The sequence below is a fragment of the Streptomyces sp. Ag109_O5-10 genome (genome assembly GCF_900105755.1).
GTDB lineage: Bacteria > Actinomycetota > Actinomycetes > Streptomycetales > Streptomycetaceae > Streptomyces.
Genome location: NZ_FNTQ01000001.1, coordinates 679,174 through 736,244, shown reverse-complemented (window position 1 = coordinate 736,244; position 57,071 = coordinate 679,174). Strand labels below are relative to the sequence as shown.

Here is a 57,071-nt window from a genome sequence, read left to right as displayed (position 1 = left end):
TGATGTCGGGTGGTCCGGGTGCTGGGGCTCTCGGGTTGATCGCCGAGCAGGCGAGGGAGATCACGGGTTCGGCGTTGGCCGCGGTCGCGGTCCCGGTGGCGGAGACGGACTCGCTCACGGTGGTGGTCGCGGTGGGTGTGGATGCGGAGGCGCATCGGGGGTTGGTGCTTTCGCCGGATCGGACGTTGATGGGGTTGGCGTTCGGGCGGGGTGCGTTGGTGACGAGTGTGGATGTGGTGCGTGACGAGCGGGTTTCGCCGGAGCCGGCGCGGTTTGCCGGGCTGGGGCCGGCGGTGGCCAGTCCGATCGGTACCGGTGAGGCGGGGGTGCGGGGTGTGGTGTTGCTGGCGCGTGAGGCGGGTGGGCCGTTGTTCACGGTGAAGGAGACCGAGCCGCTTGAGGTGTTCGCGGCGCAGGCGGCTTTGGCGATGGAGTTGGCGGAGCGGCGGCGGGACGCGGAGGAGATCGCGGTGCTGAAGGATCGTGATCGGATCGCGCGTGATCTGCATGATCTGGCGATTCAGCGGTTGTTCGCGACGGGGATGACGTTGCAGAGTGCGGGGCGTTTCATCGAGCATTCGGAGGCTGCGGAGCGGGTGTTGCGGGCGGTGGATGATCTGGACGAGACCATCAAGATCATCAGGTCGACGATTTTCGGGTTGCGGGCGCGGGAGGGTGGTGTGGGCAGTGGGTTGCGGGCGCGTGCGGTGCGGGTGGCCGGTGAGGCGGCTTCGGCGCTGGGGTTCGCGCCGAGCGTGCGGATGGAGGGGCTGCTGGACACGGATGTGTCCGGGGAGGTCGCTGACCATGCGGTGGCGGTTTTGTCCGAGGCGCTGACGAACGTGGCCCGGCATGCGCGCGCCGGCCGTGTGGAGGTGGTCGTGGAGACCGATGGGCGGGAGTTGGTGCTGACGGTGAGGGACGACGGGGTGGGTATCCCGCCGGGGGGCCGGCGCAGTGGGTTGCGGAACATGGCGGAACGCGCGGCGGAACTCGGCGGCCGGCTGGACTGGGACTGTCCCGGGGAGCCCGGGGGCGGGGGAACGACGCTGGTATGGCGGGTGCCGGTCGTGAAGGAACCGTAGCAACGGGCTGAGCCTGCCCTCGTGTCCCAGCCAGGGAATTCCGGGACCGGGAAGAGGACCGTTCGGCTCATGCCTTCCGAGGGCGGATGGCCGATCCTGGGGGTGTCGGACCACGGCTGCCGAACCCTGGAGGTCGCCATGACCGGCACTCCGCACGTCGTGAGCGACGTGATGACCCAGACCGTCCTCGCGCTGCGGCACGGGGCGGCCTTCAAGGACATAGTGAAGGCCCTGCAGCGGTGGCAGGTGAGCGCGGCCCCCGTCCTGGACGACGACGGACGCGTCGTCGGCGTCGTCTCGGAGGCCGACCTCCTGCACAAGGAGGAAGCCCGCACCGCAGCTCCGGCCGGTTACGGCCAGGGCAGGTCAGGGCCGGATTCCCCCGAGTCCGCATCCGTGACCGCTGCCGCGCTGATGACCACGCCGGCCATCACCGTCCGCCCCGAGGCCCCGCTGCCCGAGGCCGCGCGCACGATGGCCCGGCACGGAGTGAAACGGCTTCCGGTGGTCGACGCGGACGGCCTGCTCCAGGGGGTCGTCAGCCGAGCCGACCTGCTGAAGGTGTTCCTGAGGGGGGACGAGGACATCGCCGAGGAGATCCGGCGCCAGATCCTCCCCCACCTCTTCCCCGACTCGGCCGAACCGGTACGCGTCCTGGTCCGCGACGGCGTCGTCACCCTCACCGGCCGCGTCCCGGACACCGCGCTGATCCCCGTGGCCGTCGGGTGGGTGCGGGGCGTCGACGGCGTGGTCGCCGTGGAGTGCGCGCTGGCGGGTCCGCCCCGCCGCCCGGACCTCGACCCCGATCTTCCCGACGCCGGGCGCGTCCCGCCCCACCGGGGCCGTGCGCACCGGCTCCCGGAAGGAAGCGGTGGATCATGACCGGAGCGAATCCCGGCCGCATGACCTGCGGACCGTTCTGGCACTGGCGGCGGAACCCGCTGCGGCGCCACAGTGACGTGGTCGAGGCCTGGATCGTGCTCGCCGTCTGGACCGTGACCGTCGTCGGCGGGCTGCTCGCCGGATGGTGGGCCGGCGCGACCGTGGACCACGCGTTCGCCGAGCGGCGTGCCGCCCTTCACGTGGTGTCCGCCGAACTGACCGAGAACGCGAAGAACGGCACACCCGTGGTGGTCGGCTACGACGCGGGGAAAGTGTGGGTCACGGTGCGCTGGACGGCCCTGGACGGTTCCGCGCACACCGGCCTGGCGAAGGCCGTTCCCACAGCCACCGCCGGCAGTCGGCTACCGGTCTGGGTGGATCGCGGTGAACGGGTGGCCGCTCCACCGACGAGCGGGAGCGAGACGGCCCTCGACTCCGTCGCAGCCGCCGCCCTCGTGGCACCGCTCGCAGCCACCGCGGTGTGGGGCGCCGGACGGGTCCTGCGCAGCCGTCTGATGCGCCGGCGCCTTGCCGAATGGGACGCGGAATGGCAGCGGATCGGGCCCCAGTGGCGGAACTTCAGCGGGGGCAAGGGATGACCTCAGGAGGGAGAGGGCCGACCGGAGCCAGGACAGGGCCGGTCGGCCCACGGCTGTCGCAACGCCCTTGCGTCAGGCTGGACATGAGAACCCGACAGGAGGAAGCACCGTACCGAATTCCGCTACGGCACCTTCGCCCGGTCCGTCCGGCTGCCCGCCGGAGCGAGGGGCGACGAGGCGGCCGCGGATGACAAGACGACGGCGCGGTGACCGTCACGGTCCCGGTCCCGGTCCCGGAGGAGAAGCCGGGGACCAGGACCATTCCGGTGCGGACCGGCTGACCCGCAGGGGGAGGCGGCCGATCCCACACCAGGTGTGCGTGGCCGGTGTGACCACCGGCCACGCACACCGCCGTGTCCCGCCCTCGACGGACCGGACACGGCGGTGATCCTGTCCGCCCGGACTCCTCAGCGCGGGTCGCTCCGGGCGGAAGCGGGGACCAGGCAGCAGTGGACGTCGACCACGCCCTCGATCGCACGTGCCAGCCGCTCGGCCACGGCGGCAAGGCCGTTGTCCTCGACCCACCCGGTGAGGGTGACGACGCCTTCGGCGACCTCGGCCTGGATGTGGTCGGCGGACAGCGGGAAGAGACGGTCGACGACCTCGTGCCGTACCTCCTCGGCGAGCTCCTCGTCGCCGCGCAGGAAGACCTTCAGCAGATCGGAGCGGCTGACGACGCCTTCGAGCAGGCTCTCCTCGTTGACCACGGGAAGTCGTTTTACCTTGCGCTGGGCCATGATGCGTGCCGCCTGGGAGAGCGTGGCGCTCGGGTGCACGGTCACGGCGGGCGTGCTCATCAGCTCCCCGGCGGTCACCGCACCGGCCTTCGCCAGGTCGTCGAGGCGCTGCCGCTGGGTGAACCGGTCCGGGTCGGTGTCCCTGAACTCCTCCTTCGGCAGCAGATCGGCCTCGGAGACGACACCGATCACCCGGCCATCGCCCTCCAGCACCGGCAGGGCGCTGACCTTCCACTCCTCCATCAGGGTGACGACGTCCTTGAACGGCGCGTCGCGGCCGATCGCGGCGACGGTACGCGTCATCACGTCGCTCACGGTGTGCGGTTTGCCGGGCATGGTCTCCTCCTCGGAAGGACGGACGGGCCCGAGGGGCCCTGATCCCAGGGTGGGCGCGGGCGGACCCGGCCGCCACGGGCCGCCCGGACCCGGCAAGGGGTCGTTCGGCCCCGGGCGTGTTCCATGCCCGGGGCCGACGGCCCCGGGCGCCGCGGCCTCCACGGCAAGGTGGCCCAGGGCCGTGCCCAGGGCCGTCCGGCTCATGCCTCGCGAGGGGCGTCGGAGTTTGCTGGGAGTACGGGAACGACCCCGATCAGGGAGGGCGATGACAGTGGGCACGAGCCTCACACCGGAGTTCTGGGAGCACTTCTCCGTCCTGCTGGTGCTGGCGCTGGCGACGACGGCGATCCTCACCGCGGTGTTCACCACGGCGTTCGACGCGCTGACCGCCCGGCTGCGCAACCGTCGGCGGCACAGCACGGCCTCGCGAGAACCGCGCCGGCCGTCGACACCGTCCGGTCACCGGACCTCAGTGCACTGCTGAACAGCTGGACGTGGGTCTGGCGCCGTCCCCGCGGGGACGGCGCCAGACCCACGTCCAGCTTCGCCGTCAGAGCTTGCGGAACCAGTCGTCGGCCACCCCGTGCAGTTTCTGCTCGGTAGGCCGCAGGTGCTTGTCGTCGATCCGGTAGGAGAGGCGGTCCACGACATCGACGACACCGTCCAGCCGGCGCGTCATGCCGACGGCGACCGGGACCTCACTGCGCCGTTCCAGCCGGCCGGTGAGGGTGACCACGCCGTCCTGCGCTGTGACCTCGACGGTGTAGGGGGCCAGCCAGAGGGTGTTGCCGAGAACCTCTTCCCGGACCTCCCGCACGATGTCGTCGTCGGAACGCAGGAAGACCCGGAGCAGGTCCCCACGGGTGACGATGCCGACCAGCCGGTCCTCCGCGTCGACCACGGGCAGGCGTTCGACACGGTGGGCGGCCATCAGCCGGGCCGCCTGGGTGACCGTGGCATCGGATCGGACGGTGACGGCGGGCGCCGACATGACACCGGCCGCCGTGGTCGCGTTGGTCTTGACCGCCGTACGCCGGGCGCCGCGGCCCATGACGTGCGTGTGGTCGTGCTCGGGGTCGCGGGTCTGGTGCAGCATGAGGTCGGTCGCGGAGACCACGCCGACCACCTTGTCGTCCTCGTCGACCACCGGAAGGCCGCTGATGCGGTGCTCCTCCAGGAGCCGCACCAACTCCTTGAACGGCGTGCCGTACCCAGCGGTGACGACGTCGGCGACCATGACCGCGCCGACCTTCGTGGGCTTCATGTCCGAGCCTCCTTCCAGGCCATGATCCGTGCGGAGACGGGTCTTACCAGGAGCCCTCCCCTCCGGTGGGCCCGGGCCCAGCGTCCGGTGCGTGGCTCCGCGCCGACAGGGGCTGACCGGGCATCCGAACGGGCCGAGTGGCCCCTGCAACCCGTCGCCGGAAGGTGGCACGGTGACATCGGAGCCCCCTGCTGCACGACGTGGCAGTCCGACGAAAGGCGGTGGGGACGATGACACTTCCCCTCGTCGTAGGCGTCGACGGATCGGACGGAAGCCTGCTCGCCCTCGACTGGGCGGCGGACGAGGCCGCCCGCCAAGACCTTCCGCTGCGGCTGGTCTATGCCTCCCGCTGGGAGCGCTACGAGGCCGGAGTGCCGTCGGAAGGCACGGAACGCCCCTCGGAACGCGTGCTGGCCGAACACATCGTCGCCTCCGCGGCCGAGCGGATCGCACAGCGCTGCCCCGACGTGAAGGTCACCACCGACATCTTCCCCGACGACGCGGTGTACGCCCTCCTGCGTGAGGGCGACAACGCGCATGTCCTGGTCACCGGGTCCCGCGGCCGGGGTGAGCTGACGGGCCTGCTCCTCGGGTCGGTCGGCCTCGCCGTGGCGGCCAGGGCACACTGCCCGGTGATCGTGGTGCGGGGCGACACGGCCGGCCTGGCCGGCGGTCACGAGCGGATCCTGCTGGGCGCGGGGGAGCCCGACACCGCAGAGGAGGCCGTACGGTTCGCCTTCCACGAGGCCGAGGCCCGCGCCTGCGTCCTGTACGTCGTCCGGGCCTGGCGTTGCCCGGCCCACGAGGTGGGGAACCAGGTGGCGCTCGGGGAGCTCACCCGTCAGCACGAGGCGAAGGCGTCGGCGCTGCTCGACACGCTGCTCGGCGAAGCCATGGCCGCCCATCCGAAGGTCACGGTCCGCAGCGTGACGGCCGAGGGGCCGGCCCATCGGATCCTCGTGGACCGCTCGGCCGCCGCCGACCTCGTGGTCGTGGGAGCGAGGCGTCGGAACGGCCACGTCGGTCTGCAGCTGGGCCGGGTGGCCCACGCACTGCTTCACCACGCGAAGTGCCCTGTGGCGGTTGTGCCGCAGTCGGTGTGATCGTTGCACCTGTCGACAGACGCCGAGGCGGGCGACCCGCTCAGCCGGTTCCCCTGGCGGAGGGAGCGCCGTATGGCCGTTCGGCCCCACCACGCGCCGCGGAACGCGGCCCTGGCCGGGTGGCCCGCCGGCTCTCCACGGCGGGCACTTGCGGACAGGGAGCCGAAGTGAGCGGCTGGACGTGGGAGTACGAGGGTTACCTGCCCGCCGACGAGCGATTGCGGGAGTCGCTGTGCACGCTGGGCAACGGCTACTTCGCCACCCGCGGCGCCCTGCCCGAGTGCACCGCCGACGACGTGCACTACCCCGGGACCTACGCGGCCGGCTGCTACAACCGGCTCACCTCGGACGTGGCGGGACGCCGGATCGAGAACGAGGACATGGCCAACCTCCCGAACTGGCTGCCGCTCCGGTTCCGTCTCCCCGGTGGGGACTGGCTCACCCCGGACACCGCCACGGTGCTCGACCACCGCCAGGTCCTGCACCTTGCCACCGGCCTCCTGGAGCGCCGGACCCGCTTCGCCCTCGGGGACGGCGGTGTGCTCTCCGTCCGCCAGGTGCGCGTCGTCCACATGGACGACGCGCACCTGGCCGCCCTGCGCACCGAGTTCACCACCGAGGGCTACGCCGGGGAGCTGGAGGTCGAGGCCGCCCTCGACGGGAGCGTCACCAACGCCGGGGTGCCGCGCTACCGCGACCTCGACGGCTGCCATCTGACCGATGTGCAGGGCGGAGTCGCCGCCCCGGACACGGTGTGGCTGCGCTGCCGCACCAGCACCTCCGGCATCCGCATCGGCGTCGCGGCCCGGCTGGTGTCCGACGCGCGGATCACCGGCGCGACGCCCGAGCCGCTGCGAGCCGTGCAGCGACTCCGGCTCGGGCTCACGCCCGGACGTACCGTCGCCGTCGACAAGATCGCGGCCGTCCACACCTCGCGTGACTCCGCGATCGGCGACCCCCTGCGGGCCGCCGTCGACCGTGTCGGAGCCGCTCCCTGTTTCGAAGCTCTCCTCGACTCGCACCGGACGGCGTGGGAACACCTCTGGTGGCGAGCCGAGCTGGACGTCCCCGGCCGGGCCGGACAAATTCTGCGGCTGCACCTCTTCCACGTTCTCCAGACCTTGTCCCCGCACACGGCGGACCTGGACGTGGGCGTGCCGGCCCGCGGGCTGCACGGGGAGGCGTACCGGGGGCACGTCTTCTGGGACGAACTGTTCGTGCTGCCCTTCCTCAACCTGCACTTCCCTGAGGTCTCCCGCGCCCTGCTCCGCTACCGGTACCGGCGCCTGGAGCAGGCCTGCGCGGCCGCTCGTGCGCAGGGCCGGCGCGGTGCGCTGTACCCGTGGCAGAGCGGCAGCGACGGGCGCGAGGAGTCCCAGGAACTGCACCTCAACCCCCGCTCGGGACGTTGGCTCCCGGACCACTCGCGGCTCCAGTGGCACATCGGATCGGCCGTCGCTTACAACGTGTGGCAGTACTGCGAGGCCAGCGGCGACACCGGCTTCCGGGACGGCGAGGGCGCCGAGACCCTCCTGCAGATCGCCCGCTTCTGGGCGGACTCGGCCACCTGGAACGACCGCCTCGGCCGGCACCGCATCCAGGGCGTGATGGGCCCCGACGAATACCACGACGCCTACCCGGACGCCCCGCACCCCGGCCTCGACGACAACGCCTACACCAACGTCACCGCCGCCTGGGTCCTCACCCGCGCCCTGGAACTGCTGCGCACGCTGCCCGAGCCGCGCCGCCGTGAACTCACCGGCCGGATCGGCCTCGACGACAGCGAGTTCGCACACTGGGAGGACGTGTCCCGTACCCTCCACGTCCCCTTCCACGACGGCGTCGTCAGCCAGTTCGACGGCTACGGCGACCTCGCCGAACTCGACTGGGACGGCTACCGCAAGCGATACGGCGACATCCGCCGCCTCGACCGGATCCTGGAGGCGGAGGGCGACACCGTCAACCGCTACAAAGCGTCCAAGCAGGCCGATGTCCTGATGCTCGGTTACCTCTTCTCACCGGCCGAACTCCGCGCACTCTTCGAGCAGTTGGGCTACCCACTGGACGACGGGATCTGGCCGCGCACCGTCGACTACTACCTCAGCCGCACCAGCCACGGCTCCACCCTCAGCGGCCTGGTCCACGGCTGGGTGCTGGCCCGCGCCCGGCGCGCGGACGCGTGGAGGTTCGTCCAGGAGGCACTGCGGGGCGACATCGCCGACGTCCAGGGCGGCACCACCGGAGAGGGGATCCACCTCGGCGCGATGGCGGGCACCCTGGACCTCGTCCAGCGTGGGCTCACCGGGCTGGAGACCCGCGACGGAGCGCTCTGGCTCGACCCGGTGCCACTGCCGGAGCTGTCGACGTACGCGGTGTCCCTCCGCTACCGGGGGCACTGGGGTGTACGGCTGCGCCTGGCGCGAGGACGGCTGGAGATACTGGTGCCCGCCTCCGACCGTTCGCCCATCGACATCCGGCTACCGGACCGCGCGGTGCTCGTGGCGCCGGGGGACACCTGTCGGCTGGTGCTCCCGGACCGTGGCCGCACGGCGGCGCCGTAGCCGTCGCAGACTCCCGGACGCCGCTTCCAGCCACGCTGTCCGTCGGCGACGGGGTCACGGCTTCGACGGAGCGCGGTACGGGAAGCGCAACACCGTCGAACGAGCGATCAACAGAGTCATGGAACCGAGCCGCGGCCACCGACCGTGACAAGCGCGGGCCCAGTCCGCCCGCCTGGTCCGCTGCCCGAGCGCGACCGCTTCCGCGCGACCGGTTCCCGTCTCTGCGCTGACCGCTGGTCCGCCCTCCCGAACCGGCCGGCGCCGCCCTGGAGTTCAGGGCCGCGAGGTGGTGAGTGCCGTCAGGAGGCCGTCGGCCAGGGGTCCCGGCCGGGGCGCGTCGGCCGCCGCCGCGGCGCGCAGGACGGCCCTGAGCTGTGCTTCGGGGAACGTGTCGGCGTAGGCCCGGGCGTCGTCGGCCGCGTACGCCGTCGCGAGCGCCGCGCCGACGGCCTGCGCGTGGGCCTCGGCACAGGCGCGGGCGTTCGCCTCGGTGGCGAGACGGGCGTACGCGTGACCGTACGCGTCGGCCTCGTCCGCCGGGTACCCGTTGGCCAGGGCGTGGTCACGGGCGCCCCCGAGGGCCTGCGCGTAGGCGGAGGAACGGTCGTAGGCGGCGTCGTGCAGCCGCAGCAGGAGCGGGCCGAGAGCGGACCGCCAGGTGGTCCGGCCGGCCGGTGTGCCCCGGGCCGCCGCGCGGTGCAGGGCCGTCGGCGCGGCCGTGTCCGCCGTGCCCGCGAGCAGCGGCAGCACGGTGTCCGCCTGCCAGACGTGCACGGCACGCAGCCCGGCCGGAGGCGTCGCGGAGCCGAGCAGCGCGTGCAGACGGGTCGCCCAGGCGTCCGCGGCGGGCGGCGGCAGTGCGCCGTGGAGGGTGCCGGCGAGCCGCCACAGCCAGGCCGGCCAGCCGGCCCCGGGCGGCTCGGCGGCCCCGGTCCGCAGGGCGTCGAGGAATGCCGCCGGGGCGGCCGTGGTCGTGGCCATGTGCGGTCTCCCTGCGGCGGCGGGTCAGGCGGTCAGGGACGTGCCGTCGATCGCCACGCGGCGGCCCTCCCTGGTGTGCGGGAAGTAGTCCCACACCGCGTGGTGCTGCACACTGCGGTTGTCCCAGAACACCAGCGTGCGCTCCTGCCAGCGGACCCGGCAGTGCAGCAGCGGGGTGCGGGCGATGTGCGCGTACAGCATCCCCAGCAGGGCGTCGCTCTCGGCGCGCGACAGCTGGGTGATGTGCGAGGTGTAGGGGGCGTTGACGAACAGCAGCTTGCGGCCGTTCTCCGGATGGCGGACCACGACCGGCTGTTCGGTGCGCGGCACGTCGTACTCCGGCGGCGGGGTCAGCCCGGCGTCCGTCCAGGGCTTGGCGCCGTCGTGGAGGGCGGTCAGACCGTCCAGGAAGCCGCGCAGGGCGGGCGAGAGCAGGTCGTAGGCGAGGTGCATGTTGGCGAACAGGGTGTCGCCGCCGCTGCCGCCCTCGGGGATCGTGGTGATGTACAGCATGGAGCCGAGGGAGGGCGCGGGGTCGGCGGTGCCGTCGGAGTGCCAGCCGTTCCCGGCGACGGCCTTGGAGTCCTTGTCCGCCTTGATCTCCAGGATGTGCGGGTCCGACCCCTCGGCGGCGAGGGCGACGGGGTGCAGTTCGCCGAAGACGCCCGCGAACCGCTTGTGTTCCCCGGGGGTGAGGTCCTGGTCCCGGAAGACCAGCACGTGGTGGGTGTGGAACGCGTGCCTGAGCTCCTTCTCCTGCTGCGGCGTCAGCTCGCGGGACAGGTCGAGCCCGGTCACCTCGGCGCCCAGCACGGGGGTGATGGGGGCGACGGAGAGGGTGTCGTAGGGCTCGGCGGGGCGGGTGGTGAGCCGTTCCACGGCGCGCAGTGCGTAGTCCTCCATGGGGACCTCCTTGGGCTGGACGGGCTGGACGGGCTGGACGGATGCGTCGGAGAGGGAGCCGGGTCAGAGCCCGGCGTCGAGGAGTTCGGCGACCACCAGGCGGCCGAAGGCGAGGTTGCCGTGGATCGTGTCGTCGGGCTGGCAGAAGACCGGTCGCTGGTATCCCGAGCCGTCGGTGACGCGGGCCCGCAGATCAATCAACTCCACGCCGCGGTCGCTGAGTGCGGCTCCGATCACGTCCTGGGCGGCGAAGAAGACGGCCGGGTCGGACATGCCGGGCACCCGCTGCGGGGGCATGACGGCCAGCACTCGCAGTCCGAGGGCGGCCGTGCGGCCGTAGAAGGCGAGCGCGCCGCGGACACTCGCCCGGACCAGGTCGGCGAACAGGCCGCTGCGCAGGAACCGTTCGGGCACCGCGCCGTGCCGGTCGCGGTGCAGGTCCCAGTTCTGCCGCGTGGCCACGGTGTGGGCGCTCAGCCCGAACGTGCACACGAGCGGCACCTCGAGCCCCGCGAACCCGCACCCGCCGAGCTGCTCCAGGAACTCCCCGACCAGCCGCCCGACCGCCGCGTCCCGGAAGACCGGGCCACCGTCACCCGCACCGTCGCCGGTGCCGAGGAACGGTCCGAGGAAATCCCGCCCCGAGCCGACCGGGCCCCCCACGAACGGCAGGTGCGCCTGCCGTGCGGCCCGTCCGACACAGCCGGCGTGGGAGTCACCGAGCAGGAGGAACCGGGCGGGACCGGGGGGCGTAGTAGTCGAGCACGGCGTCGTCACACCAGTGGTCCTCTCCGCCGGCGACGGGGGTGGTCTGCGCGGACGCGGCGGGCGCCGGGTCCGCACCGGGCCGAAGGGCCCGGAAGAAGTGCCGCATCACGAAGGCCACACCGTCGGGTGTGACCGTGCGCAGGTTCGGTCCGTAGAACGCCGCCCGGTACGGGAAGCCCGTGACGATCTCGTACGACGGGAAGTAGTCGACGTCGTCCGACGCGTCCGCGAGCTGGCCGGCCGCCGCGCGGAGCACCGACTTGGAGTACGTGGTGGCGACCAGCGCGTGCCGGCCGGTGGCGGTCGCCGTCAGCGGGACCGGGGAGACCGTGAGGACCGTGCGCAGCCGGGAGTTGACGCCGCGTGCCATCGCGAGCACGTCGGTGAGGTCCCGGTGGACCCGGTCGGCGGTGTGGTTGCGCAGGACGTGCCGGGCGGGGTCGTACCGGCCGCGCACGGTACCCGGACACACCGGCAGGACGGTGCCGGTACGGACGTCGTGCCAGGCCTCGGTCAGGCCGAGGGTGAACACCAGGACGTCGGCCGTGGTGAGGGCGGTGCGGATGGCGTCCAGCGTGACCGCGCGGGCGCGCAGCACGTCGTCCGGCGAGCGATGGCCGTCGGGCTCCACCGCGGGCCGGTACGGGTCGTGGAAGGCCCCGTCCTCCCCCCACACCTCCTCCGGCGGCTTCTCCTCCGCCAGCGCCCAGGCGACCCACTGGCGCAGCGCGGCCGCCGTGTAGATGTTGCCGGTGCGGAAGGAGAAGCGGCGGTAGCCGCGCGCCGCCTGCTCGGCCGCCGTCAGCCCCGGCGGCGGGAGTTCGGCGTCGTACCAGTGCATGCCCTCCGCCAGGAGGGCCCGCCCGATGTGCGCGGCGAAGCACGAGCCGGCGGTCACCACGGGATCGTCCTGGCCGATCGCGAACTTCGGCGTCCACAGGCCGTCGATGTCCGCGGGCTCGCGCTCGGCGACCGCGGTGCGCCAGAACGACCGCGCGGGCAGGCCGGTGTAGGGATGCTGCACGGGTGGTCTCCTCAGGTCCGTCCGGCGGGCTGTGGCCGGGCGCCGGACGGCGACGCGGTCTCGGCGAGGGCGGCGGCCATCTCCCGGACGTGCGGCTCGGCGACGATCCGGTAGTGGTCGGCGTCGACGTGGTGCAGCCGGTACGACGACGGCAGGTGCGCGTCCCATGCGCCGGGGGCGGTCGGCTCGGGCGCGAGCACGGCCTCGTCCACGGGCAGCGTCGCCAGCCATACGGCGGTGGGCGTCCGGCGCAGCCGCGGCAGCCGGTGCCCGGCCATGGCCGCCAGGTTGGCCCGGCAACAGCGCGCGAGCCGCTCGGCGTAGAGGCGACCGGGCTCCGCGAGCGGGGCGGCGGAGGTGTCCGGACCGGGTCCGGGGCCGGGCTGGGCTCCTGCCGTCGTCCGTCCCCCTCCGATGGCGCTCAACTCGCGGGCGAAGACCGCCTGTATCTGCTCCTCGTCGTAGCCGGCGAGGCGCTGCCCGGCTCCAGGCGGCGGCGGGTCGAGAAGGTGGAGGGCGGTCACGGGCCGGTCCCGGGCCTCGGCGAGCGCGGCCATCGACAGCGCGGTCCACGCCCCGAACGACCAGCCGGCGACGGTCAGCCGGTGTCCGGGTTCCGGGAACTCCCGTCGCACGGCGGCCAGGTACCGCGCGGCACGCTCGTCGATGGAGTCGATGGAGTCGACGGAGTCGGTGGCGCGGCCGTCCGGCGGTCCGGAGGCGCGCAGAGCGGGGTCGGCGATCAGGCAGACGGTGAGGTGGGCGGGCAGGGCGGAGACCAGGGGCCGGTAGGCCTGGACGTCCCCGCCCACCGGATGCACCAGGCACAGCACGTCCGGCCCCGGGCCGTGCTGCCACACCTCGACGTCCACCGTGCCGTGCGGGCGCTTCCCGCCGCCGAGGTGACCGAGGATCTCGTCGAGGCTCACCCGGTGGCTGAGCCGGGACAGCTCGATGTCGGTGCCGTGCCGGCGCTTGATCTCGTCGAGGAGCTCCAGCAGGGTCAGCGAGTCGGCACCCAGGTCGTACAGGGCGGCCCGCGGGTCGACGGTGTCCAGGCCGAGCAGGCCCAGGAGGATCCCGGTGATCTCGGCGTCCGTGTCTTCCCGCACGGCAGCCGCGGGAGCCGCGGGAGCCGGGGGCGCGGCGGTGGCGGCCGGTTCGTAGAAGTCCCGTGCGGCCGTCAGGTCCGTGGTGCCGATCAGGAGAGACGGCAGCTGGAGATGGAGCGCCCGCTCGAAGACGGCGGTGCCCTCCTCGGGGGTGAGTGCCACGCTCAGGTGGTCCCGGTGCCGGGCGTCCGCGCGGGCGGCGTGCCGCTGGGCCATGCCGACGTCCCGCCACGCGTCCCAGCCGACGCTCGTGCGTACGGTGGCGTCGCCGCCGGGCGGTACGTGGTGGGCGTAGGCGTCGAGACACGCGTTGGCGGCCGCGTAGTCGAACTGGCCGACGCCGCCGAACCGGGCCGCCATCGAGGAGCAGTACAGGACGTGGTCGGGGGCGTGCTCGGCGACGAGCAGTTCGACGAGCAGGGCGCCGCGCAGCTTGGCCGCCGTCACGTCACGGGCGGCGGCCGGCTCGCGCCGGGCCAGCAGGCCGCCCCCGGCGGCGCCGGCGGCGTGCACGATGCCGGCCAGACCGTCGAGCAGCGGGGTCAGCCGGTCCGCGACGGCCGCCGGGTCCTCCGCCGCCAGGTCGGCCGTGACCAGGGTGACGCGCTCGCCGAACGCCCGCAGTTCGGAGGGCACTTCGGTGCCGCGGGCCACCAGGACGACGCGGTTGCCCGGGTGCCGCAGGAGGGCCGCGGCCAGGGTGGTGCCGATGCCGCCCGTGCCGCCCAGGACCAGATGGGTGCCCGGTGGGGCGGCGCGCCGGGGTGCCTCGCCTGCGGGTACCGGGACGGTGGTGCGGTGCCACCAGAAGCCGTCCCGCAGGGCCGTCGCCCCGTCCGCGCCGGTGCCGGTGGCGGCGTCGTCGAGGAGCAGGTCGGGCAGGTGGGCGGCCCAGCCCGCCGGACGGGGACCGGGCAGGTCGGCCCAGCGCAGGGTGACGCCCAGCTCCTGCCGGGGAACCTCCAGGGCGGCGGCGAGCAGAGCGGCCTCCGGCGTGTGCACGGTCCCGGTGACCGGCTGCGCCCGCTGGGACAGCAGCCAGGCCCGGGGCCGCTCCGGCTCCGGGCGGGCGGCGAGGGCCAGGGCGAGGGCGGCGACCGTGTCCAGGCAGGCCCACTCGGCCGTCTCCAGGGCGGACACGGCCGCAGTGCCGTCCAGGGCGAGCGGCAGCGCGTGCAGCCAGTCGACGGCCGGCCCGTCCGCGCCGGTCAGGCGGCCGAGCAGGGCTTCGAGCTGCGCGGCGTCGGCGACATCGGCCTCGTAGCGGTCGTCACCGAGCCGGGTCAGGCCCTGTCCGGCGCGCACGTTCACCACCCGTGCGTAGTGGCGTTCGAGGAACCGCCAGTCCGCGCCGTCCTGGCCGGGCCCGGTCACCACCACGGCGGTACGACGGGACGCCGGGGCGTCGGTGCGGGCCCGCCGGGAGCGGGTCCACAGGGGCTGGTGCAGCCACTCGGCGGCATCCAGCCGGGCGGCACCGGTCCGCTTCTCCGGGGCGCGCGCGAAGTCGTACTCGGCGGTGTCGAAGGCGGGCGGCGGGAAGTCCCAGGGCGCGGGTGCCGGACCGGCCGGCCAGGCGACGGCCCGGCCTGCCGTCCACGCCTCGGCGAGCGCGTGCGGGCCGAGCTCCTCGATCGCCGGAGCGTCCTGCGCCGGGGGCGCGGTGACGGTGGGCAGAGCGCGCAGCCAGGCGACGGCCGTGGCGGCGTCGGGGCAGACGGCCGCCGCCCGGTGGGCGAGGGCGGGGCGGCCGCTCTGGAGGTGCCGCAACACCTGCCGGTACCTGTCGGGCCGGGCCGTGAGGTAGTCGGCGATCCGGAGCCCGTCCGCGCGGACCGCGGCCTCCGAGGCGCCGGACAGCACCAGGCACGGCAGCGGCTCGGTGGGCTCCGGGGCGGGCACCGGCTCCGGTTCCTCCAGCAGCACATGGGCGTTGGTGCCCCCGATGCCGAAGCTGCTCACCCCCGCCACCCTGCGCGGACCCGCGGGCCAGGGCTCGGCGGCGACCGGGATCCGGAACGGGCCGTCGGCGATCTCCGGGTTGAGCCGGTCGAAGTCCGCCGTCGGCGGCACGGTCCCGTGGTGCACGGCGAGCACCGCCCGCGCCAGGCCGACGACGCCCGCCGCCGCGCCCAGGTGCCCGATCTGGCTCTTCACGGACGACAGCGCCACCCGCGCGTCCTGCGCCAGCCCGTACGCCTGCCGCAGCGCGGCCGCCTCGACCGGGTCGCCCAGCCGGGTGCCGGTGCCGTGCGCCTCGACATAGCCGACCTCGTCACCACGCCGGCCGCTGCGGTCCAGCGCCGCGCGGATCGCGGCCCGCTGCCCGGGCAGCGACGGGGCGCTGTAACCGAGCTTGCCGGAGCCGTCGTTGTTCAGCCCCGAGCCGGTGACGACCGCGTACACGGTGTCGCCGTCCCGGCGGGCGGCGGCCAGCGGTTTGAGGACGACCACGGCGCTGCCGCTCGCCCCCACGGTGCCCTCGGCGTCGGCGCTGAAGGGCCGGCAGTGCCCGTCGGGGGAGAAGATGTGCTGCGGCCGGTAGGTGTAGCCGTCCGTCAGCTCCGGGTCGACGAGGACCCCGCCGACGAGCATCACGTCGGCGTCGCCCTGCCGCAGCATCCCGGCGGCGACGTGGACGCCCGCGAGCGAACTGGAGCAGGCGGACTGGAGCGTGAACGCCGGTCCGGTCAGCCCGAGATGGTAGGCGGCCTTGGTGGCGAGGAAGTCCTTCTCGTGGTGCAGGGCGAGCCGGAACGAGTCGGGCAGCAGGTCCGGGTCGCCGTCGCGGAGCATGCGCTGGAAGTACGTGTTCTCGCCGCACGAGGCGACCAGACCGGCCCGCAGCCGCGCCGGGTCGCCGATGCCGGCGTGCGCGAGGGCTTCGGCGCAGTTCATCAGCAGGTGACGCTGCTGGGGGTCCATCAGCCGTGCCTCGTGCGGGCTGATGGTGAACCGTCCGGGGTCGAACGCCAGCAGTCCCGCCGGCTGCGCGCGGGCGCCGACCCGGCCGTCCCCGGCCGTGGGGAAGTGCTCGATGCCGCGCCGGCCGGAGACGACCAGGTCCCAGAACGCGGCCAGGTCGGGCGCGCCGGGCAGCCGGACGGCCATGCCGACGACAGCGACCGGCTCGTCGGCCCGCCGAGCGTCGTCGGCCGCCGCGGGCCGCCTGGGCGGGTTGTCGCGGACGGCGCCGGCGCCGGCGTCCGTCACCAGCCGGGCCAGGGCGCGCAGCGTGACGTGCTCGAACAAGTCCGGTACGGAGAACGGGAGATCACCCTCGCCCGCGCATCTGAGCTGGAAGCGCATCAGGTCCAGGCTGGTGGCACCGGCGTCGAAGAACCGCTCGTCCACGCCCACGGCCCGCCCGGTCGCCGCCCGGAACAGCCCGGCCAGCCGCTGTACGAGCGGGGGGAGGCCGGCGTCCGCGCGGTCGTCCGCCGGCCGCCCGAGGTCCGTCCGGCCGTCCGGCCGCAGTTCGCGCCCCGGCGCGTCGAGCGCCGCCCGGCGGTCCAGCTTGCCGCTGGGTGTGCGCGGCAGGTCCGGCACCCTGCGGTAGGCGGCGACCCGGACGTAGGCGGGCAGCTGCCGCGCGAGCCGCCGGCTGAGGTCCGCAGGGTCGGGGTCCTCGCCCCGGCACTGGAGGACGGCGACCAGCCGGCCCTCCAGTACTCCCGCGACCGCGCCGACCACGCCGGGGCATTCGAGCAGCGCGGCCTCCACCTGGCCCAGCTCCAGCCGGTGACCGCCCAGTTTGACCTGGCCGTCGTCGCGCCCCGCGTAGTGCAGCAGGCCGTGCTCGTCGAAGCGGGCGCGGTCCCCGGTGCGGTAGAGGACGCCCAGTTCGGGGTCGTCGGCGAACCGGTCCCGGTGCGCGGCGGGGCCGCCCAGGTAGCACCGGCCCACCATGGGGCCGCCGATGAGGAGGTCGCCCGTCACGCCCGGCGGCACGGGCAGGCCGCCTTCGTCGACCACCCGCAGCACGGCCCCCGCCACCGGGCGCCCGATCGCGGGGCGGGCCGGCCAGGCGGCCGGGTCGCCGTCCAGGCACAGGGCGCTGACGACATGGGTCTCGGTCGGGCCGTAGTGGTTGAAGAGGCGGACGCCGTCCGGCAGCCCGGCGAACCAGCGCCGGATCGCGTCCGTGCACACCAACTGCTCGCCCGCGGTGACGACCTCACGCAGCCGGGAGGGGAACACCCCCGCGCGCACGCCGTGCTCGGCCAGCAGCTGCAACGCCACGTAGGGCAGGAAGATCCGCTCCGCCCCGCCCGTCTCCAACTGCCGCAGCAGCGTGGGCATGTCCTGCCGCCAGATCGGTCTCACCAGGCGCAGTTCGCCGCCGGAGCAGAGCGTGGTCAGGATCTCCTGGAAGGAGACGTCGAAGGAGAGCATGGAGAACTGCTGGGTGACGGCGGGCCGTTCGAGCCCGCCTGCCACCCGCTGCCAGGTGATCAGGTCGCACAGTGTCCGGTCGGGGACCTGAACGCCCTTGGGGGTACCGGTGGAGCCCGACGTGAACAGGGTGTAGAGCGGCCGGAGCCCGCGGTGCCGGTACGGCACGGGCGGCGCGGTGGGCGTGCGGGTGAGGGTGACGACGTGCCGCGGCAGGTCCGGCGGGGCGATCGTGCCCAGGACGTCGAGGTCCTGGGCACCGGTCAGCACGCACAGCGGGTCCGCCTGGTCCAGCACATGGCGCAGCAGGGCCGGCGGGTAGGCGGGGTCGAGGGGGACGACGGTGAGGTTGCGGCGGGCCGCCGCAAGGAGGGCGACCACGTGCTCGACGGACGGCTGGAGGTAGAGGGCCACGGCCGCCGGGGCGGCGGGATCCTCGGGCGCGCTCAGGAGTGACGCCAACTCGTTTGCCTGGGCGTCGAGTTCGGCGTACGTGAGAGTGGTGTGGCCGAGGGTGACGGCGGGCGCGTCCGGAGTGCGGGCCGCCTGCCGGGCGAAGCCCTCGGCCACCGTCCCGAAGTCCGCCTCGACGGGCGTACCGTGGGCCGTCGCCGCCGTGCGGTGCGGGGCGACGAGGTCGCGCAGGGTGAGGTCACCGTCGCCGGTCAGCCGGTCCAGGGCCCGCCGGAACAACCGGGCCGCCGCCTGCGCCCGCTCGGCACCGAAGTCGTCCCGGTACTCCCACAGACAGCCCAGCCCCGACTCGTCCTCCAGCACCGACAGCGTCAGCGCGCACTTGGCCTGCGCGGGCTCGGGCCAGCGGGGCTCGACCGCGCAGCCCGTCAGACGCAGCGCGGAGAACTCCGTGTTCTCCAGCACGAACATGTAGTCGAAGAGCGGGGAGCGTTCCCGGAACGCCGGTTCGGTGAGCAGGTCGGCCAGGAGGACCTCCTGCCCTTCCAGCACCCGGCGCACGGTCTCGGCGTGCGCGGTGAGGTGGGTGCGCAGGGAGTCGCCGGGCCGTACGGCCAGGTCGAGGAGGACGGTGTTCGCGAACATGCCGACGGACTCGGCGAACTCGGGGCGCGGCCGGTTCGCCACCGGAGCGGCGACCAGCGGGCGGGCCTGGCCGGTCACGCCGTACAGGCACGCGGCGAACGCCGAGACCAGCAACTGGAACCGGGTCAGGCCGAGTTCGGCGGCACGCCGGTCCAGTGCCGTGCGGCCGGCCAGGTCGAGGGAGGTGCGCAGCAGGCGCGCCCGCGGCCGGGCCGGGGACCCGGGCACGGGCAGGGCCGGTGACGGCTCCGGCGCGGCGGCGTAGTGCTCGCGCAGGCGGGCGCGGTGGCGGTCGTAGGCGGGCGCCGCGCGCCAGTCGCGCTGCCAGCGGGCGAGGTCGGGCGGCCCGGCGGCCGGGGCCGGGCGCTCCGTCTCGCCCGCGTAGGCGTCGGTGAGGTCGCGGAACATGAGGTTGAGCGACCACCCGTCCACGGCCGCGTGGTGCAGGTGCAGAAGCAGCAGACCGCCGTCGGCCCGCTCCGCCCAGGCGGCCCGCAGCATACGGGGTCCGGTGAGGTCGAAGCGGTGGGCGAAGAAGCGCTCGGCGGTCTCCTGCCAGGGCTCCCCCTCGCGCTTGTCCAGCGGCTCCCAGGGGTCGTACGGCGCCTCGGCCCGCTGGCACAGGCCGTCCGGTGCGGGCACCAGGCGGGTGCGCAGGGCGGGGTGCCGCTCCACCAGGGAGCGCAGTGCGCGGCGCAGCGCCCGCGGGTCGACGGTGCCCCGGACGCGGAAGGCGAGCGGCACGTCGTAGGAGCGGTCCTCGGGGTCGCGCCGGTGCAGGAGCCAGAGGCGTTCCTGTTCGCTGGTGGCGGGCGCGGTAGCGGTGCCCGGGGCGGCCGGCACCGGCGGACGGCTGTCCGCGTCGGCGGTGTGCACGGCGTCCGCGAGGGCGGCGAAGTCGGCCCGCAGTACGAGGCCCTGGGGGAGGTCGACGCCGTACCGCTCCAGGATCTCGAAGCGGAACCGCAGCGCCTTCAACGAGTCGCCGCCGCTCGCGATCCAGCCGTCGTCGGGCCGCAGTCCGCCGACGGCGAGGATCTCCTCGGCGATCTCCAGCACGGGACGCTGCGCCGCGCTGACGGCCACGGCCTCCGCACGGGTGCCGCGCCACGGCGTGGCCGCGTCCCGTACCAGCGCGGCCTGGTCGACCTTGCCGTTGGCGGTCAGCGGGAGTTCCGTGACGAGGTGGGTGTGGTGGGGGCGCATGTACGGCGGCAGGGTGGCGCCGAGGTGCCGTTCGTAGTCGGCGAAGGAGAGGGCGTCGCCGAGGACGAGGAAGGCCAGCAGTTCGTGGCGGTCCGCGGCGTCCCGCCGGGTGCAGACGTGGGCGCGGCGCACGGCGGGCAGGGCCAGGATCCGCTGCTCCACCTCGCCCGGCTCGATGCGGAAGCCGCGCACCTTGACCTGCCGGTCGGCGCGTCCGACGTAGACCACGCGCCCGTCGGTGTCCCGGCGCACCAGGTCACCGGTCCGGTACCAGCGGCGCGGGGTGCCGTCCTCGTCCGCCAGCCGGACGAAGCAACGTTCGGTCTGTTCCGGCTGGTTGCGGTAACCGCGCGCCAATGCCGGTCCGGACAGCAGGAGTTCGGCGACCTCGCCGTCCTCCGCGAGGCGCCCGTCCAGGGTGCGCAGCAGCAGCCCGGTCCCCGGCAGCGCGGTGCCGATCGGGACCGAGTCGCCCTCGAAGTCACGGGGGATCGGGTGGTGGAGGGCGAACGTCGTGGCCTCCGTCGGCCCGTACACGTTGTGCAGGACGGTCGCGGAGTCCGGATTGGCGTCGTACCAGCTGCGGATCACCCGCGGGTCGAGCCGTTCACCGCCGACCAGGACCTGGTCGGCGCCGGCGAAGCAGTTCGGGACCGTGTCGACGACGGTGTTGAAGAGCGCGACCGTGATGAACACGGTGTCGGCCCGGCGTTCGCGCAGTACGGCCGCGAGCCGGTGCGGGCTGTGCACCTCGGAGTCGTCCACCACGACGCAGACGCCGCCGGTGAGCAGCGGGGCCCACACCTCGAAACTGAGCGCGTCGAACGCCGGGTTGGACAGGCAGGCGATACGGGCGCCGGGCCGCGGGTCGAGCCAGCCCGGGCCGGCCAGCCGCAGCACACCCGCGTCGGTGACCTCGACGCCCTTGGGGCGGCCGGTGCTGCCGGAGGTGTAGAAGACGAAGGCCGTGCCGCCGTCCCCGCCGTCCCCGGTGGGAGCGGAGGGAGCGGCCGGGGTGGCAGGGGGTGCGGCAGGGCCGAGGAGCAGGCCGGCGTCGATTCCGTGATCGTGCGAGGTCGTACCGTCGTGGACGACCGCGACGGCGCCGGAGTCGGCGAGGACGTGCCGCTGCCGGTCGGGCGGGCTGAGCCGGTCGAGCGGGACGACGGTGGCGCCCGCCCGGCGGATGCCGAGCATGACACAGACCAGCTGCCAGGACCGGGGCAGGCAGACGGCGACGGACTGCCCGGCGACCACCCCCCGTTCCCGCAGCCGCGCGGCGACCCGGCCGCTGAGCAGGTCGAGTTCGGCGTAGTCGAGCAGGCGCCCGCCGTCCTCGACAGCCACGGCGGAGGGCGTGCGGCGCGCCTGGGCGAGCACGGCCGCGGCGAGCACGGTCCCGGTCGGTTCGCCGGGTGCGGTGATGTCGGTCATCGGGCTTCTCCCGCCGGTACGGCGACGGCGCGCACGGCGGGGGCCGGCCGCCCCTCGTGATGGGCGAGTTCGGCGGCGAGCAGCGCGCCGACCCGCGCGGTCTCGGCGCCCTCCAGGATCTCCCAGTGGTCGCAGGCCATCGTCTCGACCCGGAACCCGCCCTGCGCGCGCCGCCGCCAGAAGGCACGGACCTCGGCGTGGAAGGCGGTGTCGGCGCCGTCCGGGACCGCCTCGGCGAGGACCAGCCGGGCCGGGGAGGGGGCCGGGACGTGTGCGCGGGCGGTGAGCCGGTTGTGGTTGTAGATCCGGAAGTAGCGGTCCACCTGGGCGTCGTCGATCCCGGGGTACATCCCGTTGAACCGCACGAGCTTGTCGCGGAACTCGGCCGCGTCGACGGCGGTGATCGCCGCGCGGGCCTCGACGTCGTCGGTCGCCTGCGTGTCGAGGAGGACCACGCTCACGTCACTCCGTCCGGCGGCGCCGAGCAGGCGGCCCATCTCGTGGGCGACGAGCCCCCCGTAGGAGAGCCCGGTCAGGACGAGCGGACCCGCGTCGAGGGGTTCGAGCAGGCGCAGATACGCCTCGGCCATGGCCTCCACGCCGGGCAGCAGGTCCTCTCCCGGGTTCACCCCGGGGGACTGGATGCCGTACAGGCCGACGTGGTGGGGCAGGTGGGCGGCGAGGGGCAGATAGCAGAACGCGGTGCCGCCGGCCGGGTGGACGCACACCACCCGGGGGCCGGTGCCCCGGCGGAACTCGATCAGGCTGCCCGGCGCCCGGTGCGTGCCGTCCTCGCGCAGCAGCGCCGCCAGGGCCTCGATCGTCGGGCGCACCATGACCTCGGCGACCGGCAGCCGGCGGCCGAAGGTCTCGCCGACCTCGTGGGCCATCTTGATGGCGGACAGCGACGTACCGCCGATGTCGAAGAAGTTGTCGCCGACGCCGATCGAGGGGTGCAGCAGGACGCCCTGCCAGATGCGGAACAGCGCGTGCTCGACGTGGTCGCGCGGGCTGGCGGTGTTGACCTGGTCGTTGGTCTGCTCGTGGACCTGGCGGAGCAGGGCGGCGCGGTCGAGTTTCCCGCTGCGGCCGAGCGGCAGGGTCTCCAGGTCGAGGACGACGGCGGGCACCATGTAGTCCGGCAGGCTGCGGGCGAGTGCCGTGCGCCAGTCGGCGCTGGTGCGGGCCGCGGCGGTGCCCCGGCCGACGGCGGCCACCAGCCGGGGCCGGCCCACCGGGTCCCGGTCGGCGAGGACGACGGCCTCGCGGACGCCGGGCAGCCGCGTCAACGCCGCGGCTATCTCGCCCGGTTCGATGCGGAAGCCGCGCAGCTTCACCTGGTCGTCGGCACGCCCCGCGTAGTGCAGCAGGCCGTCCTCGCCCCACCGGGCGAGGTCGCCGGTGCGGTAGACGCGGGCGCCGGGCACGAACGGGTCCGGCAGGAAACGCTCCTCGGTGAGGTCGGGGCGGCCCAGATAGCCGCGGGCGAGGCCGGCCCCGCCGAGGTGGATCTCCCCGACGACACCGGGCGGCACCGGCTGCATACGGGCGTCCAGGACGTAGCAGCGGGTGCCGGGCAGCGGACGGCCGATGGGGCACGGGCGGTCCAGCGGACGGGGGTCGTAGTGGGCGGTGCTGTAGAGGGTCGCCTCGGTGGGGCCGTAGCCGAAGCAGACCCGCAGGCCGGGCAGCCGTTCGGTCATGCGGTGCAGCGCGGCCTCGGTCAGCGACTCGACCCCGGTCAGCAGCCTGCGCAGGCGCAGACCGCGCAGCCGTCCGTCCGGGTCCTCGTCGGCCCACCTGACGTAGGCGGGCGGCAGGAACGCCTGCACGATCTCGTGGTCACGCAGCCAGCCGAAGAACTCCTCCGGGTCGCCGCGCAGTTCCTCGGGGACGATGTGCAGCACACCGCCGGTGGTGAGGGGCAGCAGGAGTTCGTGGACCGAGGCGTCGAAGCCGATGCTGGACCAGGCCGAGCCCGCCTCGCCGGGCGCGGTGCCCATCCGCTCGTGCCAGACCGCGAAGAGGTTGAGGACGCTGCGGTGCTCGACGGCGACGCCCTTGGGCCGTCCCGTGGACCCGGACGTGAAGATCACGTACGCCAGCCGGTCCGGGGCCTCGGGGATCCCGGCCGGCGGCCGGTCGTCGGCCGTTCCCTCGGCCTCGACCGCGGTGAGGCCGAGCCAGTCCGGCGGCCGGTCCGCCCCGCGGTGGTCGCTGAGCACCACGGGGCACGAGGCGTCCTCGACCATGGCGGCGAGGCGTTCCCCGGGCTGCCCGGGGTCGAGCGGGAGATAGGCGGCACCCGCCTTGATGATGCCGAGGACGCCGACCGCCAGGTCACGGGTGCGGCGCGCGTGCAGCCCGACGACGTCGCCCGGCCGGACACCGCGGGCGACGAGGGCGTGCGCGAGCCGGTTGGCACGCCGGTCGAGCGTCGCGTAGTCCAGGGCGTGGCCGCGGTCGGTGACGGCGACGGCGGTGGGGTGCGCACGGGCCCGGGCCTCGAAGAGTTCGGTGAGACCGGACGCCGTGCGCAGGGCGGCCGCGGTCGCGTCGGCGGGAGTGCGGGCCCCGGCCGGCCCGCGTGTGGCGTCGCCGGCGCCGATCAGCGCCAGGCGCTCGTCCGGGTCCATCAGCTCCAGGGTGTCGACGGTGCGGTCCGGGTGCCGGGCCATGTCGGTGAGCAGCCGCCGGAGGTGACCGGCCCAGCGTTCGGCGGTGGCGGTGTCCACCAGCGCGGTCGCGTGGTCGAGGTGCCCGGTGACCCGGCCCCGCGACTCGGTCGCCGACAGGGCGAGGTCGAACTTGGCCGGGGCGTGGGCGATCGGCAGCGGCACGGTCTCGACCCCGGGCAGCTCCAGCAGGTCGTGCCGGTCCGGGACCCAGGCCAGCATGGTCTGGAACAACGGGGTGTGGGCCGCGCTGCGGGGCGGGTTCACCACCTCGACGATCCGCTCGAACGGCAGGTCCTGGTGGGCCAGGGCGGCACGGACCACCGCCCGGGTGCGGGCCAGCGCCTCGGCCGCGGTCGGGGCACCGGACAGGTCGACGCGCAGCGGCAACGAGTTGACGAGGAAGCCGATGAGCCCGGCGGTCCCCGGCCCGCGGCGGCCCGCGATCGGGCTGCCGACAACGATGTCCTGCTGCCCGGACAGCCGGGACAGCAGCACGGCCCAGCCCGTCAGCACCGCCACGAACAGAGTGGCCCCGTGGTCCCGGGCCAGGCGGCGCAGTGCGGCCGTGACCTCCGCGTCCAGCTCGAACCCGACGCGGCCGCCGGCGTAGCCCTGTTCCGCGGGCCGTGGTCCCGGCAGCGGCAGTTCGAGCACGGGCGGGGCGCCGGCCAGCACGTCCTTCCAGTAGGCCTCCTGGGCGGCGAGCGCACCGCCGAGCACGGACTCCCGCTGGGCGTCCGCGTAGTCCGCGTACTGCAGCCGCAGCTCTGGCAGCCCGTCCGGGGCGCCGGCCGCCAACGCCGTGTAGAGCAGCCCGACTTCCCTCATCATCACGTTCATCGAGGCACCGTCGTAGACGCTGTGATGGAACGTCAGCAGCAGCGCGTGCCGTGCGTCGCCGAGGGCGAGCAGCCGGCCGCGCCAGAGCGGACCGGCGGCCAGGTCGAACTCCCGCTCCGCCTCCTCCTGTTGACACTCGGCGAGGCGGCCCTCGGCATCGGCCGCGGCGCTGAGGTCCTCGACGAACAGGGGAGCGCCCGCACCCGGCGGGTCGATGTGCTGGCACACTCCGCCGGCCTCCGCCACCAGCCGGGTCCGCAGCGTCTCGTGCCGGTCGGTCAGGGCGTCGAAGGCGGCGGCCAGGACGACGCGGTCGAGCGGGCCGGTGAGGAGGAAGGCGAGGGTCTCGTTGTAGGCGGTGCTGCTGCCCGGGAGCTGGGCCAGGAACCACAGCCGCTGCTGGGCGAAGGACGCAGGCCGGATGGTGGGGGCGGGGCTGGGAGTGTTCTGCACCGGCAAGGCCTGGCCTTCCTGTCGGGGGACGGGACCGGGGGGCGGAACAGGGGCGCGGAACAGAGGCGCGGCGAACGACGGCATCGCGCGAAGTGCCGTAAGGATGAAGGGAGATGGGGGAGGGGAAGGCGTAGGTATCGGCGGGTGGGGGAGGACCGACGGGGGATACGCGTGGTGCAGCTGCGCACGCTGAGGCGTCAGCTGTGCGGAGGTTCTGAAGGGACTCCGTGACGTAGTTGTGATCATCAGTCACGTGCTGAGGGCATGTCAACACTTGACTTTTTCGGACCGAGTCGACCCGTCCCGACGGGCTCCTCCCGAGGTGACCGCCTCGTGCGGGCGGGACCGCCGGTGCCGGCTGGTGGTGAAGCGCGCTGGGCCATGGACCCGGGAGCGGGCTTCCTCGTGCCGGGGAGCGGGCGCCGGGATCGTGGATGCGGGAGATCGGCCGAGGTCACAACGGATCCGCCGATCGGGCCGGCCCGCCGCGGCCATCTGCCCAAGGACAGTTCCCGGTACCCGCTCGCCCGGGTGAAGGCGTTCGTCCCCGATCCGCTGCCGTGGTCCTGCCTCGCCGGCGGACGGGCCGCGAGCTCGGCCTCCGGCGCGGTCCTCGACGGCACCGGGAGGGGCATCGCCATCTGTGCCGGTCGGCGTTTCGCTCCTGACGGGCGCGCCCGTCGCGGAGTGAAGGGGGTCATGGGCGCCGCGTTCATGGGCCCGGTGTCGCTGGGCGCCGCCTGCGGCGTGCTCGCGAGCCGCCGCAGGCCGAAGCCGGCCAGGCCCCGGACGGCCGACCAGCCGTGGTCCTGAGCACCGCGAACCCCTCCGGCGCCGTCCGCTCGGCGAGGGTGTTGTCCGCGCTGCGAGGGCGACGTCCGCTCGGCGAGGGCGCCGTCCGCTCGGCGAGGGCGCCGAAGGGGCTCGCTGCCGAACGGCCCTCTCACCGAACGGCCCGCTCACACCTGTGGCGCGTGGGTCAGGTGGGCGAGGGCGGCCGGCGCCTTGCGGTGACTGCTGTCGCCCCGGCGGCAGGCCGGCGAAAGGAAACCGGGGACTTCGCTCGAGTCACGCAAGTTTCTGCGGATGATCCCGTGCGGGCCGCTGGCCGGGGTTGACCTCAAGTCCGGTTGAGCTTCTAGGTTTGGCCGTATCGAAGCCGACCCGGCTGGAGAGGAAACAACCATGAGGACACTGGTGCTCGGACGGACGCCCGCGAGGGTGACGGCGGTCCTGGCCACGCTGCACACGGACGGCTTCGACGCGGAAGGGGTGAGCACCGACGAGGAGGCGCTGGAACTCCTGGCGACCGAGGAGTTCGGAGTACTGATCATCGGCGGGGGCGTGGGGCCCGGGTCCCGGGCCGCGATCAAGGAGTTCGCGGCGGAGCACCGGGTGCGGCACGTGATCGACGGCGCCCTGTCGGAGCCGTTCGACGTCTACGTGCGGCATGAGTTCGAGCCGCTGATCCGTAAGGCCGCCGCCGAGAGGTGACGGCCTCGCGCCTCGCGCCCCGGACAGCCCCTAGACCGCCCGGACCTGCTGCGCCTGCGGACCCTTGGTCCCCTGGCCGATCTCGAACTCGACGCGCTGGCCCTCGTCCAGGCTCCGGAAGCCGCTGCCCTGGACCTCCGAATAGTGCACGAACACGTCAGGGCCGCCGCTGTCCTGCGCGATGAACCCGAACCCCTTCTCCGCGTTGAACCACTTGACGCTGCCCTGAGCCATGCCTGTTTCCCTCGTCTCGTTGCCACGGCCCGGAACGTCGCGGACCCCGACGATCCTCCCCGCACACCGCGCCGGGAAACGCCGTCGGACGGCAACCACCCGGATGGGCCAGGCCCGCCCGGGCCGGAAACGGTGGAGCGGACTGCACCCCGCCCGCATCCGGGCGCGCTCCCTCTTTACCGGGGGCGGCCGGCGGAATCGTGGTCGGTACAGACCGCCGGAGCGCCGAGCACCCGCCGCCAGAAGGGACCGCCCCCATGGCCGCCGACCGTCGACGCACCACGGGCCGACGCCGTCACGGACAGCATCAGGGCCGTCCTCCGCGGAGACACCGATCCCGACCCCGGGAGGAGCGACGCCGCGGCGGACCGGCTGAAGGGCCTCTGCCCGCCGTGACATGACCTGCGGACGTCCTTCAGCGCCCCTCAGCGCTTTCCGGCCAGCTTCTGGGTGCCCAGCACCGAGATCAGCTCGAGCTTCTCGGCGGCCTCGGTGCCCGGCTCGGCCGAGTACACGAGGATGCGCAGATCGTGCTCCTCGACCCGGAGATGGTCGCAGTCCAGCGTGAGAACGCCCACCTGCGGATGCTCGACCGTCTTCCGCGACGCCTCAAGGCGGTGCACCACCCCCGCGTCCCACAGCTCGGCGAAGCGCCCACTCTCCGCCCGCAGCTCGGCGATCATCCGCCGCAGCTGCCGGTCGGCCGGATAGCGGGCGGCCGTCGAGCGGAGCTCGGCGACCATGCCGGCCTCGAAGGCCCGCCGCTCCTCGGGGGTGTGCCGCACCCGGGTCGGCCGGCCGAGGAAGTTGCGCCACACTCCGTTGCGCTCGAAGCCGCGCAGCCCGGACGGATCGCCCATCAGCGCCGCGTACATCGGGTTGGTCACCAGCAGGGTCAAGGCCGCGTCGGACACCGCGACGGGCGTACCCGCCAGCCGGTCGAGGAGCCGCTGGACACTGGGGGTGAGGTAGGCCGGCACCACGTCGGGACCCGGCGGCACCAGTCCCGCCAGCCCGAACAGGTACGTCCGCTCGTCCGTGGACAGCCGCAGCGCCCGTGCCAGTGCTTCGACCACCTGCACGGACGGGTTGCTCGCCCGGCCCTGTTCGAGGCGGGTGACGTAGTCCACCGAGATCCCGGCCAGCAGCGCCAGCTCCTCGCGCCGCAGCCCCGCCGCGCGCCGTTGACCCCCCGCCGGCAGCCCGGCCGCGTCCGGCGCGACACGATCGCGCCAGCGCCGCAGCGCCCGTCCGAGTTCCGTAGCCGTCATACCCCCAGTCAACACGGCCGGCCCCGGCTGTGCCTGGTACCAGTAGTCATAGGCTGTCGGATCCGCCACACCACCTTTGCGTGGCCGACCATGAGGTGCTCCGGTCGCCGCGACCAGGGCGCGTATCGAGTGGTGATCGATCTGCGGGATTCGCCTCGCAACACAGGCTGATCCCGTGGCCGGCGGGCGATCGCACTGGAGGCTCGTGCCAGTCAGCCTGTGGGCAGGCCGATCTGATGTCGTTCGAGCACGGAGCGGAGCTCCGAAAGGACCTGTGCGGCGGCCAGTCCTGCGGGGCCGGCGAGGGCGCCTGCGGTCAGCTCGGCCAGCGTTTCGGTGAAGGTCGCCTCCGCCGCGACGACGAGTCGCAGGCCGTCGTCGGTCAGGTCCAGCAGTGACGAGCGGCGATCCGATGGATTGGTTCGCCGTATGACCCATGCCTGCTTCTCCAGACGGTCGATGCCCTTGCTGGTCGCACCGATCCCGATGGCGAACTCGGCGGCCAGGTCCGCCACCCGGGACCCAGGGTGGTCGCGCAGGAAGCTCAGGAACTCGAACTGCGAGGTGACGATCCCGTGCCGCTCGCGCAGACGGTCGTTCAGCGCGTTGTAGAGGCGCGTCTCACAGCGAACGAGGTCGGCGAAGAAGCCCGGGAGGTCGACCCGGCCACCGCTTGACTTAGATGCCATGGCATATATCTTAGCATCCATACAGATGCCGTGGCATATAGTTCCTCGGCATGCACTTGCGGTGGAGGCGACATGAGCAGGCAACAGCGCGCGGAGATCGACGCGATGGTCCGGCAGCCCCGGCCTGAGGGCCCTCGGCCGGTGGAGGATCTCCGCGCCGGGTTCAGGGCGATGATGGCCGAAATGATCGTCCCGGCCGGGATCCGCACCCGGACCGCGACGCTCGGCGACCGGCCCGCGGTGCTCGTCGAACCGGCCGGCACTCCGACGGCCGGGACAATCCTCTACTTCCACGGCGGCTCCTACGTGGTCGGTTCACCGGAGACGGCGATGGCGCTGACGGGGAACCTGGTGACCAGGACAGGATTCAGGGCGTTCTCGCTGGATTACCGGCTTGCCCCTGAGCACCCGTCCCCGGCCGCGATCGAGGACGGGTTGAGCGCCTACCGCGCACTTCTCGACAGCGGTGAAGACCCTTCGGCGATCGCGTTCGCCGGAGACTCCGCAGGTGGCGGCCTCACTGCCGCCACCTGCCTCGCCGCTCGCGGCGCGGGCCTGCCGATGCCCGCCGCGATCGTGGCGTTCTCCCCTGGACTCGACATGACCCGGACAGGCGGAAGCATGGACAGCAAGGCGGGCATCGATCCGTTCTTCACGCGTGAGGGCATGGAACACACCGGAGCCATGTACCTTGCGGGACAGGACCCGCACCAGCCCCTGCTCAGCCCCGCCATCTGCGCCGACCTGACCGGATTCCCCCCGATCCTGCTGCAGGCGGGCACCAACGAAATGCTCCTGGACGACTCCACACGCATGGCCACCCGCGCGAGGGAAGCCGGAGTGGACGTCGTCCTGGACGTCACTGCGGACGTTCCCCATGTCTTCCAGGCTTTCGCCGGCGTCCTGGACGAAGCCGACGAGGCACTGGAGCGCGCCGCTCTCTTTCTCCGTCAGCGCATCCGCGGCAAGGGCACGGCACACACGCCGGCAAGCTGAAGGCGGCGTACGCAGCGGCCCGCACCGACGGCGAGTCCACGATGGCGGCCGTCGGGTCCGGCAAGCGGCGCGCCTTCTGCCGGACGTGGTCGCGCAGCCGGTCGTTGGGGTTCGGCGAGCGGCCCTTCGTCTGCCCGCCCCGCCCTTCCAACCAGGCCGGCACCGGCGGCGACCGGCGCATTTCCTGCCACACGGCCTCCGTCATGTCCGAGCCGTAGCGCGGGGTGCGGCCCCGATGACCGGCCGCGTTTCCGAACCGGCGGCCACGGCAATCGCGCGACGACACAGCCGAGTTGGACTCTGCGGACGGAGACGCGTACAACGACGACAACGGGACCTCCCGGTGCTCAGCTGACCCGCATCGCCGAGCTACCAGGAGGTCCCGTCTTCATGCGTCGGCCCCGGTGCGATCACGCGATCAGCAACCCGCGTTCGAACCGACAGCCTCGCAAGCGGATAACTTCTCGGATGGCGGTAGAGAGTCTGGTCTTCCAGGCAGCTTGGTGGATGGCGATGTCCGTGGGGGCGGTGGGATTACATGCCCCGATCCTGCCCGCTCCACGGCTGTGGTCTGTCGTCCGCGGTCATCGGGAGCCGGCACAGCTGGACCGGGCCGGGGTGGAAGGCGGCGGTGTTGAGTCCAGCCATGTCTTCGCCGATGAGATAGCGGTAGAGCCACTCGGCAAAGCTCATGTCGTAACGTGCCCAGCAACCTTCGCCGTCTTCGACCAGGAGCCAGGGGCAGTGCCGTGCGCGGCGGCGAGGAAGAGGGTTTCGCCTCGATCGGCGCCGGCGATCGGCCACAGCCCGTCGCGGGTGCCGAAAGTCAACTCCGCGAGCCCGAACAGCAGGCGAGGGTCCTCGTCCGGGTCGAGGTCGTCCCAGCACACACCGGACCATGCACGAACCTTGTCACGTATGCGCTGGCCTGGATTCCAGCGTTTCGGTCAGGATCAGTCGGCGCAGTTTGCCCCATGCCCTGGCTCGACTCCACTCGGTGAAAGCAGCGAGGTGCGGTCTGACCAGACGGGCCGAGGCGCGACGGCAACTTCCACCATGGCCATCACGGCGTTCAGCCTAGTGATCAAGCCAGTTGACTCGACCTCATAGCCGGCACCGACGGCAACCTCATCGCGACGCAGGGCTGCACCAGGCACTCGCGGACAGAGTCGCGGACCTGTTTCGGGGGCCCGAAGAACGGGCCGGAGCGCGGTGTGAACGCACCTTCGAACTCGTACCCGGTGCTGAACGCTGCTCGGAGATCGTCCGGGTGTTCCGCCGTAGAGCCTCGTGTGCCTGGCTCATCCGCACGGGCATCCGGTCTGTCTTCGGGCTCTCCGCAGGCGTGCGCTTAGAGGCGGATCGTCAGGCCCTGAATAACGCGGTCCACTTCCGCGACAGTTGAACCGACGACCTGACTTCTAGGAGTGGACCCATGTCACGCACACCCATCGACATCACCATCCCCGACCTGTCGGGAAAACTCGCCGTCGTAACCGGCGCCAGCGACGGCATGGGTCTGGGGATCGCCGCACGCCTCGCGCAGGCAGGTGCAGAAGTGATCATGCCCGTGCGCAATCCGCGCAAGGGTGAGACCGCGATCAAGGCGATCCGGGATTCCGTGCCCGCTGCCAACGTCTCACTGCGAGACCTCGACCTGTCGTCGCTCACGTCCGTTGCCGCACTCGGTGACACGTTGCGCGACGAGGGGCGACCGATTCACCTCCTGATCAACAACGCGGGCGTCATGACCCCACCGGAACGACAGACCACGGCCGACGGTTTCGAGCTGCAGTTCGGCACGAACCACCTGGGCCACTTCGCGCTCGTTGCGCATTTGATGCCCCTGCTGCGGGCCGGCCGCGCGCGGGTGACCTCGCAACTGAGCATCGCCGCCAATCAGGGCTCCATCAACTGGGACGACCTGAACTGGGAACACAGCTACGACGGGATGCGCGCCTACAGTCAGTCGAAGATCGCCTTCGGTCTGTTCGGTCTGGAACTCGACCGACGCAGCCGCGCGGGCGGATGGGGTATCACCAGCAACCTCTCTCATCCGGGACTCTCTCCGACGAACCTGCTCGCGTCGCGCCCCGAACTGGGCCGCGACAAGGAGGTGGCAGGCCGAAAGATGATCCGCCTCCTGTCCGGGATGGGCATCCTGGTCGGGACGGTCGAGACAGCAAAGCTGCCCGCGCTCATGGCCGCCACGGACCCCAACGCCAAGCCCGGAGGTTTCTACGGTCCGCGGTGGCCTGGACGCGTCGGGGGGCCTCCCGCCGAGCAGGAGCTCTACTCGCGACTGCGCAGCACGGACGAGGCCGCACGCGTCTGGGAAGTCTCCGAGCAGCTGACGAGGACGACTATCGGTGCCGTCTGAGGGGACCGGGACCCTCACCCTCGCCGGCGTGTGGGCGGAAGAGCAGTCCTGCAGTATCGAGACCCGGCCGCACCGGCGTCGAGGTCAGTCCGTTCGTGCTCGGCGCGATGATGTTCGCCTCTCAGACGGGCAATGACCCGGACGAATCGGTCCGGGTTGTCCTCAAAGGGTTGGACGCGCCGGTCAACCAGGCAGGGCTGTCGGTGCCCATCTCGCCATGGCGTTCGCGATCGCGCACCCCGGATTCACCAGTGCGCTGCTCGACCCTCGCACCATGGAGCAACGCGACGGCCTTCCCGCGGGACTGAACACGTCTTGTCCGACGACCTTCTGGACCAGATCGACCAGGTTGTCCTGCCCGGAACCGGCGCCGGCACTCTCGACCAGGCATACGTGCCGCCGTCGACCGAACGTACCGAACTGCTCCACTGCCCGATCGGCGAGCGGTTGATCGCGTGAAACCGAGCGCTACCAGTTACCAGCCGTGCCCGGGAGCAAGGATGACAGGGGCGGAGTCGACCATCCGCCCCTGCCCTGCGGTCTGAGCACGTCATGACGAAAGGGGCCACCGACATGGCCGATACCAGTGCGACGGACCTGCCGGACAACTGGGGGCCGATGGGGAGCGGACGACGAACTCGGCACCCTCAACCTGATCACCGACCAGGTACGCGCCAGGGCCGCCGCAGAGGCACGGACCGGCCAGTGGGTGTCACTGGCACAGCCGATCACGCCGAGCGCGATGTTCTTCAGCCCATTCTCGCCCGAGACGGTAGACGTATCGCCGGTGCAGCAGATGGTGTCCCACACTGGTGGACCAGTGGCAGCCGATCTGGCGGTGGTCCACAACCACCACTGGAAGTCGACGCACCTCGACGCGCTCGCCCACTGGTCGACCGACGGCCAGGTCTATCCGGGCCGGCCGAGGGAGCAGGTCGTCACCCCCGTCGGGATCACGCACGCATCGACGGCTGCTTTCGCCGCCGGGATAGCCCCCCGTGGGGTCCTGCTCGATCTGGCCGTCGAAGGACCACTTCCCCCCGGCTACGCGGTGACGTCACACGACTTCGAACAGGCCGAGAAGCGGCAGGGAGCCCAGGTGGGCTCCGGGGACGCGCTGGTGGTCCGACTCGGCTGGACCGGACGCGCGCCTCACGACCCACCGAGCCCGGGAATCAGCATGGACGCGGTGCGGTGGATGCACCGCCGAGGGGTTGCCATCGTCGCCCCGGACAGGGGTGACGCACACCCACCCCTGAACCCGGCCGAACCCTCCCCGCTGCACGGGGTGGCGCTCGGCCGGATGGCGATGCCTCTGATCGACGTGCCCCAATTGGATGACCTCGCGGTGTTGTGCGCGCGGCTGAAGCGCTACAGCTTCCTGCTCACGGTCGCCCCGCCCCGCATCCACGGCCTGACCGGAGTACCGGTCAACCCCATCGCGATGTTCTGAGGCGCGGTCGGGTCCAGTCTCGATGACCTCCCTCTACCAGGTCGTCGCGACATCGCATCAGCGGTCCGTTATGGAACGACGCAGATCACCGGTTCTGGCCCAGCTTGCCTCTCACCCTGCCCCGGCACGTTTTCAAGCCCCCGGGGCAGGGTCAGCCGTCCACCGGTGACGGTGCACAACGCGTGCGGCGGCGTGCCGCGTTCAGCGGCGGTCGCCGAACTCTTCGACGAACAGGTAAGAAGTCCGCGATCCACGTCGCGGACTTCAGCCGGGCCTGGGCCCGACCTTCCGGCGGTTCCTGCCCGGAGTCAGGCGTTGTGGAGACAGGCGGCCTGATTCTGCAGGGCTGTCACCGTCGCCTGATCCTGGCGGAAGGGCGTGGCCGGGTCACGGCGACAGTAGCGCGTCCGGGCCAGGAGCTGTCGGTGACGTCCACGGCTCGTACATCCTTCGGCGGGGCTGGTGTGACGGCCAGTCACGTTTCCGTGGACGGGCGGGTGAGTCGGCCTCGGGCGGCGCGCCGGACCAGGCCCACGATGAGGGTGGTCAGAGCAGCCGCGGCGGGGGCGGCGAGGAGGGCGTGGTCGATGCCGGGCGAGTACAGGAAGTGGGCGAGCACCAGGGAGTCCCTTGCGGCGAGTCCGTGCGTCCCGTTGCGATAGAGCGCGATCGCGGCCGCCAGGACAGCGCCGTAGAGGGCGCTCCCGGCGAGATACGTGGCCCAGGTGCGCAGGAACACCAGGGGCAGCGGGCTGTGGCGGGCGCGTAGGCCGGGGAGGGTGCGCAGCAGGTAGGCGACGATCACCGCCACGCAGAAACAGGCCAGGTATGCATAGGCGCGGATCAGGGGGAAGACGCTCCAGAGCGCGGTCGCAGCCGCGTCGCCGCGGTCCGGCAGGCCGGCGAGGGCGATGTAGGCGATACGGGCGGTGCAGTCGGACGGGACGTGGGCACCGGCGCACCAGGGCGTGGCCGGCAGGCGGACCGCGTCCCGCACCGGCTGCGAGTCGAAGAACGTGATCAGGAGACAGCACAGGAGCCCGGCCGCCACGGCCATGCCGATCCTGCGCGCCAGCGTGGGGGCGGGACCTCGCAGCTGGGCCGCGGCATACCGCAGCAGACGGCGAGGGGACGTGTTCGGTGTGCCGGGCCCCCGGGCGGCCAGGGAGCCCGCCACCGCCGCGGTGAGCCCGCCGGCCAGCCCCAGCAGCAGGGCGTGCTGGGTTCCTTCACGGCCTTGCTGGATGGTCTGCGCGAGGGCCTCCCCACCGGTGGTGTAGGCGGCGAGCCGGGGGATTCCCGTCAGCAGCAGCGCGATCAGGTGGGCCATCGGCGCCAGCGTGGGAAGGACCCAGACACTCAGCAGGGGAACCGTGCGCGGTGTGCCCAGCCTGCGCAGGAACAGAGCCGAGCCCAGGCAGAGTTGGGCCAGGAACAGCGTCAGCCACAGTGCCTCCTGGGCCATCGCCTCCACACCCGTCTCCGCTCGCTCCAACCACACCGGCGAGACGGTGATCAGCCGCAGCGCGTCGAGGACGCCGTCGGGGTGGCCGCCTACGCCGTACCGGGCGGCCCAGTCGGTCTGCACGGGCAGGGTTCCGCAGACGTGGACGAGGACGACCGCCGCACAGGCCGGCAGCAGGAGACGGCGAATGCGGGGTGCGGCAGCGGGGGTGGTCCGGGACGCGGTGGGCGCCGAGGCGGTCACCGGGCTTCCGCCGTCACACGGAAGTCGCCGCTGTGGTCGCCGACGGTGGTCCGGTGCTGCTTGTCGCCGTCCCACCAGGTGAGGGTCGCCCGCCAGGAGCAGTCGTAGCGGTCGGTGAGGCCGACGACGTAGAACGTGTAGTAGTCCTGGGTGGGCAGGGTGGCGGGGAGATCCAGTGGTTGGCCGTAGTGGAGTGCGGCGGTCCTGGCCTCCCGCTGCCGGGGGCTGGCCTTCAGGGTGTCGAGCGACACGGTGCGGCCGACGGCGATCGCATCCAGGTTCACGGCCACGGCACCGGGTGGCTCCGGGCCGCCGGCACCACAGCCGCCGGGAGGCACCATCTTCACACCGTGTACCGGGGCGGCGCGGCGGGTGACCGTGAACGATACGTCCTGGAGCCGAACCGGGCGATCTCCCGCTCCGAACAGCGTGACTCTGGCGACCGCACGGTCCAGGCGCACGATTCGGCCCTCGCGGATCCAGCGGACGAGCTGGTCGTCGGCGGCCGTCTGGAGACGCGGTTCCAGTTCTCTGCTCCCGTCGCTGACCATCCAACTGTCGTTGCAGACGTCGTTCACGGGAGTGATCTGCAGGGACAGCTCGTCGCCCCGGGACATGGCCTGTGCCAGCTGTATGACGAGGGGAACTGCGAGGCCGACGAGGCTGATCAGCACCCCCGCGAACGCGATCTTGTTCTCGGCGCTGAGGGTACGCAGGCGCCGCAACAGGGATGGGCGAGGTGGCGATCCCCCCGGCTCTGGCTCGGGCGGCCGAGGCTCCGGCGAGTCGGGTTGTGTCGGAGCCGGATCAGTTCCCGAGTCCGGTGCGGGTTCCGGTGTTGCTCTCGTCACGCCGTCCATCGTCCGTTCCCCCGAAGAGCCGACGGTGTCCGGGCTCAGTGTAGACGCCAAGTAGCGTTGGACAGGGATCGAGTTGGACAGGCACACAACATCCCCATCACTGACCTTCTCCGAACTGACCGCCGATCACGTGACGGTCCATGAAGCGCAACGGGCGAGGCCGCCGGGCCGTTGATCGACATGTCTGACGTCCCGACCATGCTGCTCGGGGGCCTCGTTGGTCATCTATCCCGGTGTTTGTTCTGGCGCCGCACGGCGGCCGCGCGGGTAGCCCGGCAAACGACCGTGGCCGAACGCGCGGACCGGATACGCAAGGTTCACCAGAACTCCGACGGCACCTACGGTGCCCCGAGGATCACCGCGGAACTCCGCGCGGACGGCGGCCTGGTGGTCAATCGCCCAAGTCCGCAGGTCGGCAGGGGTGCGACAGAGTATGGGCGGACTCGGGTCCGGCGCGGACCATGGCGCCGCCGGCTCGTTCAACGCCAGCTTCAAGAGAGGCGCGTGAGGCCCGGATTGACGCCTTGTGCCTGGCTGACCCGGTACAACACCAGACGCCGACACTCCCGCCTCGGGCGGCGATCACCGATCGCTTGTGCGAACGCTTTCCAAACGGCATCAACTCCCCTGGCCCGAGCCGCATAGGCGTGTTCAAGATCCGGGGTAAAGGCTCTGCGCCAGGTCTCCCAAGGGGTCACACAGGTTCGCTTCCCCGACGGCTGACGTGAGCCGGTGGCCCGCAGGGCGCGTCGGCAACGCCTGCTCCGCCGCGCGCGGGAAGGCCCGTCGACCGTGCCCTGACACGACGACGCGCGTCGTAAAGGGGGATCGACAGGCCGTGGATACGCCCATGCACGGACGATAGAAGTGAAGCAGCACGGAGAAGCCGGCAACTCTCGGAAAGGGGAGCGTCATGATCGATCGCCCAGGGCTGGCCGGCTTTCTCCGCAACCGTCGCGAGGCACTACAGCCGGAGGACGTCGGCATGCCTCGGGGACGGCGCCGCAGAACCAGCGGGCTACGGCGCGAGGAGGTCGCGGCGCTGTGCAACATGTCAGCCGACTACTACGCCCGTCTGGAGCGCGAGCGTGGTCCGCAGCCCTCACCGCAGATGCTCGCCTCGATCGCCCAGGGACTCCACCTTTCCGTAGACGAGCGTGACCACCTGTTCCGGCTGGCCGGGCACAACCCGCCGCCCCGTGGCAGCTCCAGTGAGCACATCAGTCCCGGGCTGCTGCGTGTTCTGGACCGACTGCAGGACACGCCCGCGGAGATCGTCACCGAGCTCGGCGAGACCTTGCGGCAGACACCGATGGGCGTCGCCCTCACCGGCGACACGACGCAGTACACCGGTCCTGCTCGCAGCTCTGGCTACCGGTGGTTCACCGACCCGAGCGCCCGAGACCTGTACGCTCCGGAGCAGCACGCGTTCATGACCCGGATGTACGCCGCAGGCCTGCGCGGGATCGTCACCCTCCGGGGTCCCGACTCCCGAGCCGCATATCTGGCGGATCTGCTCCTGGACTCCAGCGAAGAGTTCCGGCGGGTGTGGGACGACCACGAGATCGGGATCCGCCCGCGCGAGGTCAAGCACTTCGTTCACCCCGAGGTCGGTGCCCTGGAGCTGAACTGCCAGCACCTGATCGATCCGGACCAGGCCCACTCCCTGATGGTCTACACCGCCGTCCCCGGCACGGAGAGCTACGAGAAGCTGCAGGTTCTGTCCGTGATCGGCGCACAGACGCTGCACTGAACCGACGCTCCGAAGACCTACTCAGCCGGATGCCGTCATGACGACGTCCCACGTCGGCATGGACTCGATCTTCGACCGTCCGGCGTTCCTGGGTCCGGCAGCAGGGCGGCGGCCGGCATGCCTACACGAAATCACAGCCGTTTCAGCCTCAGTAGGCCCAGGCCGGAGAGGTGCGTCGGTGGTACCCGCAGTCCCAGGAAGAAGGGTCTTCTGGCTGCTCCCGTGGCCCGGGAGCAGTCTTGAGGCATGACGACAACACTGATCACCGGAGCCAACAAGGGCATCGGACACGAAACCGCCCGCCAGCTCATCGCCGCAGGTCACACCGTGTACATCGGAGCCCGGGACGCCGAGCGCGGACGCCGGGCCGCCGAGGAACTGGGCGCCCGGTTCGTCCTGCTCGACGTCACCGACGACGCCTCGGTCGAGGCCGCGGCCCAGCGGATCGAGGCCGACGGCGGCCTCGACGTCCTGGTGAACAACGCCGGGATCGAGACCCGGAACGCGGACAACAGCGTCCCCACGGCCAGGACCGTGACCGCCGACCAGATGCGCAACACCTTCGAGACCAACGTCTTCGGTGTGGTCCGCGTCCTGCACGCCTTCCTGCCCCTGCTGGAGCGCTCGGCGGCACCGGTCGTGGTCAACGTCAGCAGCGGCCTCGCCTCACTGACGGCACTCTCCGACCCCGACCACCCCGCGCACTTCTACCCGGGCATCGCCTACCCGACGTCCAAGACCGCGGTCAACATGCTCACCGTGCAGTTCGCCAAGGCGTTCCCGGCCCTGCGGATCAACTCCGTCGAGCCCGGCTTCACCAAGACGGACCTGAACGGCAACACGGGCACCCAGACCGTGGAACAGGGCGCCGAGATCATCGTCAGGATGGCGCAGATCGGTCCGGACGGACCGACCGGCGGCTACTTCGACGTCAACGGCCGGCTCCCCTGGTGAGTCACGGCTGAACCGGCCGGGGCGCGCTCCCCTTCACGGACGGCAGCGCCCCGCCGCCGGTCAGCCGAGGCAGATCACCAGCAGGCAGAGGTGCGACGGCGAGGTCGGGGTCGGTGCGGGGGCGGCCGACGGTGCCGAGGTGCCTGTACCGGTGCTGGTGCCAGCGCCAGTGCCGGTGGACGTGCTGGCGATGGCGGTGGGTGTGGCCGTCGGCTCGGCCGCCGTGCCGGTGGTGGTCCCGGAGAGCGCGGCGGCGGAGTACGGCTGGGCGGCGGCCGAGGCCGCCGTGCGGGCCGGCGAGGTGGCGGCGTCCTGACCGGGCGTCGCCGTGGCGTGAGGCAGGCCGGTGCTCTGCTCCCGTGGGGCGTTCGCGAGCGCCGTGCGGGCGGAGGACGTGCCGTCCGGGGCCCGGTGGCGCCCGGTCGGCACCGACGCCGCCTGGCCGGTGTCGGTGGCCGGCTCGTCGACGAGGCCCATGGGCCGGTTGTCGGGGGCCGTGGCCGCCTGGGCCCGGTCGCCGCCCTGCCGGTCCATGGAGGCGACGGTCAGCCCGCCGCCGACCAGGGCGACCGCGGTGGCCACCACGGCACGTCGCTGGTTCTTCTTCCAGCGGGCCCGCTGACGGCGCCGGGCCGCCCGGCCCTGTGGTGCGGGCGGTACCGCGTCGGGGCCGTCGTACGGGCCCTCGGGCCCGTCGTACCGGTCCTCCGCGTCCTCTTCGGCGTACTCGTCCGGGCCGGACAGCGCGGTGTCGTCGGACCAACCGGTGCCGTCGGACCACGCGGTGCCGACCGGGGCCGCCTGCCAGGCCGCTGCGTCGGTCGGCACCGGTGCCGGTGCCGGGACGGCGCGCGCGACGATGTCCGGGGCGTAGGCGCCACAACCGGGGCACGCCAAGGCGCCGTTGAGGTGCCGACGGCACGAGGAGCAGTAGTCCATCCGCGTCTTCCTGATCTGACTGCGCCGGCGGCATCCTGCGCCGTGGCCTGAACTCGATCGCACGTGGGATCGAACGGCCAGAACGGTAGCGAGCCTTTGGCCAGGCGGTGTGCAGCCTGTGTGTCGCTTCTGCGCAGATGCCGTCCGCGTTCGCGCACAGCCCGGTTCGGACGGCGCCGGGGGCTCCGCCCGGGAGACCGGACCGCGGGGCGGAAGGCCCCGGTGAATTCGGTTGCCCGGTCGCCGGACGGCCGTGGAAGCTTGCGCGGTGAGATCCGTGCTGTGGCCGTTCGACCTGTCCTGGGACGAGGTGGACCCCGCCCGTCATCCGTTCGACCACACGGCGGCGGCGCAGGAGGTGCGCTCGCTGGGTCCGGCGCGATGTGTCCCGAGCCCTCCTGACGTGTCGCGGGTGGATCCGGCGATGAGCACCTGGAGCCACGGCGAGGGCGATCTCTGGGCGAGTTCCATGTCGTACGCCCTGATGGAGCGTTACGGCCGCTGGGCCGTGGGCTGGCGTTGGGCGCATGACGAAGGGGACCTCGACGGCGGGCCCGTCGGGAGCTGGTGCTGCCCCCGGGACTCGATCACCACCCCCGAGGAGACACTCGACCGCGTCGTCGCCGCGCTGTGCGAGTGGCGGGAGTGGCTGGAGAGTCTCGCCGGGCGGTTCGACGCGTACCCGCTGGATCCGGCAGGCATCGAGGACCAGCGGATCCTGTGGGAACGCGCCGCCCGGAACCTGATCCTCCAGGTCGTCGACCGCACCGGCTGCGGCAGCGGCTGGTACGGGCACTGCGCGCAGGTGCTCGGCTGGTTCCTCGACCGCTGGGGATTCGCACCGGACCACGCCCGCGATCTCGTGGACGAGGCGGTCGGCGGCCGGTTCCGCAGCTGGACCAGTCTCGACAACGTGCTGGTCGACGACATAGCCGAGCGGCTCGCACGGTCGCTGCCGCAGTCCCGCGGACCGCGGCAGGCCGCCGGTCCGGGCATCGACCACCTGGCACGGTGGCTCGCGGTACGCGAGACCGTGCCCTGGCAGGAAGCCTCCGACCGCGGCGGGGAAGGACCGGTGACTCCGGTGCGCGACGGCGCGGCCGAGGACATCCGCGTCTTCGACCACGCCCTGGATCCCGCCCGCGCCGGGGGACTGCTCACCGCGCTCGAACGGCTCAGGGCCGACGCGGCACACGGCGCGCCCCTCGACTTCGCGCTGCTCCAGAGCTGGCAGCAGCACGTCCTGGGCACCGCACGACCGCCCGCGTTCCGCACCCTGCCCGCCTTCGCCAAACAGGGCCGGGAACGCTACGGCATCGCCCCGGACACCCGGGCCCGCCTCGACGCCTGCCTGGCGGAAAGCGCCGGGAGTACGGGGAACGGCGGAAGTGCCGGGAGCGCCGAGCGTGCCGGGAGCGCCGAGGACGCCGGTGCGTCGCTTCGGCTGGCGGCCCGTGCCGCCCGCGCGTTCCTCGACGTCTGCTTCTTCCACCCCTTCGACGACGGGAACGCCCGCGCCGCCTTCCTCGCCCTGGTCTTCGTCCTCGCCCGCGAGGGCGTCGCGCTCGACGGCGTCAGCCTGCTCCGCCGGTTCACCTTCCAGGCCGATCAGCCTCGGGACGCCCTGACGCTCACCAACTACGTCGACCTCCACCTCGCGGAGACCCGGCGCGGGGCCGCCGGCCCGGCCTCCTGACCGGGTCGCCCCCGATCAGGGGGCGCCCTCGCCGGCCTTCCAGCCCCAGGCGGTGAGCAGGCCGGCCGACAGCGCGGCACACTCCTCGGCGTCCAGGTACCGGATCGCCGCGTCCACGGCCGCGTCGTCCGCCAGGCCGGTGCCGAGCATCGCCGCCCGGCTCCGCTCCCAGGTGTCCGCCCAGAAGCGGTTGACGGGGCTGCCCGGCAGCAACGGCGGCACGTGGATCTCGGCGGCCACGGACCCGAGCCCCGCCCCGCGCAGCAGCTGCGGATACGACGGTACCCACGACACGTCCGTGCCGATGGTGGCCCGCAGCCCCTGCCACATCGCCCGCATCGCCGTGGTGTACGGCGTGTCGGGGGTTCGGTCGCTCGTCAGGTCGACGGCGTCGCCGAGCACCAGCACACCGCCGGGCGCGACGAGTTCGGCGAGCGCCGAGATCACCCGCTCGTGCTCGGGCAGGTGCATCAGCACGAAGCGCGCGTGGACGAGCTCGAACCGGCCGGGGACGAGGGCCGGGGCGGTGAGGCCCGCGGTGATGTCGGTCTCCAGCACGTCGAGACCGGGCCGCTCGGCGAGGAACCGTACGTCGCGGTCCACGGCGAGCACGCTCCGCACCCCGGCCTCGTCGAGCAGCCGGCCGGAGACGGTGCCCGTGCCGGCCCCCACGTCGAGGCAACGCCACCCCGGCCCGACGCCGAGCGCCCGCAGCCGTGCCATGGTGATGTCGTCGTAGACGAGGGCGCCGAGGTCGATGCGCCGGTCCTCGCCGGCCTGGTCGGGACGGAAGACGGCCTCGCCGTAGCGGCCGCCGCCCGGCGCGGCGGTCACACCGCCACCCGGCGGACGCCGGGACCGCCGTCGGACCGGGACAGCGGGAACAGCGGGGCGTCGAAGAGTCTCATCGCCGGGCCTTCGCAGGTGGTGGAGGGGGTGGGGGCACAACGGCCCGCTCCCGGGCGGTGCGCCCCCACCGATCCTGCACCGCCGACCGCCCGCACGGCCGAGGCGCGCCGTGCGAGCGGCCGAAGGGGCGAGCACCTGGTCCGCGGCCCGCCGGACGTCCTGACCGGTCGGCCCCCCTCCGCCGGATCTCCGGCAGATCGACGGCTGATACAACTGACTTCGCCGCACACGAGCACACGAGTCGTGCCGGGGGTGACCGTCACAGCGGAACACGGTCGGGGTAGCCCACGGGTCAAGAGGATCAGGGTCGCCATGCCGCACATCACCGTCGACTACTCCCCGCGGCTCGCCGACTCCCTCGACCTGCGGGTCTTCGCGGCCGAGCTGCAGCCGGCGGTTCTGGAGGGGAGCGGTTCGGCGGGCACCTGCAAGATGCTGTTCCGGCAGGCGGCCGGGGCCCGGGTGGCGGACCGGCAGGGCGACGCGGCGGCGTTCGTGCACGTGGAGGTGGGCTTGCTCCCCGGGCGGCCCGACACGGTCAGGGCCCAGTTGTCCGAGGACGTGCTCGCCCTGCTGGAGAAGCACCTGGGGGTGGGCGCGACCCCTCCCGTGGTCTGCTCCGTGGAGGTGCGTGAGCTGGACGGCTCGTACCGCCTCCGGACCTTCTGAGCCGCGCTCGACGTGCCCCCGGACGCCGGACGCCGCGCGTCCGGCGGAGTGACGTCAGCTGGTGTGGAGGGCCGTGTGCAGGGCGCGTACGGCGAGGTCGATGGCGGCTTCGGCGGCGTGGGTCTCGCGCAGGGCGTTGAGCATGACGAAGTCGTGGATGATGCCCTGGAAGCGGACGGCGGTGACGGGGACGCCGGCTTCGCGGAGCTTGTTGGCGTAGGCCTCGCCCTCGTCGCGCAGGACGTCGGCCTCGCCGGTGATGACGAGGGCCGGGGGCAGGCCGGTGAGCTGTTCGGTGGTGGCGCGCAGCGGGGAGGCGGTGATCTGGGCGCGTTCGGCCTGGTCGGTCGTGTACTGGTCCCAGAACCACTGCATGCCGTCGCGGCGCAGGAAGTAGCCGGTGGCGAACTGGTGGTAGGAGGCGGTGTCGAAGTTCGCGTCGGTGACCGGGTAGAAGAGGACCTGCTGGAGCAGGGGGAGGCCGCCGCGTTCCTTGGCCATCAGGGTGAGGGCGGCGCTCATGTTGCCGCCGACGGAGTCGCCGGCGACCGCGATGCGGGTGGCGTCGAGGTTCTTGGTGGCGCCGTGGGTGACGACCCACTGTGCGACGGCCCAGTTCTGCTCGATGGCGACGGGGTAGCGGTGCTCGGGGGAGAGGTCGTACTCGGGGAAGACGACGGCGGCGTTGGCGCCGGTGGCGAGTTCGCGGACGAGGCGGTCGTGGGTGTGGGCGTTGCCGAAGACCCAGCCGGCGCCGTGGATGTAGAGGATGACGGGCAGCGTGGCGGTGGTGCCGGCGGGCTTGACGATGCGGGCGCGGACGCTGCCGGTGGGGCCGCCCTCCACGGTGATCCACTCCTCGTCGACGGCGGGCTTGGCGATGTCGCCGGACTGGACCTCGTCGACGGCCTTGCGGCCCTCGGCGGGAGCGAGGTCGAAGAGGTAGGGCGGGTTGGCGGTGGCCTCGACGAAGGCCTGCGCGGCGGGTTCGAGGACGGGGCGGACGGGCGTGGCGTCGGTCATGACGGCCTCCTCGGTTCGGGTGCCGCATGCGAAAGGCCGGTGGCGATCACCGGGGCGGCGGCACGAGAAAGAGAGTAGCGTGCGATTAAGTCGTGCGCTACTTGTTTTCGGTCGATCTGCTGGTGCCCGATGTCATCGGATGCGACGAGCTCGGGCTCCATGGGATCGAGGGGACCGGAAGCTAAGGTGGTGCGAGGCCATGAATGCCGCAGGAACCAGGAGCCGCCCCGTGGACCGCACCGCCGCCGAGCCGGCCGAGGGCTCGCTGCTCCTCGACGACCAGCTCTGCTTCGCGCTGTACGCCGCCTCCCGTGCGGTGACCGCGCGCTACCGGCCGCTCCTGGACGAGCTGGGGCTGACCTATCCGCAGTACCTGGTGATGCTCGTCCTCTGGGACCAGGACTCGGTGTCCGTGCGCGAACTCGGCGCCGCGCTGCAACTGGAGTCGAGCACGCTCTCCCCGCTGCTGAAGCGCCTGGAGGCGAGCGGCCTGGTCACCCGGGAACGGCGTCCCGACGACGAGCGGTCCGTCGCCATCCGGCTGACCGCGGACGGCGCCCGGCTCCGGGACCGGGCCCGCTCCGTCCCGGTCGCCATCGGCGACGCCATGGGTCTGACGCCCGAACAGGACGCCACGGCCAAGCAGTTGCTGCGCCTGCTCACCGCGAACGTCTCCGGCCCCGTCGCCGACCGCTGACGGCACCCGCAACCGGCGCCGCACGGTGCCGGTGATCCGCACCCACCGCACGGGGACCAGGAGTTGTCACGATGACGCAAGCGACCGGCAGCGCCGGTGCCCCGGTGTACGGCTTCGTCGGGCTCGGGGTGATGGGGCAGCCCATGGCGCTCAACCTCGCCCGGGCCGGCACCCCGCTCGTCGTGTGGAACCGGACGCCGGAGCGGGCGGAGCCGCTGCGGGCGGCCGGGGCGCGGGTGGCGGCGACCGTCGCGGAGGTCTTCGCCCGCGCCCGTGTCGTGTTCGTCATGCTCGTCGACGGGACGGTGACGGACGCCGTCCTGGGCCGGCGCGGACCGGATTTCGCCAAGCTGGTCGCCGGCCGGGTGGTCGTGTCGACGGGCTCGACGGCACCCGAGTACGCGCGCTCACTCGCCGCCGACGTCGAGGCCGCCGGGGGCCGCTTCGTCGAGGCGCCCGTCTCCGGGTCGCGCAAGCCGGCCGAGGCGGGCGAGTTGGTCGCGATGCTCGGCGGCGACCCGGACACGGTGGCGGAGGTACGGCCGCTGCTCGCCCCGATGTGCCGGGAGACCGTCCACTGCGGCCCGGCCGGTTCCGGCGTCCTCATGAAACTGGCCGTCAACCTCTACCTGGACACCACGCTCGCGGCACTGGCCGAGGCCGTCCACTTCGCCCAGCGGCAGGGCCTGGATCTCGAGACCTTCCGCGCCGTCATCGACTCCGGCCAGCTGGGCAGCGGCATCACCCGGGTCAAGGTCCCGATGCTCGCGGCCCACGACTTCACCGTCCAGGCCGCCACCGCCGACGCCTACGCCAACACCCGGCTCATCGCCGACGCGGCCCGCGCGGCCGGGATCGCCACCCCCATGCTCGACCTCAGCAGCGAGCTCTACGGCGAGAGCGTACGGCTGGGCAACGCCCGCCTCGACATGTCCTCGGTCCTCACCGCGATCGAGGCCCGCACGGACACCGCGCCGCCGCCGGTCACCGGCTAGGCTCCGGGGCATGCGGATCTCCGTCTCCTCCGACATGGACGAACCCGTCGCCCGTCTCCTCGTCGAGGAGCTGCGCCGCCGCGGTCACGACGTGCGCGCGTACGGCGCGCTGGCGCCCGGGGCGGACGCGCAGTGGGCCGTCTGCTCGGAGGCGGCTGCCCGCGACGTCGCCGACGGCACCGCCGACCAGGCCGTGGTGTGCTGCTGGACCGGCACCGGCGCCTCGATCGCCGCCAACAAGGTGCCCGGTGTCCGCGCCGCCCTGTGCGCCGACGCCTACACGGCGGACGGCGCCCGCCGCTGGAACGACGCCAACGTCCTCGCCGTCGGGCTCCGGCTGACCTCGCAGCCGGTGCTCAAGGAAATCCTCGACGCCTGGTTCGCGGCCACGCCGAGCCAGGACGCCGAGGACCTCGGGAACGTGGCCCACGTCGGTCGCCTCGACGCGGGCCGCGGGACGGTCTAGGGACTGTCGGGTGTCAGTGGGCGCCGAGCCCGCCGCCGCCGAACGAGCCGCTGGAGCCCTTGCTCCAGCGCGGCCGGTCCTTCGACGCGCTCGGCCTGGTCTGCTGGTTGCTGAGTTCGTACGGGGTGAGCGGACGGCCGCCCTTGGGCATCACCGGGATCTCCTCCGACTCGCGGTTCTCCCGGATCTCGTGCACAGCACCCTCCGGTGGCAGCTTCGGCTGCTCCTCGGGACGCGGCCGGGGCGACTCGCGGTACTTGACCCGGTTGCCCAGCCAGAAGCCCCCGGCGAGCATCGCCAGCACGGCCACGGCCACCACGAAGAGCGCGAGACTCAGTAGGCCGCTGGGAGCGGCAAGCTGCATCGGTTCCGTACTCATAGCGAAGAGATACCCCGCCCAGAACGGCACGAACCGGACGTAATCGGTAGCCGGCCGTGCACTGTGGGTGACGGCATGACGGCGCCGGGGCCGGGTGCCATAGGGCCAGGGGGCTGTCAGAGGGTCATAGGGCCAGAGGGCGAGTCTGCCTGTCGTCAGTGCGGATCGTCGCGTACCGAGACCGGGCAGAGGTGGCAGTGGACGTCGACCACGCCTTCCACGGCGCGGGTCAGCCGTTCGGCGACCGGTGCCGGTTCCGGGCTGTCGATCCAGCCCGTCAGGGTGACCACGCCCTCGGCGACCTCGACCCTGATGTGGTCGGCGGAGAGCGGGAACAGGCGGTCGACGACCTCCCGGCGCACCTCCTCGGTCAGTTCCTCGTCCGCACGCAGGAACACCTTCAGCAGGTCCGCACGACTGACGATGCCGGTCAGGACGCCCGTACCGTCGACGACGGGCAGCCGCTTGACCCCGCGCCGGGCCATGACCCGGGCCGCCTCCGCCACGGTGGCGTCGGCGTGCACGGTCACCGCCGGCGCGTTCATCAGTTCCCCGGCGGTCACCGCGCGGGCCCTGGCCAGGTCGGCCTCGGACACGACGCCGACCACCCGGCCGCCGCCCTCCAGCACGGGCAGGGTGCTCACCTTCCACCGGTCCATCAGCGAGACGACGTCCTTGAACGGGGCGTCGCGGTCCACGGCCACAGGGTCGGGGGTCATCACGTCGCCGACGGTGTGCGGGCTGTCGTGCATGGTCGCCTCCTGGGATCCCGCCGACCACGAGAGGGCGGGAAGGACGCCATCCGCTTCTCGCGGATCCTGATTGCGCGGTGCGCGGCCGTGGCCGGCCGCTTCCCCGCGCCACTGGGGGTCCTTCCCGTCACCTCCAGCACACCACGGGAACGTCCACGCCACCAGGGCTCACCGGTCCGAATTCACCGCCCCCGCACCCGCACGGCGGCGAACGGACCGCGTCATGCCGCCGGCCGCACTTCTCTGGCGGGGCGGCCGTCCGTCGCGGAGCGTGGAGGAAGGGCCTGCCGGACGCCCGACGAGAGCCCGAGGAGAGGTGGAGCGCATGGACGGGGATGTCACCGAGCGGCGGGTCGTGGTCGGCGTCGACGGATCGCCGTCCTCGTACGCGGCCCTGCGCTGGGCGTTGCGGTACGCCGGCTTCGTCGGCGGTGTCGTCGAGGCGGTCGCCGTGTGGGAGCTGCCGGGACTGTACGGGTGGTCGGCACCCGCCGTGGACATGGAGCTAGAAGCGGAAGAGGCCCGGGACCGGATGCGGCAGGAGCTGACCGACGTGCTCGGCGCGGACGCGGCGGGCTCGGTCCGCACCCACCTGGTGCACGGCAACACCACCGACGTCCTGCTGCGGGCCGCGGAGGGCGCCGAGGCACTCGTCGTCGGAAGCCGCGGCCGCGGCGGGTTCGCCCGCGCGCTGCTCGGCTCCGTCAGCCAGCAGGTGTCCCAGCACGCCACCTGCCCGGTCGTGATCGTCCGCGCGGGTCGCGACTGAGCGGCGGCCGGTGGCCCGCGGCGTTTGCCCGCGCCGCGTGCTGGTTACCCGGGCCGCATGACTTGGACGTCTTCTCAGCAGGACCTGTACCGGTTCCTGGAAGACCGGTTCGCGTGCGCGCAGGCCTGCACGGAGTGTGCCCGGATGTGCGCGCTGCGTGCGGGAGTACTGGGTCCCGGCGGGACCGCCGACGCCGAGGCGGACCGGTTGCGCCGCACCGGCATCATGTGCGCCGAGGTGTGCGACGCCACCTGCCGGGCACTGACCGAGGAGACCGGCCGGGACGAGGACGGTGTGCGCGTCCAGCTGGAGTGGTGCCGCTCGGTCTGCCTCGACTGCGCGGGGGCCTTCGACGCCCGGCCGGGTGCCGAGGCGAGCGCGGCCGCCTGCCGGGCGTGCGCCGTGGCCTGCACGGACTTCCTGGCGGCGCTCGGCTGACGGGTTCCGGAGAGGGCGGCACCGGCACCTGGGTGGCGTCCGGCGGCAGGCAACCAAGGACCCGCCGGTCGGCTCCTTGGACATGCTCCGCTCGGGCGGGGCCGGGCCGGCGCGCCCCGCCGGCCACGGCCGCCGCCATTCCCAATTTCTGAAACACGTTCTACGGTGTGCGCCGTCAGGACCGCCCTTGGGGAGCCTGGAGGCGCCGTGCACCTCGACCACACGCCCGAGCAGCAGCGGCTGCGCACCGAACTGCGCGCCTACTTCGCCGGCCTGGTGCCGGAGAACGCGTACGCCCGCTACGCCGACCCGGCCGCGCAGAAACGCTTCTACCGGGAGACCGTCCGCCGCCTGGGCACCGACGGCTGGCTCGGCGTGGGCTGGCCGAAGGAGTACGGCGGCCGCGGCCTGACCGCGATGGAGCAGTTCATCTTCTTCGACGAGGCCGCCCAGGCCGGCGTACCGCTCCCGCTCATGGCGCTGAACACCGTCGGCCCGACGATCATGCAGTACGGCACCGACGAGCAGAAGTCGTACTTCCTGCCCCGCATCCTCTCCGGCGAGATCGACTTCGCCATCGGCTACAGCGAACCCGACGCCGGCACCGACCTGGCCGCCCTGAAGACCCGGGCCGTCCGCGACGGCGACGAGTACGTCGTCAACGGGCAGAAGATCTGGACCACCAACGGCGACACCGCCGACTGGGTCTGGCTCGCCACCCGCACGGACCCCGGAGCCCCGCCGCACAAGGGCATCACCATGCTCCTGGTGCCGACCACCGACCCCGGCTACTCCTGCACCGTCATCAACACGCTCGCCTCGCACGACACCACGGCCAGCTACTACGAGAACATCCGCGTCCCCGTCTCCCGCCGGGTGGGCGAGGAGAACCGCGGCTGGCGGCTGATCACCAACCAGCTCAACCACGAGCGCGTCACCCTCGCGGCCCACGGCACCATGGCCATCCGCGCCCTGCACGACGTTCAGCGCTGGGCCATGGAGACCAAGCTCGCCGACGGCCGCCGCGTCGTCGACCTGCACTGGGTGCGGCGCAACCTCGCCCGCACCCACACCCGCCTGGACGCCATGAAGCTCCTCAACTGGCAGATGGTGAGCGCCGTCCAGGAAGGCACCCTCACCCCGCACGACGCCTCCGCCGTCAAGGTCTACGGATCCGAGGCCCGGCGCGACGCCTACGCCTGGCTGATGGAGGTGGCCGGCGCGGCAGGTCCGCTCAAGGAGGGCTCGGCGGGCGCGGTCCTCCACGGCGACCTGGAACGCGGCTACCGCTCGGCGGTCATCTTCACCTTCGGCGGCGGCAACAACGAGATCCAGCGGGAGATCATCTCCTGGATCGGACTGGGGATGCCACGGGTACGGCGTTAGCCTCTGCGACCGCTGACGCCGGTCCTCACGTCACCGGGGGCGGCCGGGACCGACCGCCGCGATGCGCCTTCGCGCGAACCGTCATGCCGGTGGCAGCCCCCGCCCCTCGCGTATCGCCACGAGCCTGGCCATCTGCTCGCCCATGCCGCGCGCGCCGGCCAACGGCGTGCGGGCGTGCGGCCAGACGGCGCGCACGAGGCCGGCATGCCGTGCACCGCCGAGGGCCACCACGGGGTCGAGGCCCACGATGTCACGCGCGGTCGCCTGCTCCAGCAGGACCCGGGCGGTCACCGCGTCGGCCGCGCCATGAGGTGTGTCGTACGGCTCGATGACGTCATCGAGGTCGAGGAGACCGTGGCGTGCGGAGAGGATGAGCAGCAGGCCGGGGCGGAGAGTGTCGGCGGCCTTGCGGCATGCCCGGTGGTAGGTGCCCGTGTACATGTCCGCCGCGGGCGCGGGCGAGCCCAGTTTGCGGCTGCCGCAGGGAATGACGACGAGTTGTGGTTCGACGTGGTCGGGACGGCCGTTCGCGGTCATGTCTGTCGTCCTGTCTGTGGCTGCGATGTGATCGGTACCGGTGGGTGCGCCCGTTCCCGCGGGCGCCGCGCGGGCGGTGGGGTCAGCACGTCGCAGTCCTCCGCCTGCGGGGCCCCGGGTGCGGCCGGTAGGGGCTGACGCTCGGCTCGCCCAGCACCCAGAAACGCCAGGGGTACCAGGCGGCAGGACCGCCCACCCCCGTCCGCGGCCCGCGGCCGATCCGCGCGGACGGAACACCGCCGGCGGGCTCCGCGAGGAACAGCTCCGCCGTCCCGTCGCACGCCGGCCGCCCGTCATGACGCAGATCGGCGATGCCCAGCGCCCGGGCGAGGTTGGCCGGGCCGCGGGCCAGATCGCGCGCCCGCACCCCGGGCCCACGGCGTTCTCGGGCGGCGTCCGCTCCCTCCACCACCGTGCCGGCGCGGAGCAGCACCGAGGCGGGACGCCCGCCGGGCCCGCAGACGGCGTTCAAACACCGGTGCACCGCGTGCGTCCGGTACACGTAGAAGGTGCCCGGGGCTCCGAACTCCGCTCGGTTGGTCCGGTTCGGGCCGCCGAACGCGTGCGAGGCAGGATCGTCCGGGCCCTCGTACGCCTCCACCTCGGTGACACGCACCGCCGTCACACCGCGCTGCGAACGCGAGATCACCAGAGCCCCCAGCAGTTCGGGAGCCACCTCGACGGCGGGCCGGTCGAAGAAGCGCTCGGGCAGGGCCGACCGGCCGGCCGGCGCGGCCTCCGGTTCGTCGAACGCCCGCAGCTGCTCGTGATCGGTCCCGGCTGTGTCCGGGACCGTCCAATACTGCGTCAAACCGCTGCCTCCTGTCGGGATTCCGGGGCGGCCGGACACGGCCGCCCCCATCTCCCCAGCGCTCTCCTCGCCTCGCTCCATGGCCGCGGAAGCGGCCGCGGGACACTCGGATACGGACATGCCAACGGGGCAACCGGCGCGCCGCCGGAGGCGCCGGCCGCGGACGATCACGGACCGACGCGGCGGGCGTCCGGGCGGCGCTTCCCCGCCTTGCGTACGCGGTGGGCGTCAGGGAGTGCGTGCGCCGCCGGCCGGCCGGCCGTGGAGCGGATGCTGGGGCGGACCGTCGAAGTGGCCTGGCCGGCCTCGGCCGGCCCGGCCGGCGTGCCGGATCCCGGCGGTGTCCCGTGCGCGCCGGGCACCTCCGGGTCGTCAGGAGCGGGTGCCGTCGCCCGCGGTGTGGGTGGTCCGGAAGCGTGCCCGGTAGACCCCCGGCGTGACGCCCAGGTGGCGCGTGAAGGCGCGGCGCAGCGACTCGGGTGACCCGAAGCCGGTGCGCCGGGCCACCGTGGCCATCGGGTCGTCACCCTCCTCCAGCATCGCGCGGGCGGCTTCCAGGCGGACCTGCTCGACGTAGCGGGCGGGGGTCGTGCTCATCTCCTCGTGGAACAGGCGTGACATGTGGCGGGCGCTCACGCCGGCCCGGCGCGCCATGGCGGCAAGGGTGTGCGGGGCGGACGGGTCCTCGGCGACCGTGTCCAGGACCCGGCGCAGCATTTCCTGCCTCGCACGCGGCGTGTGGGTGCGGACACTGAACTGGGACTGGCCGCCCGGCCGCTGCATGAACACGACCATGTCCTTGGCCACGGCGCGGGCGACGTCGGCGCCGAGGTGCTCCTCGACCAGGGCGAGCGAGAGGTCGATGCCCGCGCTGACGCCGGCCGAGGTCATGATGTGGCCGTCGCGCACGAACAGGGCGTCCGCCTCCACGGTCACCCGCGGATAGCGCAGGGCCAGCTGGTCGGCGAAGCGCCAGTGCGTGGTCGCCCTGCGTCCGTCGAGCAGTCCGGCCGCGGCGAGGAGGAAGGCTCCGGTGCAGATGGACGCGGTGCGGCAGCCGAGTGCGTCCAGCGCCCTGATGGCGTCGAGCAGGGCGTCGTCCTTGACGAGGGAGGGCCACTCGGGTCCACCGGGGACGACCACCACGTCGCTCGCCTCCTGCACCCGCGCGGCAGCCAGGTCGACGTGCAGTCCGGTGCCGGACGCGGTGACCACGTCGGCGCCGTCGGGGGAGACCGTGCGCACGCGGTACCGGCCGCCGAAGTCGTTGGCCGTCGTGAACACCTCGATCGGGCCGGTGACGTCGAGCAGCCGTACGCCGGGGAAGACCAGCACGGTCACCAGGAGCGGTTTCCTGCCCGACGGCCTGTCCTTCATCGTGTGCCTCCCGGACGGACTGGGACCCACATCGGAAGACACCATCATCCGCCCGGCGAAGCCCCGTCCGCGCCCGTAGCGGGCGTCGTCGGCGTCCGTGCGGGACGATGCCGCGTCCCGTCGTGTGCCGAGGTGCCGGGTGCCGGCGCCTCACCCGCTCTCAGCAGCCGCCCGCCGTGACGTCATGGCCGCACCGATGGCCACGACACGCTCGGATCAGGACATCGGGGCGTCCGGCCGGTGGGCCGCACGGCCTGCCCGGTGCCCGATGTCCTGGTGTGAGGGCGTCGTGGCGCGTGCGGTGGTGTGGCCGGAGCCGCGTTCGTCCGTAGCGTCGGGGCGCCAACAGGCCGCCGGTCTCCGTGGCGGCCCGAGGGCTGTCGGCTGCGATCCGGCCGGTCTGCGTCGCCGGCCGAGGGCGGCGACGCATCCGACACGAGAAGAGAAGGCGTTCCGAGCCGTGACACCGCCCCACAGTCCCAGTCAAGCAGTCCCCTCCCGGATCGGGCCGGCCCCGGGATCGTCCGCGCAGGTACGTGACCAGCCGCACGAGGCGGACGACCGGCAGCGGGGCGGACTCGGTCCCGGCTGGTTCGCGGCGGTCATGGGCAGCGGGATCGTCGCGGTCGCGGCCGCCACCCTGCCGCGCGGTTTCCCCGGGCTCGACGCCGCCGCCACGGTGGTCTGGGCCGGGACCGCGCTGCTGCTGATCGTGCTCGTCGGCGTCTATGCCGGGCAGCGGAGGCTGCGGGCGCATGCCGGAGATCCGGCGCTGGCGCAGTTCTTCGGTGCGCCGCCGATGGCGCTGCTCGTCGTCGGGGCCGGGACGCTGCTGCTCGGCCGGCGGCTGGTCGGAGAGCGTGCGGCGGTCGACGCGGACTGGGTGCTGTGGTCGGCCGGTACGGTGCTGGGCCTGGCCACCGCCTGCACGGTTCCGTACCTGATGGTCACGCGGCACCGTTTCACGCCGGACGCGGCGTTCGGTGGCTGGCTGCTGCCGGTGGTGCCGCCGTTGGTCTCCGCCGCGACGGGTGCGCTGCTCGTCCCGCGGGCGGCGGCCGGCCAGGTGCGGCTGGCCCTGCTGCTGGGCTGCTACGCGATGCTCGGACTCGGACTGGTCGCGGTCCTGCTGGTGCTGGCCATGGTCTACAGCCGCCTGGTGCACCACGAAGCGCCCGTTGGTGCGGTGGTGCCCACGGTGTGGATCGGCGTGGGGGCGCTGGACCAGGCGGTGACGGCACTGTCGTCGCTGGCCACCGCGGCGCCGAGCGCACTGCCCGCCCCGTACGCGCGCGGGAGCGCGGTCGCGGCGCTGCTGGGCGGCCTCGGGATCTGGGGCTTCGCCCTGCTGTGGCTGGTGCTGGCCACGGCGCTGACCGTACGGGAGATCCGCAGAGGGCTGCCCTTCGCGCCGACCTGGTGGTCCTTCATCTTCCCCCTCGGTGCCTGCGTCACCGGCACCAGCGCCCTCGCCGCCCGCACCGGCTCGCAGTTGTTCGTCTGCGTCGCCGTCGTCCTGTACGCCCTGCTCGTCGCCGCCTGGGCGGTGGTCGCCTGGCACTCCCTGCGCCACGCCGTCGGGCAGCGTGACCGGCGCCCACCGATGACAGGAGCCGGCCACCGCTCCGCGCGGCACGGACGCAGCGGGCACCCGTGCCTACGGCCGCGCTTCGGGCGTCGCCGGGGCCGTGCGCCGCGGCGGGCCGGTCCGGCCCGTACCCGCGGATCCGCGTGTGGCCATGGGGCGGGCCCGGAGCCTGGCGACGACCATGGCGGCGAACACGACGGCCCAGAACACGGCGGCGATCCAGACCTCCCAACGGCCCGCGCCGGTCAGCCACGGGGTCCCGGTGGCGCGTCCGAGCTCGTGCGTGGTGACCGCGTACATGCCGACCGGGAAGACGAGGTTCCACCAGCCGAGCTCGTACCGCAGCGGGACACGGCGCAGTCCGTGCCGCCAGACACCCAGTGCCAGTAGGAGCGGGATCAGCCAGCTGGAGAAGGCCCACAGGACGACGGCCGTCCCGGTGACGAACGGGCGCGACAGCATGGTGCTGCCGGGCGGCAGGGCGATCAGCCGGACTCCGGCGAGCACGGCGATCGCCGCCGCGCCCATGAAGATCCACACGGACGTCATGAGGCCTTCCGGCTGCACCGGCCGGACCAGCAGCCGGGCCAGGACCAGCCCGGCGGTCAGCAGGTACTGCACCAGGCCGACGGCCCAGCACACCACCGCCAGGACGGCCAGTGCGTGTCCCGGGGTCACCCGGGCCAGCGAGGCCGCCGCGACCGCGACCGACTCCGACCCCACCGCCCACAGGAACCACGTGCCGTTCACCTGGTCGAGCGAGGGGCCCCGCCTCAGGGAGGTGACGAGCGCGAGCGGGACGCCGTAGTCCAGCACCACCCACCCCAGCGTCCCGAACGCCAGGAACGCCCCGGCGACCGCCGTGTGGCCGTCCGGCACGAAGCGTGCGGCCAGCACGTTCGCTGAGATCGAGAGGGTGAGGAACGCGAAGGCACGCGGTCCGAGGAGATCGGCGACGAACCGCTCGCGCCGGCGCAGCAGCCGCCAGCCGTACGCGGGCACCAGGAGCACGAAACCCGCCAGGGCCACCCACAGCAGTACGGCGGAGAAGGCGCCGGCGCCGTTGACGTACAGGGCCGTGGAGACGATGCCGGTGCCCATGACGAACGCGAGCGCGCCCGGGTTGAGGCCGGCCACCGCGTCGGACAGGGGGGCGCGGTGCCGGGGCGGCGGCGGACCGGGAGTGGTTGGGGCGGGCGGGGCAGGGTCGGCAGCCGGACGCGGCTCGTCGGGAGGGCCGGGCCGGGTGAGCCATTCGGCCAGGACCGAGCCATGACCGTGCTCCACGTCCCGGCTTGCGGTCACCAGGGTGAGGCTGTGGCGTTCGGCCAGGTCCCGGAGCCGGGCGGCCGCGTACCGGTGGCGCTGATCGCCCAGCTCGGTGAGGTAGCGGCGGCGGAACTCCCCGAACTGCCCGGGGTTGTGGCCGTACCAGCGCTGCAGTTCGACGGAGGGTGCGACCTCCCGCAGCCACTCGTCGAACGGCGCGACCTGCCGGCGCACGCCCTCCGGCCAGACCCGGTCGACCAGCACGCGCTCGCCGACCTCGCCGTCCGCGTCCGGCGGCTGCTCGTCGATCCTGCGGCAGGTGATCCTGGCCATGATCCGTCCTCCGGCCGCTCTCGCGGCAGCAGCATTTTACTGGGATGCGAATGTCGTTGCCTTTCGGCCGCCGAGGGTGGCCGGCGGCCGGGAAGCCGGGAGCGGCTGGGGCGCCTGTGCGGACTGCGATCAGCAGGACGCCGACGACGGGGCCCGGGCCGTCGTCACCTCCGGCGGCCCGGGCCCCGCACCGTGCCTGCGGCCGGTCACCGGAAGGCCGACGTCACGAGGGTCTTCTGCTCCACGGCGTGCCGGCGGGCCGAGCCGACCGCGGGCGCGGGGGCTTCGGGCCGGGCCACGCACTCCACGGGGCGCCGGGTCAGCCGGTGCAGACGCGGCGCGACGAACGACCACGCGCCCTGGTTCTCCGGCTCCTCCTGCACCCACCGCACCTCCGCGGCCGCGGGGAAGCGGGCGAGTTCCGCGCTGAGCTCCTCGTCGGGGAACGGGTAGAGGCGCTCCACGCGGACGATCGCCGTGTCGGCCGAGCCCGCGGTGTGCCGGTGCGAGTCGAGGTCGTAGAAGACCTTGCCCGAGCACAGCAGCACGCGCCTGACCAGGGCCGGGTCCGTCGTGGCGTCCGGCAGGACCGGACGGAAGCCGCCCTGGGTGAACTCGGGCAGGGCGGAGACGGCCGCCTTCGAGCGCAGCATCGACTTCGGGGTGAAGACCACCAGCGGCCTGCGGCCGTCCAGCGCCTGCCGCCTGAGCAGATGGAAGTAGTTGCCGGGCAGGGAGGGCATGGCCACGGTCATGTTGTCCTGGGCGCACAGTTGCAGGAACCGTTCGACCCGGGCGGAGGAGTGGTCCGGGCCCTGGCCCTCCA

48 protein-coding genes and 1 pseudogene (2 of these 49 only partly in view) are annotated in these 57,071 nt (G+C 73.1%); 24 read left to right on the top strand and 25 right to left on the bottom strand.

From position 1 onward, the window contains the following. The 3 genes from BLW82_RS03430 to BLW82_RS03420 all read left to right on the top strand — a co-directional run. Positions 1 to 1,085: the 3' portion of a GAF domain-containing sensor histidine kinase gene (locus BLW82_RS03430; RefSeq protein WP_093497403.1), read on the top strand. The gene continues 646 nt to the left of window position 1, outside the view; the window shows 1,085 of its 1,731 coding nt (coding positions 647-1,731); its start codon lies beyond the left edge, outside the window; the stop codon is at positions 1,083 to 1,085. A gap of 138 nt (positions 1,086 to 1,223) precedes the next feature. Beyond that, the gene (locus BLW82_RS03425; RefSeq protein ID WP_093507826.1) at positions 1,224 to 1,967 is read left to right on the top strand and encodes a CBS domain-containing protein; all 744 of its coding nucleotides are present in this window, start codon (positions 1,224 to 1,226) and stop codon (positions 1,965 to 1,967) included. Then, positions 1,964 to 2,566 carry an Rv1733c family protein gene (locus BLW82_RS03420; protein ID WP_093497402.1) on the top strand — a complete coding sequence of 201 codons (603 nt, stop codon included), beginning with the start codon at positions 1,964 to 1,966 and terminating at the stop codon, positions 2,564 to 2,566. The genes BLW82_RS03425 and BLW82_RS03420 overlap by 4 nt, the downstream gene beginning before the upstream one ends. Positions 2,567 to 2,973: 407 nt before the next feature. Here the strand turns inward: BLW82_RS03420 and BLW82_RS03410 are convergent, their stop codons facing one another. After that, positions 2,974 to 3,639 (bottom strand): CBS domain-containing protein, encoded by a 666-nt coding sequence (locus BLW82_RS03410; RefSeq protein WP_093497401.1) that lies wholly within the window; start codon positions 3,637 to 3,639, stop codon positions 2,974 to 2,976. A gap of 265 nt (positions 3,640 to 3,904) precedes the next feature. Here BLW82_RS03410 and BLW82_RS03405 point away from each other — a divergent pair, with 265 nt between their 5' ends. Beyond that, positions 3,905 to 4,123, top strand: coding sequence for a hypothetical protein (locus BLW82_RS03405; RefSeq protein WP_256215617.1), 219 nt, complete (start codon positions 3,905 to 3,907; stop codon positions 4,121 to 4,123). A gap of 66 nt (positions 4,124 to 4,189) precedes the next feature. Here the strand turns inward: BLW82_RS03405 and BLW82_RS03400 are convergent, their stop codons facing one another. Then, positions 4,190 to 4,903 carry a CBS domain-containing protein gene (locus BLW82_RS03400; protein ID WP_093497399.1) on the bottom strand — a complete coding sequence of 238 codons (714 nt, stop codon included), beginning with the start codon at positions 4,901 to 4,903 and terminating at the stop codon, positions 4,190 to 4,192. A gap of 230 nt (positions 4,904 to 5,133) precedes the next feature. Between BLW82_RS03400 and BLW82_RS03395 the strand changes: the two genes are divergently transcribed. Continuing rightward, the gene (locus BLW82_RS03395; RefSeq protein WP_093497398.1) at positions 5,134 to 6,006 is read left to right on the top strand and encodes a universal stress protein; all 873 of its coding nucleotides are present in this window, start codon (positions 5,134 to 5,136) and stop codon (positions 6,004 to 6,006) included. Between the two features lie 167 nt (positions 6,007 to 6,173). After that, complete coding sequence (locus tag BLW82_RS03390) at positions 6,174 to 8,567, top strand: glycoside hydrolase family 65 protein (protein WP_093497397.1); 2,394 nt, start codon at positions 6,174 to 6,176, stop codon at positions 8,565 to 8,567. A gap of 273 nt (positions 8,568 to 8,840) precedes the next feature. On the opposite strand, the gene BLW82_RS03385 is transcribed toward BLW82_RS03390, so the two are convergent. The 6 genes from BLW82_RS03385 to BLW82_RS03360 all read right to left on the bottom strand — a co-directional run bounded on the left by BLW82_RS03385 (position 8,841) and on the right by BLW82_RS03360 (position 25,504). Continuing rightward, positions 8,841 to 9,548: a hypothetical protein gene (locus BLW82_RS03385; protein WP_093497396.1), complete on the bottom strand. Its 708-nt coding sequence runs from the start codon at positions 9,546 to 9,548 to the stop codon at positions 8,841 to 8,843. Between the two features lie 24 nt (positions 9,549 to 9,572). Next, positions 9,573 to 10,451: a TauD/TfdA dioxygenase family protein gene (locus BLW82_RS03380; RefSeq protein WP_093497395.1), complete on the bottom strand. Its 879-nt coding sequence runs from the start codon at positions 10,449 to 10,451 to the stop codon at positions 9,573 to 9,575. Between the two features lie 63 nt (positions 10,452 to 10,514). Next, complete coding sequence (locus tag BLW82_RS03375; RefSeq protein WP_093507825.1) at positions 10,515 to 11,114, bottom strand: hypothetical protein; 600 nt, start codon at positions 11,112 to 11,114, stop codon at positions 10,515 to 10,517. A 52-nt stretch (positions 11,115 to 11,166) separates the two neighbouring features. Then, entirely contained in the window at positions 11,167 to 12,243 is a 1,077-nt protein-coding gene (locus BLW82_RS03370) for a GSCFA domain-containing protein (RefSeq protein ID WP_093497394.1), read from the bottom strand. Between the two features lie 11 nt (positions 12,244 to 12,254). After that, the gene (locus BLW82_RS03365; RefSeq protein WP_093497393.1) at positions 12,255 to 21,449 is read right to left on the bottom strand and encodes a non-ribosomal peptide synthetase; all 9,195 of its coding nucleotides are present in this window, start codon (positions 21,447 to 21,449) and stop codon (positions 12,255 to 12,257) included. Continuing rightward, positions 21,446 to 25,504 carry a non-ribosomal peptide synthetase gene (locus BLW82_RS03360; RefSeq protein ID WP_093497392.1) on the bottom strand — a complete coding sequence of 1,353 codons (4,059 nt, stop codon included), beginning with the start codon at positions 25,502 to 25,504 and terminating at the stop codon, positions 21,446 to 21,448. The genes BLW82_RS03365 and BLW82_RS03360 overlap by 4 nt, the downstream gene beginning before the upstream one ends. A 447-nt stretch (positions 25,505 to 25,951) precedes the next feature. Between BLW82_RS03360 and BLW82_RS03355 the strand changes: the two genes are divergently transcribed. Further along, positions 25,952 to 26,233, top strand: a complete 282-nt coding sequence (locus BLW82_RS03355) for a hypothetical protein (protein WP_093497391.1) — start codon at positions 25,952 to 25,954, stop codon at positions 26,231 to 26,233. 372 nt (positions 26,234 to 26,605) lie between these two features. Continuing rightward, on the top strand, positions 26,606 to 26,914 hold the full coding sequence (locus BLW82_RS03350; protein WP_093497390.1) for a hypothetical protein: 309 nt from the start codon (positions 26,606 to 26,608) through the stop codon (positions 26,912 to 26,914). Between the two features lie 30 nt (positions 26,915 to 26,944). Here BLW82_RS03350 and BLW82_RS03345 read toward each other — a convergent pair whose 3' ends face one another. The 3 genes from BLW82_RS03345 to BLW82_RS03335 form a co-directional block, all read right to left on the bottom strand. After that, entirely contained in the window at positions 26,945 to 27,148 is a 204-nt protein-coding gene (locus BLW82_RS03345) for a cold-shock protein (RefSeq protein ID WP_093497389.1), read from the bottom strand. Positions 27,149 to 27,573: 425 nt separating this feature from the next. Beyond that, positions 27,574 to 28,419, bottom strand: a complete 846-nt coding sequence (locus BLW82_RS03340) for a helix-turn-helix domain-containing protein (protein WP_093497388.1) — start codon at positions 28,417 to 28,419, stop codon at positions 27,574 to 27,576. A 212-nt stretch (positions 28,420 to 28,631) separates the two neighbouring features. Continuing rightward, entirely contained in the window at positions 28,632 to 29,108 is a 477-nt protein-coding gene (locus BLW82_RS03335) for a MarR family winged helix-turn-helix transcriptional regulator (protein ID WP_093497387.1), read from the bottom strand. Between the two features lie 72 nt (positions 29,109 to 29,180). Here BLW82_RS03335 and BLW82_RS03330 point away from each other — a divergent pair, with 72 nt between their 5' ends. Beyond that, on the top strand, positions 29,181 to 30,104 hold the full coding sequence (locus tag BLW82_RS03330) for an alpha/beta hydrolase (RefSeq protein WP_093497386.1): 924 nt from the start codon (positions 29,181 to 29,183) through the stop codon (positions 30,102 to 30,104). 534 nt (positions 30,105 to 30,638) lie between these two features. Here BLW82_RS03330 and BLW82_RS44210 read toward each other — a convergent pair. After that, the gene (locus BLW82_RS44210; RefSeq protein WP_177232819.1) at positions 30,639 to 30,797 is read right to left on the bottom strand and encodes a hypothetical protein; all 159 of its coding nucleotides are present in this window, start codon (positions 30,795 to 30,797) and stop codon (positions 30,639 to 30,641) included. Beyond that, entirely contained in the window at positions 30,794 to 30,994 is a 201-nt protein-coding gene (locus tag BLW82_RS44830) for a hypothetical protein (RefSeq protein ID WP_093497385.1), read from the bottom strand. Before BLW82_RS44830 ends, BLW82_RS44210 begins: the two co-directional genes overlap by 4 nt. Before the next feature lie 545 nt (positions 30,995 to 31,539). On the opposite strand from BLW82_RS44830, the gene BLW82_RS03320 reads away from it, so the two are divergent. The 3 genes from BLW82_RS03320 (at position 31,540) to BLW82_RS03310 (ending at position 33,937) form a co-directional block, all read left to right on the top strand. Further along, positions 31,540 to 32,484 (top strand): SDR family oxidoreductase, encoded by a 945-nt coding sequence (locus BLW82_RS03320; RefSeq protein WP_093497384.1) that lies wholly within the window; start codon positions 31,540 to 31,542, stop codon positions 32,482 to 32,484. Positions 32,485 to 32,799: 315 nt separating this feature from the next. Next, entirely contained in the window at positions 32,800 to 32,943 is a 144-nt protein-coding gene (locus BLW82_RS46170) for a hypothetical protein (RefSeq protein ID WP_177232818.1), read from the top strand. Between the two features lie 283 nt (positions 32,944 to 33,226). Next, positions 33,227 to 33,937, top strand: coding sequence for a cyclase family protein (locus BLW82_RS03310; protein WP_256216176.1), 711 nt, complete (start codon positions 33,227 to 33,229; stop codon positions 33,935 to 33,937). A gap of 475 nt (positions 33,938 to 34,412) precedes the next feature. Here BLW82_RS03310 and BLW82_RS03305 read toward each other — a convergent pair whose 3' ends face one another. Continuing rightward, positions 34,413 to 35,645 (bottom strand): hypothetical protein, encoded by a 1,233-nt coding sequence (locus BLW82_RS03305; protein ID WP_093497383.1) that lies wholly within the window; start codon positions 35,643 to 35,645, stop codon positions 34,413 to 34,415. Continuing rightward, positions 35,642 to 36,370, bottom strand: a complete 729-nt coding sequence (locus BLW82_RS03300) for a hypothetical protein (RefSeq protein ID WP_093497382.1) — start codon at positions 36,368 to 36,370, stop codon at positions 35,642 to 35,644. The genes BLW82_RS03305 and BLW82_RS03300 overlap by 4 nt, the downstream gene beginning before the upstream one ends. A 315-nt stretch (positions 36,371 to 36,685) precedes the next feature. On the opposite strand from BLW82_RS03300, the gene BLW82_RS46165 reads away from it, so the two are divergent. The 3 genes from BLW82_RS46165 (at position 36,686) to BLW82_RS03285 (ending at position 39,212) form a co-directional block, all read left to right on the top strand. After that, positions 36,686 to 37,150: a helix-turn-helix domain-containing protein gene (locus tag BLW82_RS46165; RefSeq protein WP_143063634.1), complete on the top strand. Its 465-nt coding sequence runs from the start codon at positions 36,686 to 36,688 to the stop codon at positions 37,148 to 37,150. A 268-nt stretch (positions 37,151 to 37,418) separates the two neighbouring features. Then, on the top strand, positions 37,419 to 38,258 hold the full coding sequence (locus BLW82_RS03290) for a helix-turn-helix transcriptional regulator (RefSeq protein WP_093497380.1): 840 nt from the start codon (positions 37,419 to 37,421) through the stop codon (positions 38,256 to 38,258). Between the two features lie 246 nt (positions 38,259 to 38,504). Next, the gene (locus BLW82_RS03285) at positions 38,505 to 39,212 is read left to right on the top strand and encodes an SDR family oxidoreductase (protein WP_093497379.1); all 708 of its coding nucleotides are present in this window, start codon (positions 38,505 to 38,507) and stop codon (positions 39,210 to 39,212) included. 60 nt (positions 39,213 to 39,272) lie between these two features. Here BLW82_RS03285 and BLW82_RS44200 read toward each other — a convergent pair whose 3' ends face one another. Then, positions 39,273 to 40,151: an SCO2400 family protein gene (locus tag BLW82_RS44200; RefSeq protein ID WP_177232817.1), complete on the bottom strand. Its 879-nt coding sequence runs from the start codon at positions 40,149 to 40,151 to the stop codon at positions 39,273 to 39,275. A 268-nt stretch (positions 40,152 to 40,419) separates the two neighbouring features. Between BLW82_RS44200 and BLW82_RS03275 the strand changes: the two genes are divergently transcribed. Then, positions 40,420 to 41,847 carry a Fic family protein gene (locus BLW82_RS03275; protein WP_256215616.1) on the top strand — a complete coding sequence of 476 codons (1,428 nt, stop codon included), beginning with the start codon at positions 40,420 to 40,422 and terminating at the stop codon, positions 41,845 to 41,847. A 15-nt stretch (positions 41,848 to 41,862) separates the two neighbouring features. On the opposite strand, the gene BLW82_RS03270 is transcribed toward BLW82_RS03275, so the two are convergent. Then, complete coding sequence (locus BLW82_RS03270; RefSeq protein WP_093497377.1) at positions 41,863 to 42,681, bottom strand: class I SAM-dependent methyltransferase; 819 nt, start codon at positions 42,679 to 42,681, stop codon at positions 41,863 to 41,865. Between the two features lie 387 nt (positions 42,682 to 43,068). On the opposite strand from BLW82_RS03270, the gene BLW82_RS03265 reads away from it, so the two are divergent. After that, positions 43,069 to 43,425 (top strand): 5-carboxymethyl-2-hydroxymuconate Delta-isomerase, encoded by a 357-nt coding sequence (locus tag BLW82_RS03265; protein WP_093497376.1) that lies wholly within the window; start codon positions 43,069 to 43,071, stop codon positions 43,423 to 43,425. Positions 43,426 to 43,479: 54 nt separating this feature from the next. On the opposite strand, the gene BLW82_RS03260 is transcribed toward BLW82_RS03265, so the two are convergent. Further along, positions 43,480 to 44,448 (bottom strand): alpha/beta hydrolase, encoded by a 969-nt coding sequence (locus BLW82_RS03260; RefSeq protein WP_093497375.1) that lies wholly within the window; start codon positions 44,446 to 44,448, stop codon positions 43,480 to 43,482. A 229-nt stretch (positions 44,449 to 44,677) separates the two neighbouring features. Between BLW82_RS03260 and BLW82_RS03255 the strand changes: the two genes are divergently transcribed. From BLW82_RS03255 to BLW82_RS03245, 3 genes are all read left to right on the top strand, one after another. Next, on the top strand, positions 44,678 to 45,145 hold the full coding sequence (locus BLW82_RS03255; RefSeq protein ID WP_305729041.1) for a MarR family winged helix-turn-helix transcriptional regulator: 468 nt from the start codon (positions 44,678 to 44,680) through the stop codon (positions 45,143 to 45,145). Between the two features lie 71 nt (positions 45,146 to 45,216). Further along, positions 45,217 to 46,140 carry an NAD(P)-dependent oxidoreductase gene (locus BLW82_RS03250; protein WP_093497374.1) on the top strand — a complete coding sequence of 308 codons (924 nt, stop codon included), beginning with the start codon at positions 45,217 to 45,219 and terminating at the stop codon, positions 46,138 to 46,140. 10 nt (positions 46,141 to 46,150) lie between these two features. Continuing rightward, positions 46,151 to 46,606, top strand: a complete 456-nt coding sequence (locus tag BLW82_RS03245; protein WP_093497373.1) for an RpiB/LacA/LacB family sugar-phosphate isomerase — start codon at positions 46,151 to 46,153, stop codon at positions 46,604 to 46,606. Between the two features lie 13 nt (positions 46,607 to 46,619). Here BLW82_RS03245 and BLW82_RS03240 read toward each other — a convergent pair whose 3' ends face one another. Next, a complete protein-coding gene (locus BLW82_RS03240) occupies positions 46,620 to 46,985 on the bottom strand; it encodes a DUF6479 family protein (protein ID WP_177232815.1) in 366 nt (121 codons plus the stop codon). Positions 46,986 to 47,140: 155 nt separating this feature from the next. Next, entirely contained in the window at positions 47,141 to 47,737 is a 597-nt protein-coding gene (locus BLW82_RS03235) for a CBS domain-containing protein (protein ID WP_093497371.1), read from the bottom strand. Between the two features lie 325 nt (positions 47,738 to 48,062). Between BLW82_RS03235 and BLW82_RS03230 the strand changes: the two genes are divergently transcribed. The 3 genes from BLW82_RS03230 (at position 48,063) to BLW82_RS03220 (ending at position 50,330) form a co-directional block, all read left to right on the top strand. Further along, a complete protein-coding gene (locus tag BLW82_RS03230; RefSeq protein ID WP_093497370.1) occupies positions 48,063 to 48,506 on the top strand; it encodes a universal stress protein in 444 nt (147 codons plus the stop codon). Between the two features lie 57 nt (positions 48,507 to 48,563). Continuing rightward, positions 48,564 to 48,944 (top strand): four-helix bundle copper-binding protein, encoded by a 381-nt coding sequence (locus tag BLW82_RS03225; protein WP_093497369.1) that lies wholly within the window; start codon positions 48,564 to 48,566, stop codon positions 48,942 to 48,944. 207 nt (positions 48,945 to 49,151) lie between these two features. After that, positions 49,152 to 50,330 carry an acyl-CoA dehydrogenase family protein gene (locus BLW82_RS03220; protein WP_093497368.1) on the top strand — a complete coding sequence of 393 codons (1,179 nt, stop codon included), beginning with the start codon at positions 49,152 to 49,154 and terminating at the stop codon, positions 50,328 to 50,330. 81 nt (positions 50,331 to 50,411) lie between these two features. Here the strand turns inward: BLW82_RS03220 and BLW82_RS03215 are convergent, their stop codons facing one another. The 3 genes from BLW82_RS03215 to BLW82_RS03205 form a co-directional block, all read right to left on the bottom strand. Further along, positions 50,412 to 50,867, bottom strand: coding sequence for a DUF6884 domain-containing protein (locus BLW82_RS03215; RefSeq protein ID WP_093497367.1), 456 nt, complete (start codon positions 50,865 to 50,867; stop codon positions 50,412 to 50,414). Positions 50,868 to 50,949: 82 nt separating this feature from the next. After that, positions 50,950 to 51,678 carry a DNA-3-methyladenine glycosylase gene (locus BLW82_RS03210; protein WP_352094294.1) on the bottom strand — a complete coding sequence of 243 codons (729 nt, stop codon included), beginning with the start codon at positions 51,676 to 51,678 and terminating at the stop codon, positions 50,950 to 50,952. Between the two features lie 372 nt (positions 51,679 to 52,050). Further along, positions 52,051 to 53,055 carry a GlxA family transcriptional regulator gene (locus BLW82_RS03205; RefSeq protein ID WP_177232814.1) on the bottom strand — a complete coding sequence of 335 codons (1,005 nt, stop codon included), beginning with the start codon at positions 53,053 to 53,055 and terminating at the stop codon, positions 52,051 to 52,053. A 184-nt stretch (positions 53,056 to 53,239) separates the two neighbouring features. Between BLW82_RS03205 and BLW82_RS03200 the strand changes: the two are divergent. Then, positions 53,240 to 54,556: pseudogene (locus tag BLW82_RS03200) on the top strand (TDT family transporter); the annotation flags it as partial. Positions 54,557 to 54,712: 156 nt separating this feature from the next. Here BLW82_RS03200 and BLW82_RS03195 read toward each other — a convergent pair. After that, entirely contained in the window at positions 54,713 to 56,245 is a 1,533-nt protein-coding gene (locus BLW82_RS03195; protein WP_093497364.1) for an SLAC1 family transporter, read from the bottom strand. A gap of 206 nt (positions 56,246 to 56,451) precedes the next feature. Then, positions 56,452 to 57,071 carry the final stretch of a multifunctional oxoglutarate decarboxylase/oxoglutarate dehydrogenase thiamine pyrophosphate-binding subunit/dihydrolipoyllysine-residue succinyltransferase subunit gene (locus tag BLW82_RS03190; protein WP_093507822.1) on the bottom strand. 2,116 nt of this gene lie beyond the right edge of the window, so only the last 620 of its 2,736 coding nucleotides appear in the window; its start codon lies beyond the right edge, outside the window — the gene reads right to left on this strand; its stop codon occupies positions 56,452 to 56,454.

Coding starts and splice junctions, on each gene's coding strand:
- BLW82_RS03420 (WP_093497402.1), top strand. CDS start 1,964: ATGACCGGAGCGAATCCCGGCCGCATGACCTGCGGACCGTTCTGGCAC.
- BLW82_RS46165 (WP_143063634.1), top strand. CDS start 36,686: ATGTCTGACGTCCCGACCATGCTGCTCGGGGGCCTCGTTGGTCATCTA.
- BLW82_RS44200 (WP_177232817.1), bottom strand. CDS start 40,151: ATGGACTACTGCTCCTCGTGCCGTCGGCACCTCAACGGCGCCTTGGCG.
- BLW82_RS03265 (WP_093497376.1), top strand. CDS start 43,069: ATGCCGCACATCACCGTCGACTACTCCCCGCGGCTCGCCGACTCCCTC.
- BLW82_RS03250 (WP_093497374.1), top strand. CDS start 45,217: ATGACGCAAGCGACCGGCAGCGCCGGTGCCCCGGTGTACGGCTTCGTC.
- BLW82_RS03230 (WP_093497370.1), top strand. CDS start 48,063: ATGGACGGGGATGTCACCGAGCGGCGGGTCGTGGTCGGCGTCGACGGA.
- BLW82_RS03205 (WP_177232814.1), bottom strand. CDS start 53,055: ATGAAGGACAGGCCGTCGGGCAGGAAACCGCTCCTGGTGACCGTGCTG.
- BLW82_RS03195 (WP_093497364.1), bottom strand. CDS start 56,245: ATGGCCAGGATCACCTGCCGCAGGATCGACGAGCAGCCGCCGGACGCG.
- BLW82_RS03290 (WP_093497380.1), top strand. CDS start 37,419: ATGATCGATCGCCCAGGGCTGGCCGGCTTTCTCCGCAACCGTCGCGAG.
- BLW82_RS03405 (WP_256215617.1), top strand. CDS start 3,905: ATGACAGTGGGCACGAGCCTCACACCGGAGTTCTGGGAGCACTTCTCC.
- BLW82_RS03225 (WP_093497369.1), top strand. CDS start 48,564: ATGACTTGGACGTCTTCTCAGCAGGACCTGTACCGGTTCCTGGAAGAC.
- BLW82_RS03240 (WP_177232815.1), bottom strand. CDS start 46,985: ATGAGTACGGAACCGATGCAGCTTGCCGCTCCCAGCGGCCTACTGAGT.
- BLW82_RS03400 (WP_093497399.1), bottom strand. CDS start 4,903: ATGAAGCCCACGAAGGTCGGCGCGGTCATGGTCGCCGACGTCGTCACC.
- BLW82_RS03340 (WP_093497388.1), bottom strand. CDS start 28,419: ATGACGGCTACGGAACTCGGACGGGCGCTGCGGCGCTGGCGCGATCGT.
- BLW82_RS03365 (WP_093497393.1), bottom strand. CDS start 21,449: ATGACCGACATCACCGCACCCGGCGAACCGACCGGGACCGTGCTCGCC.
- BLW82_RS03410 (WP_093497401.1), bottom strand. CDS start 3,639: ATGCCCGGCAAACCGCACACCGTGAGCGACGTGATGACGCGTACCGTC.
- BLW82_RS03260 (WP_093497375.1), bottom strand. CDS start 44,448: ATGACCGACGCCACGCCCGTCCGCCCCGTCCTCGAACCCGCCGCGCAG.
- BLW82_RS03245 (WP_093497373.1), top strand. CDS start 46,151: ATGCGGATCTCCGTCTCCTCCGACATGGACGAACCCGTCGCCCGTCTC.
- BLW82_RS03345 (WP_093497389.1), bottom strand. CDS start 27,148: ATGGCTCAGGGCAGCGTCAAGTGGTTCAACGCGGAGAAGGGGTTCGGG.
- BLW82_RS03330 (WP_093497386.1), top strand. CDS start 29,181: ATGAGCAGGCAACAGCGCGCGGAGATCGACGCGATGGTCCGGCAGCCC.
- BLW82_RS03395 (WP_093497398.1), top strand. CDS start 5,134: ATGACACTTCCCCTCGTCGTAGGCGTCGACGGATCGGACGGAAGCCTG.
- BLW82_RS03310 (WP_256216176.1), top strand. CDS start 33,227: ATGTTCTTCAGCCCATTCTCGCCCGAGACGGTAGACGTATCGCCGGTG.
- BLW82_RS03385 (WP_093497396.1), bottom strand. CDS start 9,548: ATGGCCACGACCACGGCCGCCCCGGCGGCATTCCTCGACGCCCTGCGG.
- BLW82_RS03380 (WP_093497395.1), bottom strand. CDS start 10,451: ATGGAGGACTACGCACTGCGCGCCGTGGAACGGCTCACCACCCGCCCC.
- BLW82_RS03350 (WP_093497390.1), top strand. CDS start 26,606: ATGAGGACACTGGTGCTCGGACGGACGCCCGCGAGGGTGACGGCGGTC.
- BLW82_RS03235 (WP_093497371.1), bottom strand. CDS start 47,737: ATGCACGACAGCCCGCACACCGTCGGCGACGTGATGACCCCCGACCCT.
- BLW82_RS03360 (WP_093497392.1), bottom strand. CDS start 25,504: ATGCCGTCGTTCGCCGCGCCTCTGTTCCGCGCCCCTGTTCCGCCCCCC.
- BLW82_RS03320 (WP_093497384.1), top strand. CDS start 31,540: ATGTCACGCACACCCATCGACATCACCATCCCCGACCTGTCGGGAAAA.
- BLW82_RS03285 (WP_093497379.1), top strand. CDS start 38,505: ATGACGACAACACTGATCACCGGAGCCAACAAGGGCATCGGACACGAA.
- BLW82_RS03425 (WP_093507826.1), top strand. CDS start 1,224: ATGACCGGCACTCCGCACGTCGTGAGCGACGTGATGACCCAGACCGTC.
- BLW82_RS03215 (WP_093497367.1), bottom strand. CDS start 50,867: ATGACCGCGAACGGCCGTCCCGACCACGTCGAACCACAACTCGTCGTC.
- BLW82_RS44210 (WP_177232819.1), bottom strand. CDS start 30,797: ATGAGCTTTGCCGAGTGGCTCTACCGCTATCTCATCGGCGAAGACATG.
- BLW82_RS03335 (WP_093497387.1), bottom strand. CDS start 29,108: ATGGCATCTAAGTCAAGCGGTGGCCGGGTCGACCTCCCGGGCTTCTTC.